A 55,960-nucleotide genomic window follows, 5' to 3' on the forward strand; every position below is an offset into this window, starting at 1 on the left:
CGCCGAATTGAGCGCGGCGAAGTAGTTGTCGCCGACCGGCACAACGCTGCCCAGATACTGCTTGACGATCTCCGGGTGTTCCTTGATCGCCTCGGACATCGAGCAGAAGATCACGCCTTTCTCGGCCAGTTCCTTGCGGAAGGTGGTGCCGACCGAGACCGAGTCGAACACCGCGTCCACCGCCACGCCGGCCAGCTTGGCGCGCTCGTGCAACGGCACGCCGAGCTTGTCGTAGGTGTCCAGCAGTTCCTTCGGCACGTCGTCCAGCGAGGCGTACTTGGGACCCTTCGGCGCGGAGTAGTAGCTCAGCGCCTGGAAATCGATCGGCGCGATGTTGAGCTTGGCCCAGTGCGGCATCGGCATCTTCAACCAGTGCCGGTAAGCGGCCAGGCGCCACTCGGTCATCCACTCCGGCTCGTCTTTCTTGACGGACAGGGCGCGCACGACGTCCTCGTTCAAGCCGGGCAGGAACGAATCGGATTCGATGTCGGTGATGAAGCCGGCGTCGTAGCGACGTCCCAGCCGTTCCAGGATTTCAGCGTTTTCGGTGGCCATGGGGGCTGCCTACAGGTCAGGTGGTCGCGAAACGCACGGCGATCGGGCGCCGTCTGGTTTCGCCGGAAGAGGGAAGCGGGTGCAGCATCTGCGCCAGGGTCACGCCGCGCAGCGCGTCGGCGACCACGTCGTTGATCAGCCGCCAGTTGGAGCGCACGCCGCATTTCTGGGCGATGCTGCACTGGCTTTCCTGGTGGCTGCATTCGGTGATCGCCAGCGGGCCTTCCATCGCCTCGACGATCTGGATCAGGGTGATGGCGTCGGCCGGCCGCGCCAGCCGATAGCCGCCGTGCACGCCGCGCAGGCCTTCGACCAGCCCGGCCTGGGCCAGCGGCTTGAGCAGCTTGCTGACGGTGGGCGGCTCCAGCCCGGACTGCTCGGCCAGCTCGGTCGCGCTCAGCACCTCGCCCGGACGCGCAGCAAGCACGGTCAGCACGACGGTGGCGTAATCGGTCAACTTGGTGACGCGGAGCATGCGGAAACAGCCGGATTTCAATGCGGACCGAAATTGTACTCTTTTGCGGCGGCGGCGTCCAAGCCGCTTGTTCATGATGCTTTCTATCGGCGCCATCGCCGGCGGCGATCGGCGGGGCTTGGGATCGCCGCCGATGTGCGCCAGAATCACCGCTTTCCCGTTCCGGACCGCCGCATGCCCCGCAAGATCGCCGCCCGCAAGTCCCGTATCCATGGCAATGGCGTGTTCGCCGTACTGCCGCTCAAGAAAGGCGAGCGGGTCATCGAGTACAAGGGCCGCCGCCGCACCCATGCCGAAGTGGACCGCGACGAGGCCGGCGATGTCGAGACCGGCCACACCTTCCTGTTCACGCTCAGCGACGACTACGTGATCGACGCCAACTACGAGGGCAACGACGCGCGCTGGATCAATCACAGCTGCGCGCCGAACTGCGAGGCGGTGATCATCGAGGCCGAAGGCGACGACCGCCGCCTGGACAAGGTGGTGATCGAGGCGCTGCGCGCGATCAAGCCGGGCGAGGAGCTGACCTACAACTACGGCATCACCCTGGGCGAGCGGCACACGCCGCGGCTGAAGAAGATCTGGGAATGCCGCTGCGGCTCGAAGAACTGCACCGGCACCATGCTGCAGCCCAAGCGCTGAGCGCGCCTGCACGTGGCCTAGACGCGCGGCTCACGACGCTGCAACCGCGGCGCTCCTAGGGTGACGCTCCCCCTGTAGAGGAGTTTCCCATGAGCACAGCATCTTCCCTGTCCGGCAAGCGCGTCGCGGTCCTGGCCACCGACGGCTTCGAGCAGTCCGAGTTGCAGGAGCCCAAGCGGTTGCTGGAGTCGTGGGGCGCGCAGGTCGATGTGATCGCGCCCGGTGATGCGTCCAGCATCCGCGGCTGGAACAAGAAGGACTGGGGCGACAGCGTGCCGGTCGACAAGCGCCTGGAGCAGGCCGATGCCGGCGGCTACGACGCGCTGGTGCTGCCCGGCGGCGTGATCAATCCGGACAACCTGCGCACCGAGGCGTCCGCGATCCGCTTCATCCAGGCGTTCGCCAGTGCCGGCAAGCCGGTCGCGGCGATCTGCCACGGCCCCTGGCTGCTGGCCGAAAGCGACCTGGTACGCGACAAGCAGGTGACCTCGTGGCCATCGGTGAAGACCGACCTGAGCAATGCCGGCGGACGCTGGCAGGACGCGGAAGTGGTGGTGGACGGCAATCTGATCACCAGCCGCAAACCCGACGACATTCCTGCATTCGCCGCGGCGGTGGCCAAGGCGCTGGGCTGAGGTCGGCACCCCTGGCGTGCGCAACGATAAACGGCGGCCTTCGGGCCGCCGCTTTTCTGTAGGAGGGGCTTCAGCCCCGACCGGCGAATGAAACAGCCGGAGCGATCGAGTCGAGAGAAGTGTCGCGGCTGAAGCCGCTCCTACAGGGAGTGCGGCCAGCTCACCGGGTGCACTGCAGGAGCGGCTTCAGCCGCGACAGCATCCGCAGCCCGAGGCTGTCCGCTACCGATTCGGTTCCGGCAGAACTCCCTGTCGATCGTTGCGGCCAAGACGCCTTGCGAGACTCGCAGCGAAACCAGTGCGCAGGTTTTCTTCGCGCTGATCCGGGGGGCGCCGCGTCATCGCATCACCTGCAGCAGCACAGCATCACTGCCCCGACAACGCCCCGGCCGGCACCAGCTTGCCGATGTCCTGGTTGAAGTGCACCACCAGCTTGCCGTTCTCCACCGCCGCCGATTCGATCTGCACGTTGCCCATCACCCCGGCCAGCGCCGGATCCAGCTTGTAGATCGGTTCCTTGCGCGCGTAGTCGTCCAGCCACACGTTGAGCAGTTCGCGGGTGTTGGCGTCGAGCTTGCCGCCGTTGGCGGCCGGCCGGAAGTCATCGATGGTCGGCGATTGCAGGTGGAAGCCCTGGGACTGCTGCTCGTAGCGCAGCGCGCTGGTCAACAGCACCGTGCCCAACGGGGTCGGCGCGCCGCCGCCGGTGGCCATGCTCAGGTCGAACTGCATCTTCAGCCGGTCGCCCGGCGGCAGCGACAGCTTGGGATCGCGGATGGTCATCTTGATCAGGCCGCCAAGCGCCTTGTGCGTCTGCGGGAAACTGCCGTCCAGGTACTGCTGCACATCGGCGGCGCCGACGCTGACCTGCTTGCCCTGGATCATGGGTTCGGCCTGCAGTTGCGCCGCGGCGGCGAGAGTCAGCAGCGCGACGGCGCGCAGGGTCGGCAGGCGAAGCTTCATGGTGGGGCGCCTTGGCAGAGTCAGAGGGTCAACATAACCGCAGCGGGTGAATGCGCGATTAGCGAAAGAGGGGCGATGGAGGCGGATCGTGCGTGCCGTGGCGCTGCATCGGCCCGCCACGCGCTGGGAATGCTAACGGAAGATCTCGGCGTTGCCTGCAGCTGTCCCGAGACGCGACAGGCGCAACGTACGGCAAGCGTCGAGCCGGGGCGTCCGCGCACTGCTGCCAGCCTGGCGAACCTGGTCAGGCAAGAGTTGGCACGCGCGGGCAGGGTCCGTCATGCGACGGTTGGCGCCAGCCGCGCCAGGATCGCGTCCAGCGACGGACGCAGCGGTGCCAGCAGCGCTTGGGCCTCGCTGTCGCTGCGCTCGCTCAGCCCGCGCAGCAGTTGCGTGCCGACGGTCAGCGCGGCGCGTTCGTCGCCGTGCAGCCCGGGATGGCGCTGCGCCGCCTCGAGCAGGCGCATCCAGTCCTGCCGGCAGCGGGCCTCGAATTCGATGGTGCAGCGGCCGTGGCATTGCAGCCCGTCGGCCTCGATCGGCGTGACGGTGATGCGGTAGCGTTGGGGGGCGGTCATGGGCGTGCGCAGGGGGCGGGTGGTGAACCCAAGATAGGCGCGGTCCGCCGTCGCCACGAGAGGGATGGCCGCGACGCTCTGTTCCAGCGGCTTGTTCCGTGACCGGTTCAGTGCGCTGCGCGCAGCAGCGGCAGTGGATCGTAGGCGCCGCCCTCGGCGTAGACGCCGTAGTGCAGGTGCGGCGGCGTGCCGCGTGCATTGCCGCTGTCGCCGACGCTGCCGAGCGGGTCGCCGGCCTCGACCAGGTCGCCGGCCTGCAGGCCGGGCGCCCAGTCCTGCAGGTGCGCGTAGTAATGGCGTTGCCGGGCCGGCCCCATCACCCAGACCTGGCGGCCGCCGAGGCCGCGGTCCATGACTGCGACCACGATGCCGCGGGTGGCGGACAGCACCGGCGTACCGCGCTTGGCGAAGATGTCCACGCCGGCGTGCTGGCGATCGCGGCCGCGCGGTGCGCCGAATGTGGCCGCGACGCGGCGCGGGTCCACGCCTTGCACCGGCATGTGCAGGGCGCTCGGTGGCGGCTGTCGCGCCAATTCCCAGCCGACCCGCGCGCGCAGCGCCCACGGCTGCCGCCAGGCCCAGGCCAGCGCGAGCGCGACGCAGGCCAGCATCGCGATGCGCAGCAACCAGCGGCGCAGCCGCCGCGCGGGCGAGGGCGCCGCCGTCATCGCTTACTGGTCGCCCTGGGCCGCGGCCTGTCGTTGCAGGTGCTGCTTCAGTCCGTCGTCGATGCCGAGCTGGCGTGCCAGTTCGTCCAGGTAGCTGCGCTCCATGAAGCTTTGTTCGTCGGCGGCGAGCAGGCTGGCCAGGTACATCTCCGAGGCGATTTCCGGCGTCGTCGCTGCCTGCGCCACCTCGGCCGGATCCAACGGCTTCTCCAGTTCCGCATGCAGCCAGCGCTGCACCTCCTCGTCGCCGTTGAGGCGGGTGAACTCGCCTTCGATCAATTCGCGCTCGCGCGTGTCGATATGGCCATCGGCTTTGGCCGCGGCGACCAGCGCGCGCAGGATGGCCTGGCTGTGCTGTTCCACTTCCAGCGGCGGCAGCCGGTCCAGCGTCTGCGGTTCTTCCGGCGCGACGGCGCCGAGCTGCTGGCGCTTGTAGTCGCCGTATGCGCGGTAGGCCATCACCCCGAGCGCGGCCAGGCCGCCGTAGGTGGCCAGCTTGCGCGTGGTGCGGTTCTTGCCCAGCAGCAGGCCGAGCGCGCCGCCGCTCAGGGCGCCCTTGCCGAAGTCGGCATTGAGCATGCCGCCGAGGCCGCCGCCCTTGCCGGGGGAGCCTGTGGCGGCGGACGCACCGGTCTTGGCCATGGCCTGGCCGGCGGCGCCCTGCGCCGATTGCAGCAGTTGGTCGAGAAAGCCCTGTAGCTTCATGCACGCATTTCCTGTCGATGGGAGGCGCAGGTATAGCGGGCGCCGCCTTAGCGGCCTGTCAATCCCGCCGCTGGTGGCGGCGAGCGCGCAAAAAAAACGAGACGGCGTGGGCCGTCTCGTCGGGTGTGCTTGCCTGGATCAGGCGTCGCTGCTCAGAGCGCGGCGTCCTTGAGCTTCTTCAGCGGGCGCACCTTCAGCTTGGTGGTGGCCGGCTTGGCGGCGAACCACTGCTCTTCCTTGGTGAACGGGTTGATGCCCTTGCGCTTCGGCTTGGCCGGCACGCTGACGGCGGTGATCTTGAGCAGGCCCGGCAGGGTGAACGAACCGGCGCCCTTCTTGCTGACCGAACCGGCCACAGCCTGCTCGAGCGAGGCCATCACCGCGCGCACGTCCTTGGCGACGACGCCGCTGGCTTCGACGATGTGGGCGACCAGGGCCGACTTGCTCAGGGCTTCCTTGATCGGCTTGGGAGCGGCCGGCTTGGCGGCGGTCTTGGTGGCTACTTTCTTCGCTGCCTTTTTCGGGGCAGCCTTTTTCGCGGTCTTTGCCATGATGTCCTGGTTCCGTAAACGATTGGTGGTTGGGTCGCGCCGACCCCGTCGGCATGGCGAAATGTAGGGCATGTGCTACGCCGCGCCAATAGGCAAACGGCAAAAAACACGGAAAAAAGCCACATGCCGGGTTTTTTTTGCCTCGCCGGGCGGCTTTCGCCCGGAAAAGCGGCGACGCACCGCCGCGAGGTCCTCCTCGATCCCCCCCGGTCGCGCCGCGATCAACGGGCTGCCGCAACGCTGCCGCAGACGCTTGGCGATGCCCGACCTCGGAGACGCGTGGCGTCCTTCCCGATGCTCGGCAAACCTTGTCGTTAGCTGTCCGGTGCGATGGCGCAATTGCGTGCGGATCGCGATCGTGGCGCCAGCGGCCGGCATCGTCGCGGAGCGCACGCGCCGCGAGCGGGAGGGGGGATAGGCGCGCAGCAGGTCGTGCGTGCTTCAGGACGCCGACGACCGCGGCGCCTGCGGAGCGGGTGCGGAGCATCGGTGGTGAGGATCGCGGATGCGGGCGGGTTGCCGCCGCGCTATCGGCTGTCGAACGGATGGCGGCAGCGCGCGTTCGCCATGCCGATCCACTGCCCGCTGGTGCGAACCGGCAGCGGAGCGGAGGGCATTTGTGCAGGAATTGCCCGATGCGTGCCCGGGGTTCGGCGCGCTGCGCCGCACAAGGCCGTAACGCGTTCTGCCTTATGGTGCCCGCCTCATCCACCGACAGGAGCACCGCATGGGCATTTCGCGTCACGCCACCGCGCATTGGGAAGGCGACCTCAAGTCCGGCAAGGGCCAGCTGAGCACGCCGCAGAGCGGGCTGCTGGAAAATACCCGTTATGCCTTCAGCAGCCGCTTCGGCGACGAGAAGGGCACCAACCCGGAAGAACTGATCGCCGCCGCGCATGCCGGCTGCTTCACCATGGCGCTGTCGGCCAAGCTGAGCGACGCCGGTTTCCCGCCGACCTCGCTGGACACGCGCGCGGAGGTCGACCTGTCGATGGACGGCGGCCCGCAGTTGTCGCAGATCCGGCTCAAGGTCAAGGCGGTAGTGCCGAACATCGAGGCGGCGCAGTTCCGCGCCATCGCCGACGACGCCAAGCAGAACTGCCCGGTGTCCAAGGCGCTGAGCGCCGTACCGATCAGCCTGGAAGCGGAACTGGGCTGAGCATTCCGGCCCGGCGCTCGCCGGGCGTTTTTCGAAGCGGCATCGCGCCGCGCCTGCGTTACCGCCAGGCGCGGCGGCGTTCCCGTCGCTGCCATGGGAACGGTTCCAGTCGCGACATGCGCAAGGGCATCGCATGTCGCGTGCCCGGCGTCAGCTGTCGCCGCGCTAAACAGTCGCCGTGCGCCGGTCCCAATTCAGTCGTGTTTCACCGGCGCGGACCGAGCATGCGGTTGCGCGATCCACGCGCCTGGAATCTTCGACATGAACAAGCTCTCGACCCGTCTTCTGACCGCCGCGCTCGCCGTGGGCGTGGTCGGCTCCGCCGCCGCGCAGGATTACGGCCGCTACGACGACTATCGCGACCGCGGCTATTCGAGCGGTGGCGGCTATTCGGGCAGCGGCACCTATGATTACGCTCGCGTGGTGCGCGCCGATCCGATCATCGTGCCGGTGCGTGGTCCGCGCGAGACCACCGAGCGCTGCTACGAGCGTCCGGCCTCCGGCAGCTATGTCGAGAACGGCTACCGCGGCGACGGCTATTACAACGATGGTTACGGCGGCGACGGTTACCGCGGCACCGATGGCGGACGCAGCGCGGCCACGGTGGTCGGCGGCATCGCCGGTGCGTTGCTGGGCAGCCGCGTCGGCGGCGGCAACGGCCGTTTCGTCGGGACCGCGGTCGGCACCATGGTCGGCGGCCTGGCCGGCCGTTCGATCTACGACAGCAACGCCCGCACCACCGTGCAGACCGGCTCGGTCAGCGTCTGCGAACCGGTCGCGTACCGCAGCGAAAACTACGACCGGGTGGACGGCTACGACGTGACCTACGAATACGGCGGCCGCTACTACCACACCCGCAGCACGCAGCGTCCGGGCGACCGCATCCGGGTCCGCGTCGACGTGTTGCCCGACTGATCGGCTAACGACGCCTCGCCGGAGGCGTCCCTCTCCAGTCTGCCGCGACCATCGCGAGGTCGCGGCCGACGCTCCAAAGGCCGCCATGCCTGCCGCTGCAAACTGGCGGCCTTTCCTATCGGCTCAGTGCCAGTCGATATGGCCGTCGATGACGGTCTGCACCTGGCCGCCCGACCAGACCTCGCCCGCGTCGTCCACGCGCAGCGTCAGCAAGGCGTCGTGGCCGACCTCGCGGCCCTGGCTGACCACGTAGCGGCCGCCGTGGCCGGGCAGCACGGCACGATGGTCCAGCCATGCCGCGAGCACCGCGTTCGCGGCGCCCGACGCGGCGTCCTCGAAGCGGCGGCCGTTGCCGACGAACGCGCGTACCGCCAGGTCGTAGGCGGGGCCGTCGGCCCGGGCGTAGGCGAACACGCCCATGCTGGCGGTGCTTTCGGCCAGCGCGGCGATCGCCTCCCAGTCCGGCGCCAGGCCGCGCATTGCGGTTTCGTCGGCGATCTCGACCAGCCACCAGCAGCGGCCGCCATCCATGCGCACCGGCGGTTGTGCGCCCAGCGTCCAGCCGGCCAGCGCGGCGGCCAGGCGCGGATCGGCGGCGGCGGCGATCTCCGCGACCTGTGCGCGCGGGGTGCGGATCGCGATGCTGCGCACGCCGTCGGCCACGTCCACGCGCAGCGGCAGCAGCCCGGCGATGCCTTCCTGCACCAGCAGGCCGTCGCGGGGCGCGGCGATGCCGGCCTCCAGCACCGCGTGCGCGGTGCCGACGCTGGGGTGGCCGGCGAACGGCACCTCCTTGTGCGGACTGAACATGCGGATGCCGTAGCTGGCGCCCGGCTGCGTGGCCGGGAACACGAAGGTGGTCTCCGGCAGCCGCGTCCAGCGCGCGATCGCCTGCATCGCGGCGTCGTCCAGGCCCTGCGCGTCCAGCACCACCGCCAGCGGGTTGCCGGCGCCGGGGCGCGGGGAGAACACATCCAGTTGCAGGAAACGGCGCGCGGTCATGGCGGGGGCTCGGGTGCGGGGGAGCGCAGCTTAGCAATCGGGCGCGCGCGCATGCCGGGCATCGGCGCGCAACGGGCGTTCCCGGCAGGCGCAGGAGGGTTGCGCATGACATAGAATCGCAGGTTCCGCCCGGCGTTCCGGGCCTCTTTCCCTCCACCAGACCCCACACACGAAATGTCATCTTCCCCCCACGTCGATCGTTGGATCGTCCTCAAGTTCGGCGGCACCTCGGTGTCGCGTCGTCATCGCTGGGACACGATCGGAACGCTGGCGAAAAAACGCGCCGACGAGACCGGCGCGCGGGTGCTAGTGGTGGTGTCGGCGCTGTCGGGGGTGACCAATGAGTTGACCGCGATCGCCGACGGCAGCACCGACGGCGCGCAGCGCGTGGCCGCGCTGGAGCAGCGCCACCGCGAGTTCCTGGGCGAACTGGAGCTGGATGCGGAAGCCGTGCTCGGCGAACGCCTGGCGGCGCTGCGCGGGTTGCTGGACGATCCGCGCGCGGCGGCCCGCACGCTGGACTGGCAGGCCGAGGTGCTGGGCCAGGGCGAGTTGCTGTCTTCGACGCTGGGCGCGGCCTACCTGCGCGCCAGCGGCCTGGATGTGGGCTGGATGGATGCGCGCCAGTGGCTGGACGCACTGCCGCCGCAGCCGAACCAGAGCGAGTGGTCCAAGCGCCTGTCGGTGTCCTGCCAGTGGCAATCCGACGCCGCCTGGCGCGAACGCTTCGTCGCCCAGCCGGCACGGATGCTGATCACCCAGGGTTTCATCTCCCGGCACCAGGACGGCGGCACCGCGATCCTCGGCCGTGGCGGCTCCGACACCTCGGCGGCCTACTTTGGCGCGCTGCTCGGCGCCAGCCGGGTGGAGATCTGGACCGACGTGCCGGGCATGTTCAGCGCCAACCCGCGCGAAGTGCCGGACGCGCGCCTGCTGACCCGGCTGGACTATTACGAGGCGCAGGAAATCGCCACCACCGGCGCCAAGGTGCTGCACCCGCGCTCGATCAAGCCGTGCCGCGACGGCGGCGTGCCGATGGCGATCCTGGACACCGAGCGCCCCGAGCTGCCCGGCACCAGCATCGACGGCAACGCGCGCACCGTGCCCGGGGTCAAGGCGATCAGCCGCCGCAACGGCATCGTGCTGGTGTCGATGGAAGGCATCGGCATGTGGCAGCAGGTCGGCTTCCTGGCCGACGTGTTCGCGCGCTTCGCCAAGCACGGCCTGTCGGTGGACCTGATCGGCTCGGCCGAGACCAACGTCACCGTGTCGCTGGACCCGAGCGAGAACCTGGTCAATACCGACGTGCTGGCGGCGCTGTCGGCCGACCTGGCGGAGATCTGCCGGGTCAAGATCATCGTGCCGTGCGCGGCGATCACCCTGGTCGGGCGCGGCATGCGTTCGCTGCTGCACAAGCTCTCGGACGTGTGGGCCACGTTCGGCAAGGAGCGCGTGCACATGATCTCGCAGTCGTCCAACGACCTGAACCTGACCTTCGTCATCGACGAGGCCGATGCCGATGGTCTGCTGCCGATCCTGCATGCCGAGCTGATCGACAGCGGTGCGATGCCGGTGGAGGAGACCGAGGTGTTCGGACCGCGCTGGCGCGAGATCACCGGCAGCGTGCGCGCGCGGCCCACGCCGTGGTGGCACGCCGAGCGCGCGCACCTGCTGCGCCTGGCGCAGGCCGGTACGCCGCGCTATGTCTACCATCTGCCGACCTTGCGCGAGCGTGCCCGCGCGCTCAAGGCGATCGCGCCGATCGACCAGCGCTACTACGCGATCAAGGCCAATTCGCATCCGGCGATCCTGGAGGCGCTGGTCGCCGAAGACTTCGGCCTGGAATGCGTGTCGCACGGCGAACTGCGCCGGGTGTTCGACACCTTGCCGGAGCTGTCGCCGCGGCGCGTGCTGTTCACGCCCAGCTTCGCGCCGAAGGCCGAATACGAAGCCGCGTTCGCGCTGGGCGTGACCGTCACCGTCGACAACGTCGAACTGCTGCAGCGCTGGCCGGAGCTGTTCCGCGGCCGCAGCCTGTGGCTGCGCATCGACCTGGGCCACGGCGATGGCCACCACGAAAAGGTCAACACCGGCGGCAAGGCGTCCAAGTTCGGGCTGTCGGCCACGCGGGTGGACGAATTCGTCGAGGTCGCGCGCACCCTGGACATCCGCATCGTCGGCGTGCACGCGCACCTGGGCAGCGGCGTGGAGACCGCGCAGCACTGGCGGCGCATGTGCGACGAGCTGGCCGGCTTCGCGCGTCGCATCGGCAGCGTGGAAGTCATCGACATCGGCGGCGGCCTGCCGATCGCGTACAGCGCCGACGACGAGCCGTTCGACCTGGACGCCTGGGCGCAGGGCCTGGCCGAGGTCAAGGCGGTGCATCCCGCGTTCCGCCTGGCGGTCGAGCCGGGCCGCTACCTGGTCGCCGAATGCGGCGTGCTGCTGACGCGCGCCACCCAGGTGATCGACAAGGACGGCATCCGCCGGGTCGGCCTGGACGCGGGCATGAACGCGCTGGTGCGCCCGGCGCTGTACGACGCCTGGCACGACGTCGCCAACCTCAGCCGCCTGGACCGCGACGCCGATGCGGTGTTCGACGTGGTCGGCCCGATCTGCGAATCCAGCGACGTGTTCGGCAGGCGCCGCCGGCTGCCGGCCGCCACCGCGGCGGACGACGTGATGCTGATCGCCGACGCCGGCGCCTACGGCTACGCGATGGCCAGCACCTACAACCAGCGCGAGCTGCCGCGGGAGGACGTGATCGATGCGCCTGCAGACTGAGTTCATCGCGCTCAGTGCCGTCGCCGGCGGCGCGGCGATGATGTTGGCCACCGCGGCCGATCAGGCGGGCACGAGCCTGCCGTTGCAGTGGGCCGACAGCCTCAAATGGCTGCTGCCTGCGCTGATCGCAGCAGGGGCGGGCGCATGGTTGGCGTGGCGCTGGCAAGGCCGGTGGCCTGCCGGCCGTGCGGGCGCGATGGCATTGCGCACGGTGCTGCTGGGTGCATGCAGTTATGTGCCGGCGCTGACGTTATATCTCGTGGTGGTGTTCGCGGCGTCCGCCGATGCCACGCACGGGAGTTCGAACTGGGAGCTGTTTCCGCTGGCGCTCCTGTTCGGCTGCCTGCCATGGCTATGGGCGGCGTTGCCGTTTTCCATGATCGAATTTTTCCTGTGCCGACGCTACTTGCGTCGCACGCGCGTTCTTGCAGGTAGTCCATGACCGCTTTCGACAAACAGCAGATCACCACCTTCCGCTTCGTGCGCTGCGCGTTCGACGCCGACAGCGGCGTCGCGCATCTGGTCTATGCCTTCGACCAGGGCCCGGAGCTGGTGGAGACGATCACCGTGCCCGGCGCGCCGTTCGTATTGGATGCTCAGCGCGCGCAGACGGTGCAGCGCGCGCTGCGCCTGCTGCACCTGATCGCCGGGGTCAGCTACTACAAGGCCGCGGTACCGCCGCGCATCGTCATCGACGACTACGCGATCGATGCCGAGACCGCCGCGCTGCTGGACAGCGTGTACCTGCACGGGCTGGGCGAGTTCGCCTACCGCAACGGGCTGGACCTGCGCGAGCGGATCCGTTTTCCGGCGAACGCGGGCAACGAGCAGGACGCTGCGGCGCTCGGCCTGCGCGCGCATGCCTTGGTCGCGATCGGCGGCGGCAAGGATTCGCTGGTCAGCATCGAGGCGCTGCGCGCGGCCGGCGTGGAGCAGACCGTGGCCTGGATCGGCGGCTCGCAGCTGATCCGCGCCTGCGCCGAGCGCACCGCGCTGCCGACTCTGAACATCGGCCGCGCGCTGGCGCCGGAACTGTTCGAACTGAACCGGCAGGGCGCGTGGAATGGGCATATCCCGGTGACCGCGGTGAACTCGGCGATCCTGGTGTTCGCCGCGCTGCTGCACGACGCCGGCCAGGTGGTGTTCTCCAACGAGCATTCGGCCAGCTACGGTAGCCAGATCGCCGGAACCGGCGAGGTCAACCACCAATGGTCCAAGGGCTGGGCATTCGAGCAGGCGTTCGGCGCCCACGTGCAGCGTTACGTGGCCGCGGACCTGCGCTACTACTCGTTGCTGCGCCCGCTGTCGGAACTGGCGGTGGCGCGGCAGTTCGCCAAGAACGACCACTACGACGCGCATTTCTCCAGCTGCAACCGCAATTTCCACATCCTCGGCGAACGCCCGGCGCACCGCTGGTGCGGAGTCTGCCCGAAGTGCCATTTCGTGTTCCTGGCGCTGGCGCCGTTCATGCCGAAGACGCGGCTGGTGCGGATCTTCGGCCGCAACCTGCTCGACGATGCGGCGCAGGCGCCGGGCTTCGATGCGTTGCTGGAGTTCCAGGACCACAAGCCGTTCGAATGCGTCGGCGAGGGCCGCGAATCGCGCGCGGCGATGGCCACGCTGGCCGCGCGCGCCGAATGGAAGGAAGATGCGCTGGTGGCGCGCTTCATCCGCGAGATCCAGCCGCAGCTGGACGCCGGCGACCTGCGCGTGGAGCCGTTGCTGACGCTGGACACGCAGCACCGCGTCCCGGCCGAACTGTGGGAACGCGTGCGTGCGAATTTCGCAGCTTGAGGGCCTGCGGGTCGCGCTGTGGGGCTGGGGGCGCGAGGGGCGGGCGGCGTATCGCGCGTTGCGCGCGCGGGACTCGGGACTCGGGACCCGGGACTCGATAGCAGCGCTGCCGCTAACGGTGTTCTGCTCGGCTGACGAAGCCGCCGAGGTCGCGGCGTTGCACGATTCCGAGTTGCAGGTGGAAACCGAAGCCAGCGCCGAGCGCCTGGCGGCGTTCGACGTGGTGATCAAGTCGCCGGGGATCAGTCCGTATCGGCCTGAGGCGCAGGCCGCCGCGGCGCGCGGCACGCGTTTCCTCGGCGGCACGTCGCTGTGGTTCGCCGAGCACGCGGATGCTGACGGCGTGGTGCCGGGCAGCGTCTGCATCACCGGCACCAAGGGCAAGAGCACCAGTACCGCGCTGCTGGCGCACCTGCTGCGCGCCGGCGGCCACCGCACCGGCCTGGTCGGCAACATCGGCCTGCCGCTGCTGGAAGTGCTGGCGCCGCCGCAGCCGCCGCAGTACTGGGCGATCGAACTGTCCAGCTACCAGACCGGCGACGTCGCGCACAGCGGCGCGCGGCCGCAGCTGGCGCTGGTGCTGAACCTGTTCCCGGAACATCTGGACTGGCATGGCAGCCAGGCGCGCTACATCGAAGACAAGCTGGCGCTGGTGACCCAGGCGCGGCCGCGCATCGCGCTGCTCAATGCCGCCGATCCGCAGCTGGCGGCGCTGGCGCTGCCTGACAGCGAGGTGCGCTGGTTCAATCGCGAAGACGGCTGGCACATGCGCGGCGATGTCGTGCACCGCGGCGACGTGGCGGTGTTCGACAGCGCGCGGGTGCCGCTGCCGGGCCGGCACAACCGTGGCAACCTGTGCGCGGTGCTGGCGGCGATCGAGGCGCTGGGCCTGGACGCGGCGGCGCTGGCGCCGGCCGCTGCGGATTTCCGGCCGTTGCCGAACCGGCTGCAGACCCTTGGCGAGCGCGACGGCATCGCCTACGTCAACGATTCGATCAGCACCACCCCGCACGCCACGCTGGCGGCGCTGGACTGCTTCCGCGGACGCCGCATCGCGCTGCTGGTCGGCGGTCACGACCGCGGCCTGGACTGGCAGGACTTCGCCGCGGCGATGCGCCACGGCGCGCCGCTGGAGATCGTCACCATGGGCGCCAACGGCCCGCGCATCCACGCGCTGCTGGCGCCGCTGGCCGCGGCCGGCGGCTTCGGCCTGCATGCCGCGGCGGATCTGCCGGCGGCCGTGGCGTTGGCGCGCGCCGCGCTGGGCGAGGGCGGCGGGGTGGTGCTGCTGTCGCCGGGTGCGCCGAGCTTCGGCGCCTACCGCGACTACGTGGCGCGCGGCCGCCATTTCGCCGAACTGGCCGGATTCGACCCGGAGGCGATCAGCGCGATCCCGGGGCTGGGGATCGCCTGAGCTGGTTGCGCTTGCGTTGGGTGGCATGCGCCCGCTGGCTGCTACCGCGCTTGGAGAGTGGATTGATGAGTGCCATTGAGGCCTTGCTAGGCTTGGACCATTGGGTGCGGGGCTTTGTCGCCAATGCCCGTCGCGACTGATGGCCCGAGGCCACTCGGAGCCACTCCTACAGGTGCAATAGGGTCGACAGAAACGATCTAGACTGCCGACTGGTTCCTAGAGGAGAGACGCGATGCGCACTCGTTCGATGCGGTGGATCGGCCTGCTGGGCCTGGCCTTGGCGCTGCCGTTGCCGGCGCTGGCCGCGATGCAGGCCAAACCGGTGGAATGGAAGGTTGGCAAGGACAGCTTCAGTGGCGTGCTGGTCTACGACGATGCCGACAGCGACAAGCGCCCCGGCCTGGTGATGGTGCCGAACTGGCGCGGGGTCAACGCGTCGGCGATCGACAAGGCCAAACAGCTGGCCGGCGACGACTACGTGGTGCTGCTGGCCGACGTCTACGGCAAGGGCAAGCGCCCGGCCAACGACACCGAGGCCGGGCAGTTCGCCGGTGCGCTGAAGAAGGATCCGGCGACGCTGCGCGCACGCGCCTTGAAGGCGGTCGACGTGCTGAAGGCGCAGGCCGGCAAGGCGCCGCTGGATGCATCGCGGATCGGCGCGGTCGGCTTCTGCTTCGGCGGCACCACGGTGCTGGAACTGGTCCGCGCCGGCGCGCCGCTGGCCGGCGTGGTCAGCCTGCACGGTGGCCTGTCCACGCCGTCGCCGGCGGCCGCGGGCAGCGCGAAGGCGCCGCTGCTGGTGCTCAACGGCGCCGACGACAAGAGCGTGAGTCGCGACGACATCGCCGTCTTCGAGCAGGAAATGAACGGTGCCGGTGCCGACTGGCAGTTCGTCAACTTCAGCGGCGCCGTGCATTGCTTTGCCGAGGCCGACGCGAACAGCCCGCCAGGCTGCCAGTACAACCCGCGCGCGGCCAAGCGTGCCTATCGCATGCTGCACGACTTCTTTGATGAGCGATGGGATTAGGGATTCGGGATTAGGGATTCGCAAAAGCGGCAGGTCTGCGCTTTACGAATCCCAACCCTGTCAGGGCACACGCGCGCGTCGGATCAGCGCTTAAGTTCGACTGCGGAGCACGCGTTTCGGAACCATGGGGATTTGCAGAAGCCGCATCGCCGCTTCTGCGAATCCCCAATCCCCAATCCCGTCCGGCGCGCACAGCGCGCCGGATCAGTGCCTGCGTTCGATCGCGTAGCGGGCCAGTCCGCGCAGCGCGGCCAGGGCTTCGCTTTCCGGCAGGCCGTCCAGCGCACGTTCGGCGGAGGCGGCGTATTCGGCGGCGCGGCGCCGGCTGTAGTCGAGCCCGCCGCTGGCCTGGATCGCCGCCAGCACTTCCGGCATCGCCTCCGCATCGCCCTGTTCGACGATGTGGCGCAGGCGTTGGCGGGTGGCAGCGTCGGCATGCGCCATCGCGTGGATCAGCGGCAGGGTGGCCTTGCCTTCGGCCAGGTCGTCGCCCAGGTTCTTGCCCAAGTCGGCGGCATCGGCGGTGTAGTCGAGCACGTCGTCGGCGATCTGGAACGCGTAGCCCAGGTGCATGCCGTAGTCGTACAGGCGCTGCTGCACCTCTTCCGAGGCGCCCGAGGCCAACGCCCCGAGCCGGGTGCCGGCGGCGAACAGCACCGCGGTCTTGCGCTCGATCACCCGCAGGTACGCGGCCTCGTCGGTATCCGGGTTGTGCACGTGCAGCAACTGCAGCACTTCGCCCTCGGCGATGCGGTTGGTGGTGTCGGCGAGCAACCGCATCACCGCCATGCTGTCCAGCTCGACCATCAGCTGGAAGCTGCGCGAGTACAGGAAATCGCCGACCAGCACGCTGGGCGCGTTGCCCCACAGCGCGTTGGCGGTGCTGCGGCCGCGGCGCAGGTCCGACTCGTCGACCACGTCGTCGTGCAGCAGGGTCGAGGTATGGATGAACTCGACGATCACCGCCAACTGGTGGTGCACCGGCCCGCCGCCGGCGCAGGCGCGCCCGGCCAGCATCACCAGCATCGGCCGCAGGCGCTTGCCGCCGGCGGAGACGATGTGCTCGGCGATCTGGTTGATCAGCACCACGTCCGAGGCCAGACGGCGGCGGATCAGGGCATCGGCGGCGCTCATGTCGGGCGCGGCCAGCGCCTGGATCTGAGGCAGCCCCAGGGCGGGGCGGAGGTCTTCGGCGAGGCTCATGCGGTCGGACTAGGGGGAGTGCAGGGATTATAGGCCACCCCGGTGAGGGCTCGCCTGACGCCTGAACCAGGAGAAGGCTGATATCCGTCGCCAGCCCGGTATAATTCACTGTCTGTGCCCGTTTCCGAGCGGGCGACCCTATCCGACATGCCCGCGCCCGAGCGGGTTCACCACCCCGAACGGAAGAATTCCATGGCCCGCGGCATCAACAAAGTCATCCTCGTCGGCAACCTCGGCAACGATCCCGACACCAAATACACCCAGGCCGGCATGGCGATCACCCGCATCAGCCTGGCCACCACCAGCGTGCGCAAGGACAAGGACGGCAACCAGCAGGAGCGCACCGAATGGCACCGCGTGGTGTTCTTCGGCAAGCTCGGCGAAATCGCCGGCGAGTACCTGCGCAAGGGCAGCTCGGTCTACGTCGAAGGCTCGATCCGCTACGACAAGTACACCGGCCAGGACGGCGTGGAGAAGTACTCCACCGACATCGTCGCCGACGAGATGCAGATGCTCGGCGGCCGCGGCGAAGGCGGCGGTGGTGCCGGTGCCGGTGCTGGCATGGGCGGCGATCGCCCGCAGCGCTCGGCGCCGCCGCGCCAGGACCGCCCCAACCAGGGCGGCGGCGGTCAGGACTACGCCCCGCGCCGCCAGCAGCCGGCGCCGCAGCAGTCCGCGCCGATGGACGATTTCGCGGACGACGACATCCCGTTCTGAGCAACACCTGCCACAAGTGTCGATAGAGATCTGAAGAGCCCCGTTTTTACGGGGCTTTTCTTTATCTCAATGATTTCCGTGGAAAAAGCGCATCAAGGCGCCATCGCCTTGGTAGACGCGCAGGCTGCCATCGTGCGTGTCAAAGGCGCTTTCATGCAGCACGCAGCCGCAATCCAGGTGCCCGTATGGCGTGTCGGGCAAGTTCTTCTCGGAGTAGTGCCCACTCCATCGGCCAGCTCGAACGCGGCGTGGAGCCACGGTTTCTCATGCTTCGCCTGCATGGCAGGCCATGGTTCATGGCTTCCAGTCGCCTTTCGCTGCACATCTAGTAGTTCACCTCCGTACGCCACCCGAAATCCCCTACCGTCATGCGGCGATGGCGCGCAAGGCGTTGTGCTTTGCAGCATGGCTTTTCGTGCACTGCGTCTTGCAAAAAAACGATCGCCTCCTTTATGGTGCAATCGATTGCATTGCGGCGAATCCTCAGTGTTTGAACCGGTTGGGAGGCCGGGAAGCGGATGTCTATCCATTCGATCGGACCGGCGCCGGCCCGGGGGTTCACGAGGCGAGATGCGCTGCGCGTTGCCGTCGCCGGGAGCCTTGGCCTGGGCGCTGCGGGCACGCTGCCCGCGTTTGCCGCTACCGCGCCGCTCAAGGGCAAGCTGAAGCATTCCGTCTGCCGCTGGACGTTTCCGCAGCAGTCGATCGCCCAGCTTTGCCAGACGGTGAAGGGCATCGGTTTCGCCGCCATCGATCTGGTTGGCCCGGCGGATTGGCCCACGCTGAAGGCCAATGGCGTGCACAGTTCGATGTGCAATGGTGCGGAGATGGGCCTGGACAAGGGCTTTGCCGGCCGCCAGTTCCACGACCAACTGGTCGAGCGCTACACGCGGCACATCGACCTGGTGGCCGACGCCGGCTATCGCAACCTCATCTGTTTTTCCGGCAATCGCAACGGCATGGACCCCCAGGAAGGCATGGCCCACGCCGAAGCGGGACTCAAGCGCATCCTCGGGCATGCCGAGAAGCGCGGCGTGGTGCTGGTGATGGAGCTGCTGAACTCCAGGGTCGATCATCCCGACTACCTGTGCGACCACTCCGCATGGGGCGTGGAGCTGTGCCGGCGCATCGGCTCGGATCATTTCGGCCTGCTGTACGACATCTACCACATGCAGATCATGGAGGGCGACATCATCGCCACCATCGGCAAGCATCACGCGTTCTTCAAGCATTACCACACTGCGGGCGTGCCTGGCCGGCACGAGATCGGAGACGATCAGGAACTCCACTATCCCGCCATCTGTCGCGCGATCCGCGATACCGGTTTCGATGGCTATCTGGCGCAGGAATTCATTCCTACGGCGCCGGATCCCGTCGGCTCGCTGCGCGAGGCGATCCGCCTCTGCGACGTCTGAAACGATATCCACCCAGGTGAAGTAGAACCCATGGCAGACAATCACTACGACGCCATCGTCGTCGGCTCGGGAATCAGTGGCGGTTGGGCGGCGAAGGAGCTGGCCGAGAAAGGTCTCAAGGTCCTGATGCTGGAACGCGGACGCAACATCGAACACGTCAAGGACTACGTCAACGCGATGAAGGAGGCGTGGGATTTCCCGCACCGCAACCGGCCGACCCAGGCGATGAAGGCCGACTATCCGGTGCTGATGCGCGACTACGGCCTGGTCGAGAACCTGCAGGGCATGTGGGCCAACGAAAAGGAATCGCCCTACACCGAGACCAAGCGATTCGACTGGTACCGCGGCTATCACGTGGGCGGTCGCTCGCTGATGTGGGGACGGCAGAGCTATCGCCTGTCGGACCTGGATTTCCAGGCGAACCTCAAGGACGGCATCGCCACCGATTGGCCGATCCGTTACGCCGACATCGCGCCCTGGTACGACTATGTGGAGAAGTTCGCCGGCATCGCCGGCACGCGCGAGGGCCTGGAGGTGTTGCCCGACGGCGAATTCCTGCCGCCGATCCCGTTGAACATCGTCGAGAAGGACGTGGCTGCGCGGATCAAGAAGGCCTTCGGCGGGACCAGGCACCTGATCCACTCGCGCACCGCGAACATCACCCAGCCCAAGGTCGAGCAGGGCCGCGTCAACTGCCAGTATCGCAACAAGTGCATCCTGGGCTGTCCGTACGGCGCCTACTTCTCGACCCAGTCAGCGACGCTCCCGGCGGCCATGAAGACCGGCAACCTGACCTTGCGGCCCTTCTCGATCGTCAAGGAAGTGCTCTATGACAAGGACCGCAAGCGCGCGCGGGGCGTGGAGATCATCGATGCCGAGAGCGGGCAGACCTATCAGTACACGGCCAACGTGATCTTCCTCAACGCGTCCTCCTTCAACTCGACCTGGCTGCTGATGAACTCGGCCACCGATGTCTGGGAAGGCGGGCTGGGCTCTTCGTCCGGCGAGCTTGGGCACAACGTGATGGACCATCATTTCGGCGCCGGCGCCGCCGGCCGGGTCGAAGGCTACGACGACAAGTACTACTTCGGCCGGCGTCCCTGCGGCTTCTACATTCCCCGTTTCCGCAACGTTGCCGCGGACAAGCGCGGCTATCTGCGCGGGTTCGGCTACCAGGGCGGCGCCAGCCGCACCGGGTGGTCGCGCGAGATCGCCGAGCTGAACATCGGCGCCGACCTGAAGGATGCGCTGACCCTGCCGGGCGACTGGCGCATCGGCATGACCGGATTCGGCGAAATGCTGCCTCACCACGACAATACGATTCGCCTGGACCCGCAGCGCAAGGACAAATGGGGGCTGCCGGTGCTGGCGATGGACGTATCCTTGCGCGCGAACGAAAAGGCCATGCGCAAGGACATGGCCGCCGATGCCGCCGAGATGCTGGAGGCCGCCGGGGTCAAGGACGTGCAGATGCACGATGACGACTACGCCCCGGGCAAGGGCATCCACGAGATGGGCACCGCGCGCATGGGCCGTGACCGCAGCAACTCCGTGCTGAACCAGCACAACCAGGTCTGGGACGCGCCGAACGTCTACGTCACCGACGGCGCCTGCATGACCTCCAGCGCCTGCGTGAATCCTTCGCTGACCTACATGGCGCTGACCGCACGGGCAGCGGACCATGCGGTGCGCGAGCTGAAAGCGGGGAACCTGTGATGGAACGCCGCGAACTGCTGAAGATGATCCTCGCCGCCACGGGCGCGGCCATGATCGGCCTGCCCGCGCTGTCCCATGGAAAGGCGCCGGCCGAGGGGGCGAAGCACGCGTTCTCCGCCGCCGATGTCGGCACGCTGGACGAGATCGCCGAGACCATCCTGCCGCGGACCAAAACGCCGGGGGCGAAGGACGCCGGCGTAGGCGTGTTCATGGCGCAATTCGTCACCGATTGCTACACCGCCAAGCAGCAGGCGGCATTCCGCGCCGGCCTGGTCGAGATCGACAAACGCGCCGGCGGCCGCTTCGTGTCGCTCACGCCGCAGGCGCGCACCGAGCTGCTGCGCACCCTGGATGCAGAAGCCAGGAAACATGTCGTCGAAGTGGCCGACACCGGCACCGCCAAAGTGGCGGGCGCGATGCCGCATTACTTCACGATGATCAAGCAGCTGACCATCTTCAGTTTCTTCACTTCGAAGATTGCCGCGACCGAAGTACTGCAGTACGTCGCTGTGCCTGGTCGCTACGACGGCGACCTGGCCTATGCCCCCGGTACGCCCGCTTGGGCGACCAGCTGATGGACCGCAACGCTTCGCCCATGCACCACTTCCCCGGGAACACCATGACCAGATCCCTCCTGATGGCGGCCTGCCTGCTGGCCGCGGCGCCCGCGTTCGCGCAGGCCGGCGGCGACCCTTCGCGCGATCCGACGAAGACCGAGGCGTGGAAGCCCGTGCCCGCGATCGTGGCCACGCCCGCGGGCCGCGCGCCCTCCGACGCGATCGTGCTGTTCGGTGGCAAGGATCTCTCGGCCTGGGAGTCGGAGCAGGGCGGACGCGTGCCCTGGAGCGTCGCCGGCGGCGCGCTGACCGTGGTGCCGGGGAGCAAGGGCATCCGCACCAAGCAGCGCTTCTGCGACATCCAGCTGCATATCGAGTGGCGCACGCCCACCGCGACCCGGGGCTTCGAAGGCCAGCAGCGGGGCAACAGCGGCATCTTCCTGCAGGACCTGTATGAGCTGCAGGTGCTCGACAGTTACAACAACACGACCTATGCCAACGGCCAGGCCGGCTCGATCTACAAGCAGGCCATTCCGCTGGTGAACGCCTCGCGTGCGCCGGGCGAGTGGCAGGCCTACGACATCATCTGGAAGGCGCCGCGCTTCTCGCAGGGGGGCGGGCTCACGTCGCCCGCCCGCATCACCGTCCTGCATAACGGCGTGCTGGTGCAGGACGACACCGTGCTGGCGGGCAAGACCGAATACATCGGCGCGCCGTCGTACTCGCCGCATGCGTGCGCGCCGATCTCCCTGCAGGAGCACGATTCCAAGGTCAGCTACCGCAACATCTGGGTGCGCGAGCTGTAGCGCCGGCGCGTAGCTGGCGCCGGCGTCCTATTGCGCCAGGAAGCTGGCGATGTCGTCGACGTCCTGTTGCGACAGCTGGGGAAAGGGCGGCATCAAGCCGCCGCCCTTGCTGATCTTCTCCTTGATTTGCGCCGATTCCAGCCGCTTGCCCACGTCGGTGAGCGCGGGGAATGCGCCCGGGACGCCCGCGCGATCGGCGCCGTGGCAGGCCGTGCAGTTCGTTGCGTAGAGCTGCGCGCCGGCCGCAGGGTCGTCCTTGGACCACGCCGTCGTCGCAAGCGTCGTCCCCAGTAGAACCGCGGCGGCTGTCAGGATCGTTCTCAAGCGTGACTCCTTCGCGTGCTAGCGATGTGCGCTGGCGGGCAGGCTGGCGGGCAGGTGTTCGCGCAGGTACTCGGCACCGGTCTGGACGACCGCGGCCGGATCGCGCGGACGGTCGTGCTCGATGATGTACCAGCGCACGCCGGCACCTGCCGCGGCAGGCAGGATCGCGTTCCAGTCCAGCACGCCCCGGCCCACGGCGGCGAAGCCACCCTCGTCCTCGGCCTGGCCTTTCGGTGCATTGTCCTTGGCGTGTACCGCGAACATGCGGCCCTTGAACTTGGCCAGCATCGCCGCCGGGTCGTAGCCCGCGCGCGCGACCCAGGCCAGGTCCAGCTCGGTCTGCAGGTCGGGGCCGGCCGCTGCGAACAGCAGTTCCAGGCCGGTCTTGCCATTGAAGTCGACCAGCTCGAAGTCGTGGTTGTGGTAGGCCAGATGCATGCCCTTGGCCCGCACCCGCGTCGAGAGTTGGCCCAGTTCCTTGCCCAATGCGGTCCAGCCCGCGGCATCGGTCGGCCGGTCCTTCTGGTCCAGGTAGGGCACCACCAGCGTCGTGTTGCCGATCGACCGGTTGAAGGCCACCACGCTATCCAGGTCCTTGCGCAGCTCGGCCAGTTGCACGTGCGACGAGATCGCCTTGATCGCATACCTGTCCAGCAGCCGCTTGAGTTCCGCCGCGCTGACGTTCTGCGTGCCGACCGTTTCCACCGCGCCCACGCCCGCGTCGTGGACGATCTTCAACTGTTGGTCGAGCGAGCCGGCGTCGCGCAGCGTGTACATCTGTACCGCGATGGGTTTCTGCGGGCCAGCGGCGTCGCGTGCGAAGGCGGGCAGGGCGACGAGGAGCAGCAGTGCGAGAGTGGCGGTTCTGCGTGTAGGGGTGTTCATCAAGAAGTTCTCCCGGGATTCAACCGATGGATGTCCAGGCGCGCGTCCTGGCCGATGCGATGACGCGATCGACGATCAGCGCCGAGCGCACGCCGTCCTCGAAGGTGGGCAGGCCTTCCGGCCGCTCGCCTTCGATGGCGCGATAGGTGTCGGCGACAAACGCCTCGAAGCAATCGCCGTAGCCCTGCGCGTGCCCGGCCGGCAGCACCGCCAGCCGGCGTTGTTCGGCACTGCCGGCGCCCGGCCCGCGCACGAAGATTTCCTCGCGCTGGTCGGGCCGGCCGATCCACAGCCGCTCGGCGTCCTCCTGGTCGAACGCCACGCTGGCGTTGGCGCCATCGATCTCGAACCACAAGCGATTGCGGCGTCCCGCCGAGACCTGGCTGACCGTCAACGAGGCCAGCGTACCGGCGCCGGTTTTGAACATCGCCGCGGCCACATCCTCGCTCGCTACGGCCTGCATTGCGCCGCCCGCCGCCGGCGTGGTGAAGCTCTGCCCGGTGATGGCGCCGCGCTCGGCGATCACGGTGGCGAACGCCGCGCTGACCTCGACGAACCGCTCGCCGCCGACCCATTCCACCAGGTCGCACCAGTGCGAGCCGATGTCGGCGAACACGCGCGACGCGCCACCCAGTGCCGGGTCCACGCGCCAGTTGTTGCTGGCGGGGTCCAGCAGCCAGTCCTGCAGGTAGCTGCCGTGGATCAGGCGCAGCGGCCCCAGTTCGCCCTGCGTGATGCGTGCGCGCGCCTCGCGGACCACCGGGTGGTAGCGGTAGACGAAGGGCACCGTGGCGACCAGCCCGGTCGAGGCGGCCAATGCCGCCAAGGCCTGGGCGTCCTGCAACGTGGTAGCCAGCGGCTTCTCGCAGATCACGTGCTTGCCGGCTTGCAGCGCCGCCTGCGCCATGGCGCGGTGCAGATGGTTGGGCGTGCAGACGTGCACGACCTGCACCTGCGGATCGGCGACCACCTCCTCGATGTCGCGATAGGCGCGCGGGACGTCCCACGACTGCGCCACGTCGCGTGCGCGTTGCGGGGAAGAGGCGGCGACGCCGCGGACCTGGGCACCGGCCAGCAGCGCTGCGCGCCGGTGCACGGCGCCGATCATGCCGGTGCCGACGATGGCGATTCCAAGCTTGCGCATCGGGTGGGGTCCTCAGGGTGCGGAGGGCGCGGCCGCGACGACTGGCCGGTCGCGGAACAGCAACAGGAAGGCGATCAGCACGACCAGCGCCACGCCTGCCGGGAACAGCCAGATCTGCTGCCAGTCCGGGCCGGCCGCCGTGGTGTAGTGCTCCACCACCGCGCCGGACAGGAACGTGCCGATCAACATGCCCACGCCGTACGTGGCCAGGGTGATGAACCCCTGCGCGCTGCTGCGCGCGGCGGGGCCGGCATGCGCATCGGTGTAGATCTGGCCGGTGACGAAGAAGAAGTCGTAGCAGATGCCGTGCAGCACGATGCCGATCACCAGCAGGGAGAACCCGCCGCCCGCATCGCCAAAGGCGAACATGGCGTAGCGCACCACCCACGCGGCCATGCCCACCGCCAGCATGGTCTTGACCCCCAGCCGCACGAACAGGAACGGCATGGCCAGCATCAGCAGGACTTCGGAGACCTGGCCCAGCGATTGCAGGCCGGCCGCGCCGCGCACGCCCAGATCGTTGAGATACGGGTTGGTGAAGTTGTAGTAGAACGCCAGCGGGATGCAGATGGCGATGGACGCCAGGAAGAACACCAGATAGGAGCGCGACTTCAGCAGCCGCAGCGAGTCCAGCCCCAGCATCTGCCCCAGCCCGGCGTCGCGCTGTTGCGCCAGCGGCGGTGTATGCGGCAGGGTGAAGGCATACAGGCCCAGGGCCAGCGATGCCAGCGCCGCCATCCGGAAGGTCAGCTCGAGCCGGTGCGCCTGTTCCCAGCCCAGCCAGCCGATCAGCACGCCCGCCACGATCCAGCCGACGCTGCCGGCCACCCGCACCAGCGGGAATTGTTTCTCAGGCGATTGCATGTGCCGCATCGCCACGCTGTTGGCCAGTGCCAGCGTCGGCATGAACAGCAGCATGTAGCCCATGACGCAGGCGGAGAACATGCCGAAGCTGGTCGCCGTGGACGCCAGCCACATGAGCACCGCACCGGCGAGGTGCAGCACCGCGAGGATGCGCTGCGCCGCGAAGTAGCGATCGGCGATCAGGCCGACCAGGAACGGCGCCACGATGGCGCCGATGGACTGGCTGAGGAAGGCCGTCGCCACCTGGCTCGCGCTGGCCTGCAGGGGGCCCTGCACCAGGTACGTGCCCAGGGTCACGAACCATGCCCCCCAGATGAAGAATTGCAGAAACATCATCGCGCCCAAGCGCGACATGGTGTGCGTCATGGCTTCCCCTCCCAGGGCGGTATTGGCTCAGGTCCCCAGCATGCGGCGCAGCGATTCCGGATCGGCGCCGCTGTCGGCAAAGTCGTCGAAGGCGCGTTCGGTCACGCGGATGATGTGGTCGCGGATGAACGCGGCGCCCTCGCGTGCGCCGTCTTCCGGATGCTTCAGGCAGCACTCCCACTCCAGCACCGCCCAGCCCGGGAAATCGTATTGCGCGAACTTCGAGAAGATCGCCTTGAAGTCGATCTGGCCATCGCCGAGCGAGCGGAACCGCCCCGGACGATCGATCCAGTCCTGGTAACCGCCATAGACGCCGCTGCGCGCACTGGCGCGATACTCCGCGTCCTTGACGTGGAAGATGCCGATGCGCGCGTGGTACCGGTCGATGAAGCCCAGGTAGTCCATCTGCTGCAGCAGCAGGTGGCTGGGGTCGTACAGGATCTTGGCGCGCGGGTGATGGTCGACCACCTCGAGGAAGCGCTCGAAGGTCGCGCCGTCGTGCAGGTCCTCGCCCGGGTGGATCTCGAAGCACAGGTCCACGCCGCAGGCGTCGAACGCATCCAGGATGGGGCGCCAGCGGCGGCCGAGTTCGGCGAAGGCTTCGTCCACCAGGCCCGGCGGGCGCTGCGGCCAGGGATAGAAGTAGGGCCAGGCCAACGCACCGGAGAACGTGGCATGCGCCGTCAGCCCCAGTCGCTGGCTGGCCTTGGCGGCCAACAGCAGTTGCTCCACCGCCCAGGCCTGGCGGGCGGCGGGATCGCCGCGCTTGTCCGGCGGTGCGAAGCCGTCGAACAGGGTGTCGTAGGCGGGGTGGACGGCGACCAGCTGCCCCTGCAGGTGGGTGGACAGCTCGGTGATCTGCAGGCCGTGCCCGGCCAGCATGCCGGCGACGTCGTCGCAATACGCCTGGCTCTGCGCAGCCTGGGCCAGATCGAACAGGTGGGGCGCGCTGGTCGGCACTTGTACGCCAGAATAGCCCAGGCCCGCAGCCCACCCGGCCAGCGTGTCCAAGCGATCGAAGGGAGGGTTGTCGCCGATGAACTGCGCCAGGAACAGCGCTGGACCCTTGAGCGTTTTCAACGTGATTCGCCTCGATGCAATCGATTGCATTTATCCTAGCATGGGCCTTCCGCAACAGCCGTTGTGCACTGCACAGCAGAAAGAAGAACGAACGTCATGGCAACCATTTACGACATCGCAAAGCACGTCGGCGTCTCCGCCGGCACGGTGTCGCGCGCGCTGTCCCGGCCGGAAAAAGTCCTGCCGGCCACGCGCACGCGCATCGAGCAGGCCGCCGCCGCGCTGGGCTATGTCCCCAACACGGTCGCCAGGACGCTCAAGACCCAGCGCAGCGGCAAGATCCTGGTCACCGTCCCGGACATCGCCAATCCATTCTTCGCGCAGATCCTGCAGGGCGCGGAGGAAGCGGCGCAGGCCGTCGGTTACGCCGTCCTGCTGGGCGATACCCAGCACCAGCCCGACCGCGAGGAGCGCTACGCGCAGATGCTCCGGCGCAACGAGGCGGACGGCCTGATCGTGCTGGGGCACCGCCTGCCGCCGACGGCGCGCGAGATCGTCAAGCAGCTGGGCGCCGCCGCGCCGGTGGTCAACGGCTGCGAGTTCGACCCGGCGCTGGGCATCCCCAGCGTCCACATCGACAACGCGGCCGCCGCGCGCGCCGTGATGGAACATCTGTATGGGCTGGGGCACGAGCGGGTTGCCGTGGTGGGCGGTCCGCCCGACAATCCCCTGCACCAGCAACGACTGGAAGGGGTCCGGGCCGCCGGCAAGGCGCGCGGCCGCCTGCGCAACCTGAGCGTCGTGCCGGGCGATTTCTCCGTGGAATCCGGTCATGCGGCCGCGATGGCGCTACTGGCCCGCGCGCCCGTGCCGACCGCGATGTTCTGCTTCAGCGACCAGATGGCGCTGGGCGCCCTCGCGGCCTGCCGGGATCTGGGCATTCGCGTGCCGGACGACCTGTCCATCGTCGGCTTCGACGACCTGGCGTCGTCCAGTTACCTCACGCCCCCATTGACCACCATCAGGCAACCCATGCGGGAGATCGGCGTCCGCGCGGTCAACCTGCTGCTCGCCATCATCGAGAACGTGGACGTGCCGCTTCAGCAGACGCTGGATTTCAGCTTGATGTTGCGCGGGTCGACGGGTGCGCCGAGGGATAGGTGACGTCGCCGCGCTGCGACGTCGCCGGCCGTGATGCGAATCCTCCGCTGCGGGCAGCTCGGGCTTGCGCTCAGGCGCGCGCACGTTTGCGCGCCGCAGGCTTGCCGGCCGTGGTCGAAGTGACGCTGGCCGCCTGCCGCGGTGCGGCGCCGAACAGGAACATCTCGACCGCGCGCTCCACCATCTTGCGCACGGTCGAGGGCGGCAGCGGCGGGGGATCGCGCTGGTAGATGCGCACGTCCACTTCCGCGGTGAGCAAGGCCAGGAAATGCAGGGCGGCGATGGTCGGGTCGCTCTGGTGCAGTTCGCCGCGCGCCATCGCCGCTTCCAGCACCGTGGCGACCGCGACCACCGATTCGCTTGGGCCGGCCTGGTAGAACAGCTGCCCGACGTCGGAGCGGCCCGCCTCGGCCACCACCATGCGGTAGACCGCGATGGCGATGGCATCGTTGCTCACCACCCGCAGCATGCACTCGCCGAAGTGCAGCAGCATCGAGCGCAGATCGCTCTGGCCGGCGCGGGGCGACTGCAAGCGCTGGATCGCGTCGGACAGATGCGCGGTCGCGGCGGCGCGGACCACAGCGCTGAACAACTCCTCCTTGGACGCGAAATAGCCGTACAGGGTGGCCTTGGAGCCGCCCAACCGTTTCGCCAGCTCGTTCATCGAGGCGCGCTCGTAGCCCAGTTCCTGGAACAGGTGCCTCGCCGCCTCGACGATGGCCTCGCGTCGTGCCTCGGTTCGAACTTTCATTGCGCCTCCTATAAGTGAACCCAACTGTACATTTTCCTTGACAGTGGGGGAAATCGCTTCTAATAATAAACCGTACGGTATGGTTTATTTTAAGTGGCGGCGACGCGCGTCGTCTCGACGCCCGCCGCTACGTCCGTGCACCACTACTCGGTGCGGCTTTCCCGAATCCACGAAAGGGCTCTCCCATGAAACATTCCGTTTGGCTGTCCGCATTGGCGCTGGCGATCAGCCTGGGCGCGGCCGGTTGCGCCAGTACGCGCCCGGTCGCCTACGCCGGGCTGGCCTCGTCACAGCAGTTGCGGCCCACCCTCGGCGACCGCTCCGGCCGGGTTCCCTACGACTATTCGGCCGGAGCCGACTGGCGCGACTACGACAGCGCGGTGGTCGCGCCGGTGACGATCTATCGCGGGCCGGACAACCAGTTCGACCAGAAGGTTTCAGAGCAGGACAAGGCGGAGCTGGCGGACTTCATGCGCGCCGCCTTCGGCGACGCGCTGCAGGCGCGCTTTCCGCTGCTGGACCGGCCGCGGCCGGGTTCGCTGCGCGTGGCGGTGACCCTGACCGGCGCGAAGAAGACGCCGCAGGTGGCAGGAACGGTGACCAAGTTCGACCTGGCCGGTGGCCCGTACAACGTGGTGCAGTCGATCCGCGGCAAGGAAGGCGCCTTGTCCGGTTCGGTCAGCTATGCGGTGGAGATCTACGACGCCACCAACAACCGCCTGCTCAGCGCCTACGTGTCCAAGCAGTATCCGAACGCGTTGAACGTCAAGGCCAGCATCGGCGGCCTGGGTGCGGCGAAGGCAGGGATCCGCAAGGGCGCCCAGGAACTGGTCGCACGCCTGGACTAGTGCCATTGCGGTGCGCGACGGGTTACGCCGCTACGCGGGAAATGCCATCGCGGGCATTTCATCGCGAGCTGATTCCGGTTGCTGCGTCCACCACGTCGCTGCTTTTTTTTGCCGGCTCATGCAGGTCGGTTTCCGTGCACTTTCCACGATCAGGACACTCCCATGCGCCCGCGTCGACCCGCTCCGCCACGCCTTCCGCACAGCCTGCGTCCTGGATTGCAGGCGCTGTACGATCTTCCCGACCTGCCGCCGCGTCGGCGCACGCCGCCGGCGGCGCTGTTCTGGCGCGGCGTGGTCGCGGCGATCGTGCTGGTCGCGCTGCTGGTGCTGCCGATTCGCGCGGCATGGGCCGCCGCGGGCGACGACAGCAGTGGGCCGGCGCGTGGCTCGCGCTGGGGCCTGGGCATGGCGGCGCTGACGATGCACAAGCCGTATCGCGGCGTCGAGCCGGAGGTCGTCGCGCTGCCGCTGCTGGTCTACGAGAGCAAGTGGTGGAGCGTGTACGGCCCGTCGCTCAGCCTGAACCTGCCGTCGCTGGGAGCGGTGGCGTTCTCGCTGACCACGCGGTTGTCCCACGACGGCTACGACGCAGCGGACTCGCCGTCGCTGGACGGCATGCGGCAGCGCAAGGATCGCCTGTGGCTGGGCGGCTCGGGCACGTGGCGCACCGGCATCGCCGACACCACGCTGGAGTGGATGCATGACGTGTCCGGCTACAGCCGCGGGCGGCGCGTCGCCGTTTCGATCGAACATGTCTTCGATCTCGGCCTGTTCGAATTGACTCCGCGGCTGGGCGCGGCGTGGCTGGATCGCCGCTACGTGGACTATTACTACGGCGTGCGGCCACAGGAGGCGCGCGCGCAGCGCCTGCCGTATCGCCCCGGCGCCAGCGTCGATGTGGAAGCCGGGTTGCGCGCGGCCTACCGCGTCGCGCATCGCGATTCGCTGTTCCTCGATGTGGGCGTGGATCGCCTCGGTGCGCAGATCCGCGACAGTCCGCTGGTCGGCAGCGCGCTGCAATCGCGCATCGTATTGGGGTATGTGCATGTGTTCTGAGCGCGCGCCCCGCCGCCGCGCGCCGGTGCGCCCCGCGCCGCAGCGCCCGCCGGACCCGACGCGGCCTGTCGAGGAATGGGTGAGGCCCCATGGCGCTTCCGCCAGCGACGACGCGCTTGCATCGATCGGCTAACAACGCGACCGCTACGGCGGGCCAGCGCCGTATTACACTCTGCTTGCAAGCCAAACCAACATGGATACAGGGGATCAGGATGAGCGGGAGACTGGGGGCAGTCGCGTTGTGCTGTGTGCTGGGAATGGGAATCGGAATGGGGAGCGCGCAGGCGCAGGTGGACCTTGAACCGTTCCTCAGGAAGGACGACGTCACCGACCTGAAGCTGTCGCCGACCGGCGAGTTCCTGGCGGCGACGGTGCCGATGGAGGACAAGACCGCGCTGACGGTGATACGTCGTTCCGACAACAAGACCGTAGGCAGTTTCGCGTTGGGCAAGAATTCCCACGTCTCGGATTTCACCTGGATCGGCGACGGGCGTCTGCTGATCGCGTTGGCCGAAAAGTTCGGTGCGTTGGACAAACCGGTTCCCACGGGCGAACTGTTCGCCATGAATGCCGACGGCACCGCCGCCGAACTGCTGGTCGGATTTCGCGTCGCCAGCAAGGGGCCGGGGACGCGGATCCAGCCGAAGAAGGTGGAGTCGGTCGCCGCTTTTCTGGCCGGCACCTTGCCCGACGACGAGCGCAATGTCGTCGTCACGATATGGCCCTTCAACAGCGACGATCCTTACACCCGCGCCGAACTGCTGGACGTCTACAGCGGCCGCCGGCGCCCGCTGGCCAGCACGCCCGTGCGCCGCGCGAGCTTTCATACCGATCCGCAAGGCATGGTGCGGTTTGCGCTGGGCGCCGATACCGACAACGCCAGCAAACTCTATTACCGCGACGCCAAGGGCGGGGACTGGCGGCTGATCAACGACGAGAACCTCAGTCACCATGTCGAACAGCCGCTGGGTTTCTCCGCGGATGGACGCGTTGCCTATCTCCGTGTCGAAAAGCCGAGCGGCAGCGACGCGGTCGAATCGTGGAATGCGGAAAGCGGCGAGCGCAAGCTGGTCGCCCGCGATGCGGCGACCGACCCTTACCGGATCATCTATCGCAACGATACGAACATTCCGGTGGGCATCTTCGTCGTCGGCGACAAGCCCAAGACCTTGTTCTTCGACGAGGCGTCGCCGGAAGCCAGGATGTATCGCAGCCTGCAGGCCGTGTTTCCTGGGCAGGCGGTCTTCGTCACCTCCAGCACGCGCGATGGCCGGCTGGCCCTGGTGGAAACCTATTCGGACCGCAATCCCGGCGATTTCTACCTGTTCGATGCCGCGGCCAAGAAGGCCGACCGCATCTTCAGCCGGCGCGCCTGGTTCGATCCGGAGAAGTCGGCCTCGGCGCAACCCATCGCCGTGACGGCGCGCGACGGACAGGTCTTGCACGGTTTCCTGACCCTGCCGCCTGGCGGCGACAGGAAAAAGCTCGCCACCGTGGTGATGCCGCACGGAGGGCCGTTTGGAGAGTTCGACAAATGGACCTTCGACGACGACGCACAACTGCTGGCCCAGGCCGGTTACGCGGTGCTGCAGATCAACTACCGCGGTTCGGGCAACTACGGGCGCGCCTTCCAACAGGCCGGCGCGCGGCAGTGGGGCGGCACGATGCAGGACGACGTGACCGATGCCACGCGCTGGGCGATCCAGCAGGGCATCGCCGATGCGGGACGCATCTGTCTGTACGGCGCCAGTTACGGCGCCTACGCGTCATTGATGGGCGTGGCCAAGGAGCCGTCGCTGTACCGCTGCGCGGCCGGCTATGTCGGCGTCTATGACCTGCCGATGATGTACGTCAAGGGCGACATCCAGACCCGTGCGTCCGGCGAGGCCTACCTGCACGAATGGCTGGGGCCACGCGATGCGCTCGCCGCGGTGTCGCCGGTGAACCTGGCCGGCCGGATCAAGGTGCCGGTGTTCCTGGCCGCCGGCGGCGAGGACGAGCGCGCGCCGATCGCGCATTCCAAGAAGATGGAAGCGGCGCTGAAGAGCGCCGGTGTACCGGTGGAGACGCTGTACGTGCCGACCGAGGGCCACGGCTTCTACACCGAGGCGCACCAGCGCGAGTACTACACCAGGCTGCTGGCGTTCCTGAGCCGTTCGCTCGGCGGCGCAGTGGCCAAGCCTGCGGCGGCACGCTAGCGGGCGTCGGATGCGCCACGCCGCCCGATGGTGCGGCGTGGCCCGTTCGCAGGCAGGGTCGGGCACAACTGCCGCGGCGCGGCATCACCGCTTGCCGCCGTTGCCGCCGTCGCCCAGCTCAGCGCGTTTTGCGTAGCGGGTCTGGCATATGTTGTCAGGTCGTTCGCGTGCGCGTAGATAACCGCAACGCCGGCGCTTGGGCATTTCCATGTGCCCGCGCGCAGGATGCGCCTTGCCGGCAACGTATGCGTACGCCGTTTGCCGCCGGCACTCGCTTTGCGCAGCGCTGCTGCGTTCGCGCCGTATTACACTCCGCCGGCAAGCCAACCGACATGGACAGGGGGAAGAGATGAGCGGAAGACTGGGGGCAGTCGTATTGTGTTGTTTGCTGGGAATGGGGATGGGGAGCGCGCAAGCGCAGGTGGATCTGGATCCGTTCCTGAAGAGGGGGGCGATCGCCGAACTGAAACTGTCGCCGACCGGCGAGTTTCTGGCGGCGACGGTGCCGATGCAGGACCGGACCGCGCTGGCGATCATGCGCCGTTCCGACAGCAAGATCGTTGGCACTTTTTCGATGGAAAAGAACAGCCACGTCTCCGCCTTCGAGTGGGTCAATGACACGCGCGTGCTGTTCAGCATGGCCGAGAAGATCGGCGCGATGGACCTGCCGCGGGGTACTGGCGAGCTGTTCGCGATCAATGCCGACGGCGGCGCGGCCGACCTGTTGGTGGGCCAGCGCGTCACCGGCGACAGCCCGGGCTCGCTGATCCAGACCAAGAAGGTCGAGGACGTCATCGCGGACATGATCGGGCCACTGCCCGGGGACGATCACAATGTGGCCATCCAGGTGCGTCCCTTCAGCGTCAGCAAGGACCCGTACAGCCGCGCCGAGATCCTGGACGTGTACACGGGCCGTCGGCGTCCGCTGATCGGCTCGCCGAAGGTCCGCCGCGCCGACTTCTTCAGCGATGCGCAGGGCAAGGTCCGTTTCGCTGTCGGCGCCGATGAGGACAATGTCAGCAAGCTGTTCTATCGCGACGCGCAGGGCGGCGACTGGCGCCTGCTCAACGACGAGAACGTCAGCCATCACGTCGAACACCCGATCGGCTTTTCCGAAGACGGACGTACCGCTTATCTGCAGGTCGAGCGGGCCAGCGGCAGCGATGCGATCGAGGCCTGGAACGCGGACAGCGGCGAGCGCAAGGTGGTCGCGCGCGATGGGCTGGCCGACCCGCACCGGATCATCTATCGCTATGGCACCCGTATTCCGGTGGGTGTCGAGTTCCTGGCGGACAAGCCGCGCAGCCTGTTCTTCGATGCGGCCTCGCCCGAGGCGAAGACCCAACGGGCGCTGGAAGCCGCGTTCCCCGGGCAGTCGGTCTACGTCACCTCAAGCACCCGCGACGGCCGGCTGAACCTGGTGGAGGTCCAGTCCGGACGCAATCCCGGCCAGTTCTACCTGTTCGACAACGTGGCGAAGAAGGCCGACTTCGTGTTCGCGCGCCGCGCCACGCTGCCGCAGGCGGCGCTGGCGGACGTGCGGCCGATCGCACTGCAGGCGCGCGACGGCATGCAATTGCACGGCTTCGTGACCTTGCCGGCGACGGCTGCGGCCGGCAAGGTGCCGATGGTGGTGATGCCGCACGGCGGTCCGTTCGGTGTCTTCGACGAGGGCCTGTTCGATCAGGATGCGCAGATGCTGGCCCAGGCCGGCTATGCGGTGCTGCAGGTCAACTACCGCGGTTCGGGCAACTACGGGCGCGCTTTCCACCAGGCCGGTGCGCAGCAGTGGGGCGGCGCGATGCAGGACGACGTGACCGACGCCACGCGCTGGGCGATCGCCCAGGGCATCGCCGATCCCGAGCGCATCTGCATGTACGGCGCCAGCTACGGCGCCTATGCGTCGCTGATGGGCGTGGCCAAGGAACCGGCGCTGTACCGCTGCGCCGCCGGCTACATCGGCGTCTACGATTTGCCGATGATGTATGCCAAGGGCGACATGCAGCAGCGCGATTCGAGCGAGACCTTCCTGCGCGAATGGATGGGGCCGAGCAGCGCATTGGCCGCGGTGTCGCCGGTGAACCTGGCCGACCGGATCAAGGTGCCGGTGTTCCTGGCTGCCGGCGGCGAGGACGAGCGCGCGCCGATCGCGCATTCCAAGAAGATGGAGGCGGCGCTGAAGAAGGCCGGCGTACCGGTGGAAACGCTGTACGTGCCGACCGAAGGCCACGGTTTCTACACCGAGGAGCATCGTCGCGAGTACTACACCAAACTGCTGGCGTTCCTGAATCGCTCGCTTGGCGGCGCAGTGGCCAAGCCTGCCGCGGCACGCTAGCCACCGTCCGCGTCCGCGTCCGCGCCGCAGCGGCGCGGATGCGGGCAGCCGGCGAGTCGGGGCTCGGCCGGTGCATTGTCGAGTCGTCGTGTGGCGGAGCGGCCGCACGTGTCTCTTCGCAGCAGACCTTGCGAGATGATCCGTGCGCCGAGCGTGGTGCCGGACGCGCGCATGCCATGGATGCGCTGTCTTTGACTCGCGCGCTGCCGTGTCGTGAAACACGTGCGCATCTGCGCCCTGCACGGACAGGCCCCGCCGCCGTGCGAACGCCTCGGCTCAGCGCACTCCATGCATCATCCGCCGCAGCAGCGGCGCGGCCAGGAAGGCCAGCACCGCGCAGCCCACGCCGATCCACAGCATCAGCCAGAACAGGTGCGCGTACTTGGCGGCGGCGTCGGCAATGTTCAGCGCTTCGCCTTCCGGCACCTCGATCGCGGCGAGCTTGCCGAACAGCGCGGCCAGCGCTTCGGAGAAGGCGGTGGCCAGGAACCAGGTGCCCATCATCAGGCTGACCACGCGCGGCACCGCGAGCTGGGTGACCGCCGACAGGCCGACCGGCGACAGGCACATCTCGCCGGCTTCCAGCACCAGGTAGGCCAGTACCAGCCACCACACGCTGGCCATCTGTCCGCTGGCGCCGACCTGCTGCGCGGCCAGCGCCAACGGCACGAACGACAGGCCGGCCAGCAGCAGGCCCAGCGCCGACTTGGCCGGCTTGGATGGCTCCAGGTCGCGCCGCTGCAGCCAGGCCCATAGCGCGGCGAACAGCGGCGCCAGCAGCACCAGGAACAGCGCGCCCAGATAGGTCAGCGAGCCGGCGGTCTGCGGCAGTACCAGGCAGTCGCGGACCAGGAACAGCAGCATCAGCGCGCTCACCGTCACGAACAGCACGCGCGGCGCCGCCGAGTCCGGACGCCGGTCGGACAGCGTGGCCGCCACCACGAAGCCCAGCGGCGCCAGCAGCAGCGAGGCGATCGACCACGGCAGCGGGGTGCCGCCGCGGATCACCAGCGCCGGCACGATGTCCTTGGTCATCAGCCGGTCGGTGAAGGTGACCCAGGAACCGTAGGTCTGCTCGTACAGGGTGAAATACACCAGCGCCATCGCGATCAGCACCATCAGCGCGATCATCTGCTGGCGCTGCACCGGCGTGCACTGGGTGCCGGTGAACCAGGCGAACCACAGCAGCACGGCGCCGAGCACCACCAGCATCAGCATCAAGGCCAGCGAGATCTCTCCGCCCAGGCTGAAGGCGCCGTTGGCCGCGGCCCACATCAGCCCGGCCACCGGCACCACGCCCAGCACCGCCGCCAGATAGATCGCCCATTCGCGCGGCAGCCCGGCCACGCGCTGGCGCAGCAGCGCCGGTTGCGCCGGCTCGGCGTGGCCGTGCAGGTATTTCTGCCCCCACAGGAACATGCCCAGGCCCAGCAGCATGCCGATCCCGGCGGCGCCGAAACCGTAGCGCCAGCCGTAGGCCTCGCCGAGGAAGCCGCACACCAGCGAGGCGAACAGCGCGCCGAGGTTGATGCCGGCGTAGAACAGCGAGAAGCCGGAGTCGCGGCGCGGATCGTCGGGCGCGTACAGCTTGCCGACGATGGTGGAGATGTTCGGCTTGAGGAAGCCCACCCCCATGATGATCAGCGCCAGCGACAGATAGGTCACGCCCAGCGACGCGGTGTCGCGGATCACCTCACCGTCGACGCGCGTGGCGGCGTGGCCTTCGAAGGCCATGCCGACGTGGCCGAGCACCAGCAGGATGCCGCCGAACACCACCGCCTTGCGCATGCCCAGCCAGCGGTCGGCGAGCAGGCCGCCGATCACCGGCACGCAGTACACCAGGCCGCCGTAGGCGCCGAGCAGGTCGAGCCCGGCCTTGTCGCCGAACAGGTGGTACTTGGTCAGGTACAGCAGCAACAGCGCCTTCATGCCGTAGAAGGAGAAGCGCTCCCACATCTCGGTGAAGAAACAGACGTAGACGCCCTTGGGGTGGCCGAGGAAATCGTCGCGCGCGTCGCGCAGCGGCAGGAGGGAAGCGGACACGACGGGCCTTGGCGGAGTAGCGCAGCGGCGGAGTATAGGCGCGCTGGTGGCGGTCGGTGAGCTGTGGCCGAGCGCGTCGGGTTGTGTGGCGGCCGGTGCAATGTGTACCGCTAATTTGTATCGACAGCGCCTGCTCCTTCACCTTTTGGACCATGGCCTCTTTTCGGAGACGGTGCCCCGCAGCGGCGGAGGAGGGCGCGGGCTGCCGGTGCAACGCTTGCGAGCGCTGCGCGGCCGTACCCTCACCCCGACCCCTCTCCCGGTGGGAGAGGGGCTAGCCGCTTTTCCTTCTCCCCTCGGGAGAAGGTGCCCCGCAGGGGCGGATGAGGGTCCGGGCGAAGCCTCATGGCGTCGAAACAGCGCGAGGCTTCGTCCCGTACCTTCACCCCAACCCCTCTCCCGATGGAGAGGGGCAGGCAATCGGCCGCCGGGGCATCGCTGTGCCTCTGCAAATCCCCAATCCCCAATCTCCGCCTCCCAGACATGTGCCACAAGCTGGGCGCTGCAGCGCTGGACTTGCCTGGCCCCAGACGCTAGCGTGGAAAACGTTTTTGTCGTTTCAGGGGTAACCATGAACAACGCTGCTGCACCGCGTCAGCTCACTTTCCGCGCGGTCGTGCTGGCGATCGTGCTGGCCGTCGTGCTGTCGGCGGCCAATGCCTACCTGGGGCTGTTCGCCGGCCTGACCATCGCCACCGCGATCCCGGCAGCGGTCGTGTCGATGGGCGTGCTGCGCCTGCTCGGCGGCGGCACCATCCTGGAGAACAACATCGTGCAGACCGGCGCCTCGGCCGGTTCGTCGATCGCGGCGGGGGTGATCTTCACCATCCCGGCGTTGGTGATCATGGGCTACTGGCCGGACTTCAAGTACTGGTGGGTGCTCGGCATCGCCGGCATGGGCGGCCTGCTCGGTGTGCTGTTCTCGGTGCCGCTGCGGCGCTCGATGATCGTCGAGGATCCGCTGCCGTTCCCCGAGGGCAAGGCCGCGGCCGAAGTGCTCAAGGCCGGCGAGAACCCGGGGCCGGGGCTGAAGATCCTGGCGCTGTCGGCGCTGATCGGCGGCGTGGTCAAGCTGGGCGCGGCCAGCGGCCTGAAGGTGATTCCCGATACCTGGGCGCAGGCCACCTACCTGGGCAGCAGCAAGCTGGTCGGCTACGTCGGCACCAACCTGTCGCCGGCGCTGCTCGGGGTCGGCTACATCGTCGGGCTCAACGTCGGCATCGTGGTGCTGTCCGGCTCGATCCTGTCCTGGCACATCGCCATCCCGCTGTACCAGCAGTTCTTCATGGGCTCCGATCCGGCGCTGGCGCAGAGCCTGGCCACCGCGCCGGCGGCGGACGCGGCGTTCGGCATCTGGGCGGCCAAGGTGCGCTACCTGGGCGTGGGCGCGATGCTGATCGGCGGCGTGTGGACGCTGTTCTCGCTGCGCAAGTCGCTGCTGTCCGGGGTCAAGAGCGGCTTCGCCGCCGCGCGCAAGAGCACCGCCGGCACGGTCGTCGCCGAGACCGACCGCGACCTGCCGATGAAGTGGATGCTGGTGGCGCTGCTGCTGTGCACGCTGCCGCTGCTGGGCCTGTACCAGGCGATCGTGGGCCAGTGGCACGTCAGCATCCCGATGACCATCATCATGATCGTCGCCGGCTTCCTGTTCGTGTCGGTGTCCGGCTACCTGGCCGGCCTGATCGGCTCGTCGAACAACCCGGTGTCGGGCATCACCATCTCCACCATCCTGTTCGCCTCGGCGGTGCTGGTGCTGCTGCTCGGGCGCGACTCGCCGATCGGCGCGGTCGCCGCGATCATGATCGGCGCAGTGGTGTGCTGCGCTGCAGCGGTGGGCGGCGATAACCTGCAGGACCTGAAGGCCGGTTACCTGGTCGGCGCCACGCCGTGGAAGCAGCAGCTGATGCTGGCCATCGGTGCGTTCTCCTGCGCGCTGATCATGGCGCCGGTGCTGAACCTGCTGGCCCAGGCCTACGGCATCGGCGCGGCGACGCCGGAACATCCGAACTCGTTGGCGGCGCCGCAGGCGACGCTGATGGCCTCGGTGGCCAAGGGCCTGTTCGGCGGCGAGCTGCCGTGGACGATGATCGCCATCGGCGCCGGCGTCGGCGCGGCGATCATCGCCCTGGACGAGTGGCTCAAGCGCACCGGCAAGCGCTTCCGCGTGCCGGTGCTGGCCGCGGCGATCGGCATCTACCTGCCGCTGGAGCTGATGGTGCCGATCTTCCTCGGCGGCCTGATCAGCCATCTCGTCGAGCGCTTCCACAAGATCCGCGCCGACGACGAGGAAGGCCGCGACCGCGTGCATCGTCCGGGCACGCTGTTCGCCGCGGGCCTGATTACCGGCGAGGCGCTGATGGGCATCGCCATCGCCGTGCCGATCGTGGTCTCCGGCCGCGCCGACGTGCTGGCGCTGCCTGCGGCGTTCCATCTGAACCAGTGGTACGGCCTGCTGCTGCTCGCCTTCGTCGGCTGGCTGCTGTACCGCACCGGCAAGAAGGGCGAACCCACCGCGCCGCTGCCGCCGTCGGCGTAAGCGCGGGCGCCAGCCAAGCAACGCACGAAGCCCGGCCCCGCGCCGGGCTTCGTGTTTTCGAGGGCGGCAACGCGTAGTGGCGATGCGCCCGGCGGATGCTTCGCAAAACATCCGGCCCAAGTACTGATCGAAGTCGCGCGCGGCGCCGTAGCGCTGCAGGCAACACGTAACGCCCGTAGTCGACCTCCAGTGTCGCCGCAGCCTTGCGACGAAACAGGCGAGCGCACACGCTCTCGCGAGTCCCGAGTCCCGAGTCCCGAGTCCCGAGTCCCGATCCAGCCCTTCCCATGACTTCATGCCTTTGCACCACGCCCACCCGCGCGCCTACCATCGACGTTTTGCCGTGTTCCGGAGACGCCCGATGACCTTGCGCTACGCCTTGCTGCCCCTGTGTCTGCTGACCGCGCTGCCCGCGCTGGCGGCGACCCGCGGTTTCGATGTCCGCGACATGGTGGCGCTGGACCGGGTGTCCTCGCCGCTGCTGACGCCCGACGGCGGCACCGTGATCTTCGCCAAGCGGCAAATGGACAAGGCCACCGACAAGGCCAGCTCGGGACTGTGGCTGCGCAACCTGCGCACCCGCGATGCGGCGCCGCCGAAGCGGCTGACCCCGGACGGCTGGAACGTCAATTCGCCGGAGCTGTCGGCCGACGGCAAGACCGTGTACTTCCTCAGCGCCAAGTCCGGCCGCCAGCAGTTGTATGCGATGCCGCTGGCCGGCGGCGCGCCGCGCCAGCTCACCGATCTGGCGCTGGACGTGGACAGTTACCACGTCGCGCCGCAGGGCGACCGCGTCGCCTTCAGCGCCGGCGTGTTCCAGGACTGCGGCTCGGACCTGGCCTGCACGCAGAAGCGCCTGGACGCGACCAAGAACGCCAAGGCCAGCGGCGTGGTGTTCGACCAACTGTTTGTGCGCCATTGGGACACCTGGAACGACGGCCGCCGCAACAGCCTGTTCGTCGCGCCGTTGCCCACCGGCGCCAAGGCCAAGCCGGTGGTCGGCGCCTCGGCGATCAGCGTGGCCCTGGCCGGCGACATCCCGTCCAAGCCGTTCGGCGGCGGCGAAGACTACACATGGGCGCCGGACGGGCAGTCGCTGGTCGCCAGCGTGCGCCTGGCCGGACGCGAGGAGCCGTGGTCGACCAACTTCGACCTGTACCGGCTGGATGCGGCGGGCAAGACCGCGCCGGTCAACCTGACCGCGGCCAACCCGGCCTGGGATGCAGGCCCGGTGTTTTCCGCCGACGGCAAGACCCTGTTCTACCGCGCGATGCAGCGCCCCGGTTTCGAGGCCGACCGCTTCGGGCTGATGGCGATGGACCTGGCCAGTGGCAAGACCCGCGAGATCGCGCCGAAGTGGGACCGCTCGGCCGACGGCATCCAGGTGTCGGCCGACGGCAAGACCCTGTACGTGCCGGCGCAGGAGATGGGCCAGCATCCGCTGTTCGAGATCGATGTCGCCGATGGCGGTGTGTCGCAGATGGTCGGCGGCAACAGCGTGGCGGAGTTCGACATCAAGGGCGGCACCCTGGCGGTGATGACCAATTCGCTGCAGACAGGCAACCAGCTGTTCACCGCGCCGATCATGCAGGAAGCCGGCGCTACCGAGATGCGCGCGATCACCCCCAGCGCCGGTGAGATGCTGCCCGACGTGAAGTTCGGCGAGGCCGAGCAGTTCACCTTCAAGGGCTGGAACAACGACACCGTGCACGGCTACGTGGTCAAGCCGTGGAACTACCAGGAAGGCAAGACCTATCCGGTCGCGTTCCTGATCCACGGCGGCCCGCAGGGTAGCTTCGGCAACGGCTGGAGCAACCGCTGGAACCCGCAGACCTATGCCGGGCAGGGCTACGCGGTGGTGATGATCGATTTCCACGGCTCCACCGGCTACGGCCAGGCGTTCACCGATGCGATCAGCCAGCACTGGGGCGACCGCCCGCTGGAAGACCTGCAGAAGGGCTGGGCCGCCGCGCAGAAGCAGTTCAAGTTCCTCAATGGCGACAAGGCCTGCGCGCTCGGCGCCAGCTACGGCGGCTTCATGGTCAACTGGATCGCGGGCAACTGGAATTCCCCGTTCAAGTGCCTGGTCAACCACGACGGTGTGTTCGACCAGCGCATGATGGGCTACGCCACCGAAGAGCTGTGGTTCACCGAGTGGGAGCAGGGCGGCACGCCGTACCAGAAGGGGTCGAACTACGAGAAGTTCAACCCGGTCAACCACGTCGCCGACTGGAAGAAGCCGATGCTGATCATCCATGGCCAGCTCGACTTCCGCATCCCGGTGGAGCAGGGCCTGGCCGCGTTCAGCGCCGCGCAGCGCCAGGGCATCGAATCCAAGTTCCTGTACTTCCCCGACGAAAACCACTGGGTGCTCAAGCCGCAGAACAGCATCCTGTGGCACGACACGGTGAATGGGTGGTTGAAGCAGCATATCGGGCAATGAGGACGGGACCAGGGACCGGGGACCGGGAACCCGGAACAGCGAAAGCGGGCGCGGATTGCGTCTTGCCAGAGCGCGAACCAAGGCAATGTCCGCTGGGGTGCGCGCTGCCCGGTTTCCGGTCGCGCCGCCGCGCTTTTCCGGGTCCCCGGTCCCCGGTCCCCGGTCCCGATTCCCCATGATCCACAACGACATCGTCATCTTCGGCCTGATCGCCGCCACGCTCGGGGCGGTGTTCTGGACCGCCGCGCGGCCGAGCGGGTTCTGGAAGCGCTTCTACGGCGTGGTGCCGGCGCTGCTGCTGTGCTACCTGATTCCTGGCGTCTACAACACCGTCGGCCTGATCGACGGGCAGCACAATCGCCTGTACGACCCGGTCGCGCGCGACGTGCTGCTGCCGGCGGCGCTGGTGCTGCTCACGCTCACCGTCGACCTCAAGGGCATCCTGCGCCTGGGGCCGAAGCTGGTGGCGATGTACCTGGGCGCGTCCTTCAGCATCATGCTCGGCGCGGTGGTCGCGTTCCAGTTGATGAAATGGCTGCATCCGGCCACGGTGGCCGGCGATACCTGGGCCGGCATGGCCGCGCTCGCCGGCAGCTGGATCGGCGGCGGCGCCAACATGCTGGCGATGCGCGAGGTGTTCCAGGTCGACGCCACCACCTTCGGCCAGTTCGCGGTGGTCGATGTCGGCGTCGGCTATGTGTGGATGGCGCTGCTGATCTTCCTCGCCCCGCGCGCGGCGGCGATCGATGCGCGCAGCGGCGCCGACACCAGCGGCATCGACGATCTCAAACAGCGCATCGCGCAGTTCCAGGCGCAGCACGAGCGCGTGGCCAGCCTGACCGACCTGATGCTGATCGTCGGCATCGCCTTCGGTGCGGTCGGCCTGGCGCATGCGATCGCGGCGCCGACCGCGGCGTGGTTCGCGGCCAACGTCAGTTGGGCCAAGCAGTTCAGCCTCGGCTCGCCGTTCGTGTGGGTGGTGGTGCTGTCGACCACCATCGGCCTGCTGCTGAGCTTCACCCGCGCCCGCACCTTGGAAGGCGCCGGCGCCTCGCGCATCGGCTCGCTGCTGCTGTATTTCCTGATCGCCTGCATCGGCATGCAGATGGATCTGCTGGCGCTGTTCGACCGCCCGTGGATCTTCCTGCTCGGCCTGATCTGGCTGTGCGTGCACATTCTGCTGTTGCTGGCGCTGGGCAAGCTGCTACGGGTGCCGTTCTTCTATTTCGCGATCGGCTCGCAGAGCAACGTCGGCGGCCCGGCTTCGGCACCGGTGGTGGCGGCCGCGTTCCATCCGGCGCTGCTGCTCTTCCTGCTGCGGCACGTGCGCCTGCAGGTTCTGCTGCTGCAACTGGCCGACGTTGGCCTGCGCCGGTTCGCTGGCCGCCGCCGCGGTCTGCACCTGGCTGCGCAGGTGCGCCGGGTCGTCGATGCGGCCCTGCACCGCGAACAGGCGATCGCCGTCGCGGCTGGGCATCAACGTGTCGATGCGCTCCAGGCCATCGTTGCCCGCGCGCGCGGCGACGCTGGCGGCGGTGTTGAGGAACGCGCGGTCGTCGTGCAGGTCGAGCCGCTCGCGCTGCGCGTCCAGTTGCACCACCGCGTCGTTGAACAGGCGGCTGCCGGTCGGCATCGCGCGGTCCTGGGTCTGCGCGTGGCTCTGCGACTCGAGTTCCTGCGCCTTGATCACCGAATCGATGCCGTGCAGGTCCAGGCGATGCTTGAGCATCATGCCGGGTATCAGGCGCTGGCCGAACGACAGCGGATCCGGATCCGGCAGCTGGATCTGGTGGCCGGCGGCGTCGGGCATCGCCCAACTCAACGGGATGCTGTCTTCCTGCAGGTGGGTCAGCAGTTCGTTCTTGACGTGGTAGCCGCGGATCAGCCCTTCGGCGGCATAGTCCTTGGCGGCGGAGGCATCCAGGCCTTCGCGCTCCAGGGTGCGGTCGTTGACCCCGGCCGCGTTGTAGGTGACCGCCGGCACGTCGTTGACCATCGCCGAGGCCGCGGCCAGGCCGCCGCCGAGCGAATGCCCGGAGATCATCAGGTCCTGGCCGAACGCCTGCCGGGCCTGGCTGCCGAGCTGGATCGCCGAGGCGTACTGCGCGTCGGCAAAGCCCAGGCCCTGGCCGAGGTTGTGCTTCCAGTCCTTGCCTTCGTCGGTGCCGCAGAAGGCCAGTACCACGTTGCCCTGGTCGTTGCGGTAGAACGCGGCGTCGAAGCCGCTCTTGGCGTCGTGCAGCATGCTCGGGTCGATGCCGGCGCGCTGTACCGCGGCATCGTCCATGCGGGTCCAGCCGTCAGGCAGCGGGGCGAACGTTTCCGCGCCGCCGGCGCGGCGCTGGCCGGCGGTGATGTAGAGGTCCTGCAGCAGGCTGGGGAGTTGCCGGTCCACCGCCTGCGGCTGCTGGCCGCGGACGGCCTCGCCGAAGGGGGCGGATGCGGCGGTGTCGGAGAGATCGTTCTGGCTCATGCGCGGCTCCTTGCGTGTCGTGCGACAGCCCGCCTCAGCGGGTCGCTTCCAGTGGGATGTCGTGGGCGCTCAACCACTCGCGCACGGCGGCGCGGGTCTGCTGCGCGGCGCTGTTGAGCAGGCGCTCGGGCGTGGTGAAGAAATACGCCTGGAAGGTCTTCTGCTGCGCGTTGCGCAGGCCCGGATCGACCCCGGCCTGCAGCAGCTTCAGCACCCACGGATTGCCGGCGCTGCTCTGCGCGGCCAGGTGCAGCAGCGAGTTGCCGCTGGCATCGACCCGGCGCGGATCGGCGCCGGCCTGCAGCAGCAACTGGATCTGTTCGTCGCGCTTGCTCTGCACGGCACGGAACAGCGGCGTCCAGTTGCCGCGCGCGCTGACCGGATCCACCGGCGCGCCGTGCTGCAGCAGGATCTTCAGGTACTGCGGGTCCTTGGCCATCGCCGCCATGTGCACGACGGTTTCCTGGTCCATGCCCGGCTCGGACGGGTCGGCGCCGGCGTCCAGCAGCGCGCCGAGCGCGAGCGGCTGTTCGTTCCAGATCGCCCATTCGAGCAGGGTGACGTTCTGGTCGCCATGCGCGGACAGATCCACGCCGGGCGCCAGCGTGGCGATACGTGCGGCATCGCCGCGCGCGACGGCGGCGGCGATGTCGGCGAGACGGGGATCGCGGAAGGCGACCGAGTGATCCTGCAACGTGGCTGACATGGCAGATTGCTCCTTGGCGCCGGGCGTGGCGGCGCATGAGACCGAGAAGAACATCGAGGTCGCAAGAGCGATCAGGGCGGGGAACTGCTTGCGCATGGAATGCTCCTTTCCTGTTCGCGGTCCTGTTCCGGTGGGACGCAATCCTCGCGTCCCGGTCCGATGCTAGCAGCTGCCTTGCGCCGATTCGGTAAGGTTTTGTTACAGCGGCGGCGTGGCGGAAATCGCGGCTGTATGCGGTGAAGCGCCGATTGATCTGGAAATGCGGTCGGCGCGCGCACGCCGGTCGCGGGGCCCCAGATCGGTCCCACGACCCGGTGCGCATGCCTGTGCGGCGCGCGCCGTACGCTGCAGACACGCGTTGGCGGCGCCGCGAGCACGGTGGCGTACATGCGCAGGCCGGCATAATGCGGGTTTGCAAGAGGAGCCTGGCGATGACCGCGACCCCCTTCGACCTGCTGATCAGCGACTGCGACGGCGTGCTCGTCGACAGCGAGGTGCTGGCCGACCGGGTCATGCTTGAGGCCCTGGGCGCTTATGTGCCGCGGGCGGAGCTGGAGCGCTTCCTGGCCGGCAGCTTCGGCCAGACCGCCGACGAGATCGTCGAGCGCGTGCAGCGGCATTTCGCGGTGGCGCTGCCGCCGGGATTGTTCGACGACATCCGCCAGCGCTCCGAGGCGCTGATCGCCGCCGAGGTGCAGCCGATCGCGGACGTGCGCGAGGCCCTGCTCGCGATCGCGCTGCCGCTGGCGGTCGCCTCCAACAGCCAGCGCCACAGCGTGGTCGCCTCGGTGGCGCGCGCCGGGCTCACCGAGCGCGTCGGCGGCAACGTCTTCAGCGCCGACATGGTGGCGCGGCCGAAGCCGGCGCCGGACGTGTATCTGTTGGCCGCCCATACCCTGGGCGTGGCGCCGCAACGCTGCCTGGTGATCGAGGACAGTGCCACCGGCGCCAGCGCCGCGCTGGCCGCGGGCATGACCGTGATCGGCTTCACCGGCGCTGCGCACATCCCGCCGGGCCATGCCGAAACCCTGCGTCAGCTTGGCGTGGCCGCGGTGATGGAGCGGATGCGGCAGTTGCCGGAAATCTACGCCGAATTGGTACGTGCTGCGGCGGCGTAGCTTCGATCGGGAGGTCGCGCTGTCGGGTGGCGCGACATACAAACGCACCGCCGGGTCTGCCCGCTCGCTGGAGCCTTGCCGCGGACCGTGGTGGACCGTGGCGGACGGCAAGAGCGGCTCCGGACAGCATTGCGCCATCAGTGGCGCGCGTCTTCTCTGTGCTGCCTGTCGCGACTGAAGTCGCTCCTACACGGGTCAGCACGTGTTCGAAGCATGTCGGAGCGCGCGCTCACGCACCGAAGCGACATGACGTGCCTTCCTCGGCCGCGATGCCCTCAGGCACCGCGCTCCCGCCGTTGCCAATCCCAAATCCCAAATCCCGAATCCCGAATCCCGGCCGTTCAACAACAGCGAAACCCGCTCTTGCCGCCATAGCGCGCTTCCTGGCGCTCGCGGAAGAAGGTCTTGTAGTCCATCGGTTGCCGGTCTGGATGTTTCTCCAGCACGTGGCGCACGTAGTTGTCGTAGTCGGGAATGCCGCAGCACAGCCGCGCGGTCTGCACCAGGCGCCGCCACAGCCGGCGGTGTGCCTGGTACTGGCCGACCGGGACCAGGTCGTTGCTCATCACAGGTCCGCCATCTGGTGCGGCTGCAGCGCCACATAAGGCGTTTCCTTGTCGCTGCGCTGCGGGTTGCGGCGCGCGGCGAGGATGGTCTTGACCGCATAGATCAGGACCGAGAACACCACGAACAGGAACAGCGCGGTCAGCCCGGTGTTGACGTAGGCGTTGGTGACGATCTGCTGCATCTGCGCCACCGTCTTGGCCGGCGCGGTGATGGTGCCGCTGGCGATCGCGTCCTGGAACTTGTGCGCCTGCGCCAGGAAGCCCTGCGCCGGGTTGGGGTCGAAGATCTTGATCAGCCCGGCGTAGGTGGTGCAGATCAGCAGCCACGCCGCCGGCACGATGGTGACCCAGGCGTAGCGGTCGCGCTTGAGCTTGAACAGCACCACCGTGCCGAGCATCAGCGCGATGCCGGCAAGCATCTGGTTGGAGATGCCGAACAGCGGCCACAGCGTGCGGATGCCGCCGTACGGGTCCTTGACTCCGGTGTACAGCAGGTAGCCCCACAGCGCCACGCAGCCGGCGGTGGCGATGATGTTGGCGCCCCACGACTCGGTCCTCTTCAGCGCCGGGACGAAGTTGCCGAGCAGGTCCTGCAGCATGAAGCGCCCGGCGCGGGTGCCGGCGTCGACCGCGGTAAGGATGAACAGCGCTTCGAACAGGATCGCGAAGTGGTACCAGAACGCCATCATGTCCTCGCCCGGCAGCAACTGGTGCAGGATCTGCGCGATGCCCACCGCCAGGGTCGGGGCGCCGCCGGCGCGGGCCAGGATGGTGGTCTCGCCGATGTCGCGGGCGGTGGCCTCGAGCACTTCGGGAGTGATCGCGAAGCCCCATTCGCTGACTTTCGCCGCGACTGCGACGACGTCGCTGCCGACCATCGAGGCCGGCGCGTTCATCGCGAAGTACACGCCCGGTTCGATGATCGAGGCGGCGACCAGCGCCATCACCGCGACGAACGATTCCATCAGCATGCCGCCGTAGCCGATGTAGCGCATGTGGCCTTCGTTGGCGAGCAGCTTGGGCGTGGTGCCGGAAGAGATCAGCGCATGGAAGCCGGACACCGCGCCGCAGGCGATGGTGATGAACAGGAACGGGAAGATGCCGCCGGTCCACACCGGGCCCATGCCGTTGTGCGCGTACTGGGTCAGCGCCGGCATCTTCAGGTCCGGCATGACCACCAGGATGCCGATGGCCAGGGCGATGATGGTGCCGATCTTGAGGAAGGTGGACAGGTAGTCGCGCGGCGCCAGCAGCAGCCACACCGGCAGCACCGAGGCGACGAAGCCGTAGCCGATCAGCATCCAGGTGATCTGCACGTCGGTGAAGGTGAAGGCCGGCCCCCACGTCGGGTCGGCGGCGACCTTGCCGCCGAACCAGATCGCGGCCAGCAGCAGGATCAGCCCGACGATCGAGATCTCGCCGATCTTGCCGGGACGGATGTAGCGCATGTACACGCCCATCAGGATCGCGATCGGCATCGTCGCGATCACCGTGAACATGCCCCACGGGCTTTCCGCCAGCGCCTTGACCACCACCATCGCCAGCACCGCCAGGATGATGATCATGATCAGGAACGCGCCGAACAGGGCGATGGTGCCGGGCACCTGGCCCATCTCCTCGCGCACCAGGTCGCCGAGCGAGCGGCCGTTGCGGCGGCTGGACAGGAACAGCACCACGAAGTCCTGCACCGCGCCGGCGAACACCACGCCGACCACCAGCCACAGCAGCCCGGGTAGGTAGCCCATCTGCGCGGCCAGCACCGGCCCGACCAGTGGTCCGGCGCCGGCGATGGCGGCGAAGTGGTGGCCGAACAGCACGTGCTTGTTGGTCGGCACGTAGTCCAGGCCGTCGTTGTTGAGCACCGCCGGGGTGGCGCGGGTGGGGTCGAGCTGCATCACCTTGGTGGCGATGAACAGGCTGTAGAAGCGATAGGCGATCAGGTAGATCGAGACCGCGGCGACCACGATCCACAGCGCGTTGATGTGTTCGCCGCGGCGCAGGGCGATGGTGCCCAGGCAGAACGCCGCCAGCACCGCGAGCGCGGCCCAGGCCAGTTTGGAAAACCCTTTCATGCAGATCGCTCCCCGACGAGATTCCGGCAAGGGTCGCCCCGATGGCCTGGGGGGTCAATCCCGGGACACGTCGTGGCCCTAGTACTTTGGTCGTAGGCCGCGGTCGTGGGCGATGGCTCTGGACCGGCGTGTGCCGCATCGGCGCAGGTCTTGGCGATGACCAGGTGCAGGCTGTGTCGCGTCGTGGTGGCCCGTGATCGGCATCGGGCGCGAGGTGGCGGGTGGAAGAGCAGGGCGTGGAATCGCCGGCCTGGCTGCAGTCGGGACTGAAGTCCCTCCCACAACGGCTTGTAGGGTCGGCGCCAGGGCAGCAGTGCTGGACCGGCGTGCGCTGCCATCGGCGCGGGTCCTGGCGATGGCGATGATGCAGGCTGCGCGCGTCGAGGTGGCCCGTGACCGGCATCAGGCGCGAGGCATCGGGTGGAAGAGCCGGGCGTGGAATCGTCGGGCCTGGCTGCAGTCGGGACTGAGGTCCCTCCCACAGCAGCTTGTAGGGCCGGCGGCAGGGCAGCAGTGCTGGACCGGCGTGCGCTGCCATCGGCGCGGGTCCTGGCGATGGCGATGATGCAGGCTGCGCGCGTCGAGGTGGCCCGTGATTGGCATCAGGCGCGAGGCATCGGGTGGAAGAGCAGGGCATGGAACCGCCGGGCTGGCTGCAGTCGGGACTGAAGTCCCTCCCACAGGAGCTTGTGGGGCCGGCACCAGCATGGCGCCGGCACGCCAGGCTGGCCGAAGGGGCCTGGCGTAAGTCCGCGATGGAACGATGGGTTGCGCCGGTCGCGATTGGCCGTCGCCGTGTGCACGCCCATATCGGGTGCTTCATCAGGAGATTGCCGCCATGACCGACACCACCACCGCCGCGCCCGTGCGCATCGTGCGCACGATCCGTGGCCGCGCCACCGCCGACGGCGACGGGGTCAAGCTGACCCGGGTCATCGGCGGCGCCGAACTGCCCGAGCTGGATCCGTTCCTGCTGCTGGACGAATTCGGCACCGACCGCGCCGAGGACTACATCGGCGGCTTCCCCAGCCATCCGCACCGCGGTTTCGAGACCGTCACCTACATGCTCGACGGGCGCATGCGGCACAAGGACAACCACGGCAACGAGGGCCTGCTGACCCCGGGCAGCGTGCAGTGGATGACCGCCGGCCGCGGCCTGGTGCATTCGGAGATGCCGGAACAGGAGTCCGGGCGCATGCGCGGCTTCCAGCTGTGGGTGAACCTGCCGGCGCGCGACAAGATGACCGCGCCGCGCTACCAGGAGTTCGCGCCCGAGCGCATTCCGCTGGCGCAGCCGGCGTCGGGGGTGACGGTCAAGGTGATCGCCGGCCAGGTCGGCGACGTGCACGGGCCGATCGCGCAGCCGGCCACCGATCCGCTGTATCTGGACATCGCGCTCGACGCCGACGCGCGCTGGGACTTCCTGCTGCCGGACGGGCACAACGCGTTCGCCTATGCCTACGAGGGCGCGGCGGCGGTGGGCGAGGGTGAGGCCATGCGCGCACTGCCGGCGCAGACCCTGGCCGTGCTCGGCGGCGGCGACCTGCTGCAGCTGCAGGCGGGCAACGCCGGCGCGCGGCTGATCCTGGTGGCCGGGCGGCCGCTGCGCGAGCCGGTGGCGCGGCACGGGCCGTTCGTGATGAACACGCGCGAAGAGCTGATGCAGGCGTTCGTGGATTTCCAGGAAGGGCGGTTCTAGCGGCCGGGCTGTCGATCAACGCGCCATGAAACCCTGTACCTGTAGGAGCGGCTTCAGCCGCGACCGGGCTTTACCGGTAATGCCCGGTCGCGGCTGAAGCCGCTCCTACAAAGGGGCTGCACCGATAATCAGCGATCCAGCGCCAGCCGGGTCGGACTCATGTCCAGGCCCTGCACCAGCGACTGCAGCGATTGCAGCTCCTGCACGTCGCCGGCGTCGATCCAAACCTGCGCGTAGTGGTCCTTGCCCAGCTCGACCACGGTGACGCGACGCGAGGCCAGGCCGGGGGCGTCGACGCCGCCCAGGTCGGGCCGGTACCAGTGCATGCTCTCGCCGGCGATGCTGCCTTTCTCTTCGCGCAGGTTGCGCGCCAGCGGGATGTTCGGGTCGCGCGCGGTCAGCATCATGCCCAGCACCTGGCGGCCGTCGGCGGCCACCGCCCGGCACACGATGAAGCCCTTGTCGCTGCGCTCGTTCCACTGCAGCTTCGCCTGCGGCGGCAGTTGCGGGCAGTTCTGCGCCTGCTGCGCCATGGCGGCGGCCGCAGGCAGCACGGCGGCCAGAACCAAAGGGCCGGTAAGCCAGTTTGCAAGCCTCATTCGCGATGTCCCCATGCGCCGCCGCAGTGCGACGGTCTCGATCTTTTCAGCGCACGCCCACGCAGGCCGGCACGCCACGTCACCCTCGTTGCATTGCGGGATCGGTGCAGTGCATACCCCTACGCAGTGCGTGTCCCGGTGTGTGCGGCTGCAATTGCCCCGGCCGCTGTCCGAACCATAGCCCAGCTGGCGGCACTTGACAATTGGCGTGCCGATCCGGCTGCCGCGATCCGCAAGCCTCGCTACGAGCCGCGAACGCCGCGATCGCGCCGCGGACGCGATTGCCCGGGTCGGTCGGCAGCGGGCAGCGTGCCGGGCTGATGTCCGGCCGCGTCCACGCCGGCATTGCGGCGTGGACGCGGTGCGCTGTTCAGCGCCTGCCAAGCACGCGGTAGAGCGCGCCACCGATCACGCCGCCGAGCAGCGGGGCGACCCAGAACAGCCAGAGCTGGCCGATCGCGCCGCTGCCGGCGAATAGCGCCACGCCGGTCGAACGGGCCGGATTGACCGACGTGTTGGTCACCGGGATGCTGATCAGGTGGATCAGGGTCAGCGCCAGGCCGATCGCGATCGGGGCGAATCCGGCCGGTGCGTTCTGGTGGGTCGCGCCCATGATGACCAGCAGGAACACTGCGGTGAGCACCACTTCGCACAGCAGGGCGGCAACCAGCGAATAGCCCCCGGGCGACAACGCGCCGTATCCATTGCTGGCGAATGCGCCGGCCTGGCCCGGATCGATCGCGAAGCCGGGCGCGCCCTGGGCGATCTGCAGCAAGACGAATCCGGCCACGATCGCGCCGGCCACCTGCGCCACCACGTAGGGCAGCACGTCGGCCATGGGGAAGCGTCCACCGGCGCACAGGCCGAGGCTGACCGCCGGGTTGAAATGGCCGCCGGAAATATGGCCGAACGCGTACGCTCCGGTCAGCACGGTCAGGCCGAACGCCAGCGCGACCCCGAGCAGGCCGATACCCAGGGGGTTGCCGTCGCCGCCGAACTTGGCGGCGAGCACCGCGCTGCCGCAGCCGCCGAGTACCAGCCAGAACGTACCGAGAAATTCCGCCGTCAGGCGTTTGGTCATTGACATAACAAGCTCCGTGTCATGAAAGGCGCCGCCCGGTGTGGGCGGTTCCGCCATTGAATAGTGCGGACGGTCTCAGTTCAACGTTTGTGCCGCAATCATGCACGGCCACGGTCGCCGCTGCGGACGCGGCGGCGGCCGGGCGTGCCGGCAGCCCTTACTTGCCAGGCTCGGGCAGCGGAATGAATTCCTGGTCGTCGCCGGGGATCAGGCCGAAGCGGCCTTCTTGCCAGTCGCGCTTGGCCTGCTCGATGCGCTCGGTGGAGCTGGAGACGAAGTTCCACCACAGGTGGCGGGGCCCGTCCAGCGGTTCGCCGCCCATCAGCATCGCCTTCAGCGGCGTCTTGGCGCGCAGCCGGCCGCGCGCGCCGGGTTCGGGCAACACCAGGTAGCGCGCGGGAATGTCCACGCAGTCCAGTTGCGCCTCGCCCTCCAGCACATACAGCGAGCGCTGCACGTGGCCGGTGTCCAGGTCGATCTCCGCGTCCGCATCCAGGTCCAACGCCACGTTCAGCGTGTCGGCGAACACCTTGACCGGCGATTCCTCGCCGTAGGCGCGGCCGGCGATCACCCGCAGCCACACCCCGTCGCGGCGCTGCTGCGGCAGGCTGGCGGCGGCGTGGTGGTAGAACGCCGGCGCGGTTTCCTCGGCCGACTTCGGCAGCGCCACCCAGGTCTGCATGCCGTGCAGCGGGTGCGGCTGCGCGCGCAGCGGCGACGGCGTGCGTTCGGAATGGGCGATGCCGCGCCCGGCGGTCATCCAGTTGACGTCGCCGGCGCGGATCACCTGGTCCGAGCCGAGCGTGTCGCGGTGGCCGATCTCGCCGGACCACAGGAAGGTCACCGTGGCCAGGCCGATATGCGGATGCGGGCGCACGTCGACGCCGTGGCCGGGTTCGAAGATCGCCGGGCCCATGTGGTCGATGAACACGAACGGGCCGACGCTGCGCGCCTGCAGGCTGGGCACCGCGCGGCGCACTTGGAAACCGCCGATGTCGTGGACGCGGGGGGCGATCAGGGTGGGCATGGCGGGCACTCGCGGCGAACGGGGATGCAAGCTTCGCACGCCGCCGCGGCAGGGCGCCCGGGTGCTGGCAAAACGCAACGTTCCGCCGTGCGCCGGGGCGCCGCGGCCTGCGCACGTCGCGCCGGGGCTACAGCAGCCCGGGCTGCGTCGGGATCGCGACCTCGCCGCGGCGCGAGGCCAGGCGGTCGGCCAGGCGGGTCGGCTCCGGCAGGCGGTAGCCGCGCAGGTAGCGCTGGGTCCAGTCCAGCGCGCTGTCCACCGCCACGCGGTGGCCGGGCGAGACGATCAACGGATTGCAGCGCGGCTTGCTACGCAGCGCCCAGCCGACGGTGTCGCCGCGATGCACGATCGGGCTGTGGTCGCCGGCCTGCGGCCCGGGTTCGTCGTAGCGCCCGGCCAGCAGCTTCTTCGCCACGCCGATGCTGGGCAGGCCGGTGACCACGCCGAAGTGCGCGGCGATGCCGAGCCGGCGCGGATGAGCGATGCCCTGGCCGTCGACGAACACCAGGTCCGGGCGCTGCCGCAGCAGCGCCAGCGCCGCTAGCAGCGCCGGCAGTTCGCGGAAGCTCAGCAGGCCCGGCACGTAGGGCATCGAAGTCGGCACGCGGGCGATCTCGGCTTGCTGCGGCTGCAGAGTGTCGGCGTCGATCAGCACCGCGGCGGCGCGGGTGATGCGGCCTTCGTCCTCGAAGCCGACGTCGAACCCGGCCAGCCAGCGCGGCGGGTCCGGCACCTCGTCGTGCAAGCGCACCTGTTTGGCCAGCGTGGCCTGCAGTGCGCGCGCCTGCACGACGCTGCCGTCCCAGTCGCCGAAGACCGTGTGCGAAGAAGTGTCCATGTGGCGATGATCGCGCGGTGATCGTGGCTGTGGCGTGCAGGTCTGCGCCGTCGCTCGGGTATGGCTCGGGTATTTGCAGATGGCGAAGCGTTGTGGGAGCGACTTCAGTCGCGACGGGCATTCCCGGTAACGCCTGTCGCAACTGAAGTCGCTCCCACAAGTGACATCGATCCGGATCGAAACGCTTTGGTGGATCCGCGCTGCGGCCGCCACGGCACCGCTTACGGCGATCCCGCTACAATCCAGGGCCGCACGACCCTTGCATCCCCCCAACGGAGACCGTCGCAGTGACCCGCAAACTCGTACTGTTGCGCCATGGCCAGAGCCAGTGGAACCTGGATAACCGCTTCACCGGCTGGGTGGACGTGGAGCTCACCGAACAAGGCCGCCAGGAAGCCGTGGCCGCCGGCCGCCTGATGCGCGAGGAGGGGCTGCAGTTCGACGTGGCGCACACCTCGGTGCTCAAGCGCGCCATCCACACCCTGCAGGGCGCGCTGAAGGAACTGGACCAGGACTGGCTGCCGGTGCACAAGAGCTGGCGCCTCAACGAGCGCCACTACGGCGGCCTGCAGGGCCTGGACAAGGCCGAGACCGCGGCCAAGCACGGCGAGGAGCAGGTCAAGATCTGGCGCCGTTCCTACGACATCCCGCCGCCGCCGATGGACGCCGAGGACCCGGGCCACCCGCTGCACGACCGCCGCTACGCCACGCTCGACCGCAACGCGCTGCCGGCCACCGAGTCGCTGGCGACCACGCTTGAGCGCGTGCTGCCGTACTGGCACGACGCGATCGCGCCGCAGCTGAAGGCCGGGCAGACCGTGCTGGTCACCGCGCACGGCAACTCGCTGCGCGCGCTGTACAAGTACTTGAACGGCGTGTCGCGCGAAGAAATCCTGGAGCTCAACATCCCCACCGGCATCCCGCTGCTGTTCGAACTGGACGATGCGTTGCTGGTGCAGTCCTACCGCTATCTCGGCGATCCGGAAGCGGCGAAGAAGGCGGCCGAGGCCGTGGCCAACCAGGGCAAGGCCAAGTAACGCGCGCACGGTGCGCGCCGCATCAAGGAGGATGGGATGTTCGCGTTCAGTGTCTGGCACTTGGTGATTCTGTTGGTGGTGCTGGCGCTGCCGGTGCTGGTCTTAGTGGCGGTGTGGTTGGCCATGCGCGCGGACCGGCGTGCACGAATGTCCCAGCGCGCCGCTGCGCCGCCGCCGCTGCCGCCCGCGGCATCGGTGGAAGCGCGGCTGCGCGCGCTCGAGGCATTGCGTACGCAGGGCCTGATCGATCAGGCGGAATACGCACACCGGCGCGAGCAGATCCTCGCGGATCTGTGAGCGCGTCGCGCGCTGGCGAGCGGCCTCAGCCGTCGCCGCGTTCGTCCACCCACACCCGCATCTCGCCTTCGCCGCGGTTGGCCCAGGCGAAATAGGGCACGAAGGTCAGGGTCTGCGCCTGCCGCGATGCCGGCGGCGCGTCGTAGCGGTACAGCGGCAAGGCGTCGGCCTGGGCATCGTCGTAGCCGTGCA

The 55,960-nt window shown here is 68.6% G+C and carries 49 protein-coding genes and 2 pseudogenes (2 of these 51 cut by a window edge); 26 read left to right on the forward strand and 25 right to left on the reverse strand.

The annotated features are described in order from the left end of the window. Positions 1-555, reverse strand: the start of a protein-coding gene (gene sufB / locus J2Y70_RS13125) for a Fe-S cluster assembly protein SufB (protein ID WP_309918187.1). The gene continues 888 nt to the left of window position 1, outside the view; only the first 555 of its 1,443 coding nucleotides appear in the window; it begins with the start codon at positions 553-555; its stop codon lies off the left edge, out of view. Positions 556-571: 16 nt separating this feature from the next. Next, entirely contained in the window at positions 572-1,030 is a 459-nt protein-coding gene (locus J2Y70_RS13130) for an SUF system Fe-S cluster assembly regulator (RefSeq protein ID WP_179566171.1), read from the reverse strand. Between the two features lie 174 nt (positions 1,031-1,204). On the opposite strand from J2Y70_RS13130, the gene J2Y70_RS13135 reads away from it, so the two are divergent. Both J2Y70_RS13135 and J2Y70_RS13140 read left to right on the forward strand, forming a co-directional pair. Beyond that, a complete protein-coding gene (locus tag J2Y70_RS13135; protein WP_309918191.1) occupies positions 1,205-1,672 on the forward strand; it encodes an SET domain-containing protein-lysine N-methyltransferase in 468 nt (155 codons plus the stop codon). Positions 1,673-1,761: 89 nt separating this feature from the next. After that, entirely contained in the window at positions 1,762-2,307 is a 546-nt protein-coding gene (locus tag J2Y70_RS13140; RefSeq protein WP_309918194.1) for a type 1 glutamine amidotransferase domain-containing protein, read from the forward strand. Positions 2,308-2,673: 366 nt separating this feature from the next. Here the strand turns inward: J2Y70_RS13140 and J2Y70_RS13145 are convergent, their stop codons facing one another. From J2Y70_RS13145 to J2Y70_RS13165, 5 genes are all read right to left on the reverse strand, one after another. Further along, positions 2,674-3,192, reverse strand: coding sequence for a DUF1439 domain-containing protein (locus J2Y70_RS13145; protein ID WP_309918332.1), 519 nt, complete (start codon positions 3,190-3,192; stop codon positions 2,674-2,676). Between the two features lie 356 nt (positions 3,193-3,548). Continuing rightward, positions 3,549-3,848 carry a DUF3861 domain-containing protein gene (locus J2Y70_RS13150; protein WP_263395206.1) on the reverse strand — a complete coding sequence of 100 codons (300 nt, stop codon included), beginning with the start codon at positions 3,846-3,848 and terminating at the stop codon, positions 3,549-3,551. 107 nt (positions 3,849-3,955) lie between these two features. Then, positions 3,956-4,516, reverse strand: coding sequence for a M23 family metallopeptidase (locus J2Y70_RS13155; protein WP_309918197.1), 561 nt, complete (start codon positions 4,514-4,516; stop codon positions 3,956-3,958). A gap of 3 nt (positions 4,517-4,519) precedes the next feature. Beyond that, complete coding sequence (locus J2Y70_RS13160) at positions 4,520-5,221, reverse strand: tellurite resistance TerB family protein (protein WP_309918200.1); 702 nt, start codon at positions 5,219-5,221, stop codon at positions 4,520-4,522. A 152-nt stretch (positions 5,222-5,373) separates the two neighbouring features. After that, positions 5,374-5,772: an HU family DNA-binding protein gene (locus J2Y70_RS13165; protein WP_263395203.1), complete on the reverse strand. Its 399-nt coding sequence runs from the start codon at positions 5,770-5,772 to the stop codon at positions 5,374-5,376. Positions 5,773-6,499: 727 nt separating this feature from the next. Here J2Y70_RS13165 and J2Y70_RS13170 point away from each other — a divergent pair. Beyond that, positions 6,500-6,931 carry an OsmC family protein gene (locus tag J2Y70_RS13170; protein ID WP_309918203.1) on the forward strand — a complete coding sequence of 144 codons (432 nt, stop codon included), beginning with the start codon at positions 6,500-6,502 and terminating at the stop codon, positions 6,929-6,931. Between the two features lie 261 nt (positions 6,932-7,192). Continuing rightward, a complete protein-coding gene (locus J2Y70_RS13175) occupies positions 7,193-7,846 on the forward strand; it encodes a glycine zipper 2TM domain-containing protein (protein ID WP_309918206.1) in 654 nt (217 codons plus the stop codon). Positions 7,847-7,969: 123 nt separating this feature from the next. Here J2Y70_RS13175 and J2Y70_RS13180 read toward each other — a convergent pair whose 3' ends face one another. Beyond that, on the reverse strand, positions 7,970-8,848 hold the full coding sequence (locus J2Y70_RS13180; protein ID WP_309918209.1) for a PhzF family phenazine biosynthesis protein: 879 nt from the start codon (positions 8,846-8,848) through the stop codon (positions 7,970-7,972). A gap of 174 nt (positions 8,849-9,022) precedes the next feature. Here J2Y70_RS13180 and J2Y70_RS13185 point away from each other — a divergent pair, with 174 nt between their 5' ends. The 5 genes from J2Y70_RS13185 to J2Y70_RS13205 all read left to right on the forward strand — a co-directional run bounded on the left by J2Y70_RS13185 (position 9,023) and on the right by J2Y70_RS13205 (position 15,867). Then, the gene (locus tag J2Y70_RS13185) at positions 9,023-11,632 is read left to right on the forward strand and encodes a bifunctional aspartate kinase/diaminopimelate decarboxylase (RefSeq protein ID WP_309918212.1); all 2,610 of its coding nucleotides are present in this window, start codon (positions 9,023-9,025) and stop codon (positions 11,630-11,632) included. After that, positions 11,616-12,074: a hypothetical protein gene (locus tag J2Y70_RS13190; RefSeq protein WP_263395198.1), complete on the forward strand. Its 459-nt coding sequence runs from the start codon at positions 11,616-11,618 to the stop codon at positions 12,072-12,074. The genes J2Y70_RS13185 and J2Y70_RS13190 overlap by 17 nt, the downstream gene beginning before the upstream one ends. Continuing rightward, a complete protein-coding gene (gene murL, locus J2Y70_RS13195) occupies positions 12,071-13,426 on the forward strand; it encodes a UDP-N-acetyl-alpha-D-muramoyl-L-alanyl-L-glutamate epimerase (protein WP_309918215.1) in 1,356 nt (451 codons plus the stop codon). Before J2Y70_RS13190 ends, murL begins: the two co-directional genes overlap by 4 nt. Next, entirely contained in the window at positions 13,407-14,840 is a 1,434-nt protein-coding gene (gene murD, locus J2Y70_RS13200; protein ID WP_309918218.1) for a UDP-N-acetylmuramoyl-L-alanine--D-glutamate ligase, read from the forward strand. Before murL ends, murD begins: the two co-directional genes overlap by 20 nt. A 232-nt stretch (positions 14,841-15,072) precedes the next feature. Further along, a complete protein-coding gene (locus J2Y70_RS13205; protein WP_309918221.1) occupies positions 15,073-15,867 on the forward strand; it encodes a dienelactone hydrolase family protein in 795 nt (264 codons plus the stop codon). Positions 15,868-16,071: 204 nt separating this feature from the next. Here J2Y70_RS13205 and J2Y70_RS13210 read toward each other — a convergent pair whose 3' ends face one another. After that, on the reverse strand, positions 16,072-17,070 hold the full coding sequence (locus tag J2Y70_RS13210; RefSeq protein WP_309918224.1) for a polyprenyl synthetase family protein: 999 nt from the start codon (positions 17,068-17,070) through the stop codon (positions 16,072-16,074). A 192-nt stretch (positions 17,071-17,262) separates the two neighbouring features. Between J2Y70_RS13210 and J2Y70_RS13215 the strand changes: the two genes are divergently transcribed. The 5 genes from J2Y70_RS13215 (at position 17,263) to J2Y70_RS13235 (ending at position 22,281) form a co-directional block, all read left to right on the forward strand. After that, a complete protein-coding gene (locus tag J2Y70_RS13215) occupies positions 17,263-17,787 on the forward strand; it encodes a single-stranded DNA-binding protein (protein WP_309918227.1) in 525 nt (174 codons plus the stop codon). Positions 17,788-18,305: 518 nt separating this feature from the next. Continuing rightward, positions 18,306-19,202 (forward strand): TIM barrel protein, encoded by an 897-nt coding sequence (locus J2Y70_RS13220; protein ID WP_309918230.1) that lies wholly within the window; start codon positions 18,306-18,308, stop codon positions 19,200-19,202. 30 nt (positions 19,203-19,232) lie between these two features. Beyond that, positions 19,233-20,918, forward strand: coding sequence for a GMC family oxidoreductase (locus J2Y70_RS13225; RefSeq protein WP_309918232.1), 1,686 nt, complete (start codon positions 19,233-19,235; stop codon positions 20,916-20,918). Further along, positions 20,918-21,493, forward strand: a complete 576-nt coding sequence (locus J2Y70_RS13230) for a gluconate 2-dehydrogenase subunit 3 family protein (protein WP_309918235.1) — start codon at positions 20,918-20,920, stop codon at positions 21,491-21,493. Before J2Y70_RS13225 ends, J2Y70_RS13230 begins: the two co-directional genes overlap by 1 nt. Positions 21,494-21,537: 44 nt before the next feature. Next, on the forward strand, positions 21,538-22,281 hold the full coding sequence (locus J2Y70_RS13235) for a DUF1080 domain-containing protein (RefSeq protein ID WP_309918335.1): 744 nt from the start codon (positions 21,538-21,540) through the stop codon (positions 22,279-22,281). 27 nt (positions 22,282-22,308) lie between these two features. Here J2Y70_RS13235 and J2Y70_RS13240 read toward each other — a convergent pair whose 3' ends face one another. From J2Y70_RS13240 to J2Y70_RS13260, 5 genes are read right to left on the reverse strand one after another with little or no spacing between them, the layout of a single operon-like run. Continuing rightward, entirely contained in the window at positions 22,309-22,605 is a 297-nt protein-coding gene (locus J2Y70_RS13240) for a cytochrome c (RefSeq protein ID WP_309918237.1), read from the reverse strand. Between the two features lie 18 nt (positions 22,606-22,623). Continuing rightward, on the reverse strand, positions 22,624-23,490 hold the full coding sequence (locus J2Y70_RS13245; protein WP_309918240.1) for a sugar phosphate isomerase/epimerase: 867 nt from the start codon (positions 23,488-23,490) through the stop codon (positions 22,624-22,626). A 19-nt stretch (positions 23,491-23,509) separates the two neighbouring features. After that, positions 23,510-24,634 (reverse strand): Gfo/Idh/MocA family oxidoreductase, encoded by a 1,125-nt coding sequence (locus J2Y70_RS13250; protein WP_309918246.1) that lies wholly within the window; start codon positions 24,632-24,634, stop codon positions 23,510-23,512. Positions 24,635-24,646: 12 nt separating this feature from the next. After that, positions 24,647-25,864, reverse strand: a complete 1,218-nt coding sequence (locus J2Y70_RS13255; protein WP_309918249.1) for a nucleoside permease — start codon at positions 25,862-25,864, stop codon at positions 24,647-24,649. 27 nt (positions 25,865-25,891) lie between these two features. Further along, entirely contained in the window at positions 25,892-26,944 is a 1,053-nt protein-coding gene (locus J2Y70_RS13260; RefSeq protein ID WP_263395185.1) for a sugar phosphate isomerase/epimerase, read from the reverse strand. Between the two features lie 96 nt (positions 26,945-27,040). On the opposite strand from J2Y70_RS13260, the gene J2Y70_RS13265 reads away from it, so the two are divergent. Further along, complete coding sequence (locus J2Y70_RS13265) at positions 27,041-28,048, forward strand: LacI family DNA-binding transcriptional regulator (RefSeq protein ID WP_309918253.1); 1,008 nt, start codon at positions 27,041-27,043, stop codon at positions 28,046-28,048. A 67-nt stretch (positions 28,049-28,115) separates the two neighbouring features. Here the strand turns inward: J2Y70_RS13265 and J2Y70_RS13270 are convergent, their stop codons facing one another. Continuing rightward, positions 28,116-28,796 (reverse strand): TetR/AcrR family transcriptional regulator, encoded by a 681-nt coding sequence (locus J2Y70_RS13270; protein WP_309918255.1) that lies wholly within the window; start codon positions 28,794-28,796, stop codon positions 28,116-28,118. A gap of 185 nt (positions 28,797-28,981) precedes the next feature. Between J2Y70_RS13270 and J2Y70_RS13275 the strand changes: the two genes are divergently transcribed. From J2Y70_RS13275 to J2Y70_RS13290, 4 genes are all read left to right on the forward strand, one after another. Beyond that, the gene (locus J2Y70_RS13275) at positions 28,982-29,644 is read left to right on the forward strand and encodes a DUF3313 domain-containing protein (RefSeq protein WP_263395182.1); all 663 of its coding nucleotides are present in this window, start codon (positions 28,982-28,984) and stop codon (positions 29,642-29,644) included. A 162-nt stretch (positions 29,645-29,806) separates the two neighbouring features. Further along, the gene (locus J2Y70_RS13280; protein ID WP_309918262.1) at positions 29,807-30,700 is read left to right on the forward strand and encodes a MipA/OmpV family protein; all 894 of its coding nucleotides are present in this window, start codon (positions 29,807-29,809) and stop codon (positions 30,698-30,700) included. A gap of 269 nt (positions 30,701-30,969) precedes the next feature. After that, positions 30,970-32,898, forward strand: a complete 1,929-nt coding sequence (locus J2Y70_RS13285) for a S9 family peptidase (protein WP_309918264.1) — start codon at positions 30,970-30,972, stop codon at positions 32,896-32,898. Positions 32,899-33,298: 400 nt separating this feature from the next. Next, complete coding sequence (locus tag J2Y70_RS13290; protein WP_309918267.1) at positions 33,299-35,233, forward strand: S9 family peptidase; 1,935 nt, start codon at positions 33,299-33,301, stop codon at positions 35,231-35,233. A gap of 276 nt (positions 35,234-35,509) precedes the next feature. On the opposite strand, the gene J2Y70_RS13295 is transcribed toward J2Y70_RS13290, so the two are convergent. Next, entirely contained in the window at positions 35,510-37,276 is a 1,767-nt protein-coding gene (locus tag J2Y70_RS13295) for an oligopeptide:H+ symporter (RefSeq protein ID WP_309918269.1), read from the reverse strand. Positions 37,277-37,847: 571 nt separating this feature from the next. On the opposite strand from J2Y70_RS13295, the gene J2Y70_RS13300 reads away from it, so the two are divergent. The 3 genes and pseudogenes from J2Y70_RS13300 to J2Y70_RS13310 form a co-directional block, all read left to right on the forward strand. Beyond that, positions 37,848-39,812 (forward strand): OPT family oligopeptide transporter, encoded by a 1,965-nt coding sequence (locus tag J2Y70_RS13300; RefSeq protein WP_309918272.1) that lies wholly within the window; start codon positions 37,848-37,850, stop codon positions 39,810-39,812. 361 nt (positions 39,813-40,173) lie between these two features. Further along, a complete protein-coding gene (locus J2Y70_RS13305) occupies positions 40,174-42,255 on the forward strand; it encodes a S9 family peptidase (protein ID WP_309918275.1) in 2,082 nt (693 codons plus the stop codon). 175 nt (positions 42,256-42,430) lie between these two features. Then, positions 42,431-43,558: pseudogene (locus J2Y70_RS13310) on the forward strand (DUF819 domain-containing protein); the annotation flags it as partial. Here the strand turns inward: J2Y70_RS13310 and J2Y70_RS13315 are convergent. Together J2Y70_RS13315 and J2Y70_RS13320 are read right to left on the reverse strand one after the other, a co-directional pair. Beyond that, positions 43,547-44,728, reverse strand: a pseudogene (locus J2Y70_RS13315) (XVIPCD domain-containing protein); the annotation flags it as partial. The pseudogenes J2Y70_RS13310 and J2Y70_RS13315 overlap by 12 nt on opposite strands. A 34-nt stretch (positions 44,729-44,762) precedes the next feature. Next, positions 44,763-45,530 carry an ankyrin repeat domain-containing protein gene (locus J2Y70_RS13320; protein WP_263395172.1) on the reverse strand — a complete coding sequence of 256 codons (768 nt, stop codon included), beginning with the start codon at positions 45,528-45,530 and terminating at the stop codon, positions 44,763-44,765. Positions 45,531-45,865: 335 nt separating this feature from the next. Here J2Y70_RS13320 and J2Y70_RS13325 point away from each other — a divergent pair, with 335 nt between their 5' ends. Then, positions 45,866-46,552 carry an HAD-IA family hydrolase gene (locus J2Y70_RS13325; RefSeq protein ID WP_309918279.1) on the forward strand — a complete coding sequence of 229 codons (687 nt, stop codon included), beginning with the start codon at positions 45,866-45,868 and terminating at the stop codon, positions 46,550-46,552. Between the two features lie 341 nt (positions 46,553-46,893). Here the strand turns inward: J2Y70_RS13325 and J2Y70_RS13330 are convergent, their stop codons facing one another. Both J2Y70_RS13330 and J2Y70_RS13335 read right to left on the reverse strand, forming a co-directional pair. Further along, on the reverse strand, positions 46,894-47,118 hold the full coding sequence (locus tag J2Y70_RS13330; protein WP_064539465.1) for a YbdD/YjiX family protein: 225 nt from the start codon (positions 47,116-47,118) through the stop codon (positions 46,894-46,896). Further along, positions 47,118-49,190, reverse strand: coding sequence for a carbon starvation CstA family protein (locus J2Y70_RS13335; protein WP_309918282.1), 2,073 nt, complete (start codon positions 49,188-49,190; stop codon positions 47,118-47,120). The genes J2Y70_RS13330 and J2Y70_RS13335 overlap by 1 nt, the downstream gene beginning before the upstream one ends. A gap of 838 nt (positions 49,191-50,028) precedes the next feature. Between J2Y70_RS13335 and J2Y70_RS13340 the strand changes: the two genes are divergently transcribed. After that, positions 50,029-50,889, forward strand: coding sequence for a pirin family protein (locus tag J2Y70_RS13340; protein ID WP_309918286.1), 861 nt, complete (start codon positions 50,029-50,031; stop codon positions 50,887-50,889). A gap of 128 nt (positions 50,890-51,017) precedes the next feature. Here the strand turns inward: J2Y70_RS13340 and J2Y70_RS13345 are convergent, their stop codons facing one another. From J2Y70_RS13345 to nfi, 4 genes are all read right to left on the reverse strand, one after another. Beyond that, positions 51,018-51,488, reverse strand: a complete 471-nt coding sequence (locus J2Y70_RS13345) for a hypothetical protein (RefSeq protein WP_309918289.1) — start codon at positions 51,486-51,488, stop codon at positions 51,018-51,020. A gap of 370 nt (positions 51,489-51,858) precedes the next feature. Further along, a complete protein-coding gene (gene aqpZ / locus J2Y70_RS13350) occupies positions 51,859-52,575 on the reverse strand; it encodes an aquaporin Z (protein ID WP_206234888.1) in 717 nt (238 codons plus the stop codon). 151 nt (positions 52,576-52,726) lie between these two features. After that, complete coding sequence (locus J2Y70_RS13355; protein WP_309918293.1) at positions 52,727-53,596, reverse strand: pirin family protein; 870 nt, start codon at positions 53,594-53,596, stop codon at positions 52,727-52,729. A gap of 127 nt (positions 53,597-53,723) precedes the next feature. Next, positions 53,724-54,434, reverse strand: coding sequence for a deoxyribonuclease V (gene nfi, locus J2Y70_RS13360; protein ID WP_309918296.1), 711 nt, complete (start codon positions 54,432-54,434; stop codon positions 53,724-53,726). Positions 54,435-54,721: 287 nt separating this feature from the next. Here nfi and gpmA point away from each other — a divergent pair, with 287 nt between their 5' ends. Beyond that, a complete protein-coding gene (gene gpmA, locus J2Y70_RS13365; protein WP_263395165.1) occupies positions 54,722-55,471 on the forward strand; it encodes a 2,3-diphosphoglycerate-dependent phosphoglycerate mutase in 750 nt (249 codons plus the stop codon). A gap of 36 nt (positions 55,472-55,507) precedes the next feature. Further along, positions 55,508-55,768: a hypothetical protein gene (locus tag J2Y70_RS13370; protein ID WP_309918300.1), complete on the forward strand. Its 261-nt coding sequence runs from the start codon at positions 55,508-55,510 to the stop codon at positions 55,766-55,768. A 25-nt stretch (positions 55,769-55,793) separates the two neighbouring features. Here J2Y70_RS13370 and J2Y70_RS13375 read toward each other — a convergent pair whose 3' ends face one another. Continuing rightward, on the reverse strand, positions 55,794-55,960 hold the final stretch of the coding sequence (locus J2Y70_RS13375) for a beta-L-arabinofuranosidase domain-containing protein (protein ID WP_309918304.1). The gene runs 1,828 nt beyond the window's last position; the window shows 167 of its 1,995 coding nt (coding positions 1,829-1,995); its start codon lies beyond the right edge, outside the window; the stop codon is at positions 55,794-55,796.

Origin of the sequence: Xanthomonas sp. 1678, from assembly GCF_031455575.1 — a bacterium.
In the GTDB taxonomy this organism is placed as follows: domain Bacteria; phylum Pseudomonadota; class Gammaproteobacteria; order Xanthomonadales; family Xanthomonadaceae; genus Xanthomonas_A.

Bases quoted from the DNA above. Each gene is read 5' to 3' on its own strand.
- J2Y70_RS13130 (WP_179566171.1), bottom strand. From the start codon at position 1,030: ATGCTCCGCGTCACCAAGTTGACCGATTACGCCACCGTCGTGCTGACC.
- J2Y70_RS13135 (WP_309918191.1), top strand. From the start codon at position 1,205: ATGCCCCGCAAGATCGCCGCCCGCAAGTCCCGTATCCATGGCAATGGC.
- J2Y70_RS13140 (WP_309918194.1), top strand. From the start codon at position 1,762: ATGAGCACAGCATCTTCCCTGTCCGGCAAGCGCGTCGCGGTCCTGGCC.
- J2Y70_RS13145 (WP_309918332.1), bottom strand. From the start codon at position 3,192: ATGATCCAGGGCAAGCAGGTCAGCGTCGGCGCCGCCGATGTGCAGCAG.
- J2Y70_RS13150 (WP_263395206.1), bottom strand. From the start codon at position 3,848: ATGACCGCCCCCCAACGCTACCGCATCACCGTCACGCCGATCGAGGCC.
- J2Y70_RS13155 (WP_309918197.1), bottom strand. From the start codon at position 4,516: ATGACGGCGGCGCCCTCGCCCGCGCGGCGGCTGCGCCGCTGGTTGCTG.
- J2Y70_RS13160 (WP_309918200.1), bottom strand. From the start codon at position 5,221: ATGAAGCTACAGGGCTTTCTCGACCAACTGCTGCAATCGGCGCAGGGC.
- J2Y70_RS13165 (WP_263395203.1), bottom strand. From the start codon at position 5,772: ATGGCAAAGACCGCGAAAAAGGCTGCCCCGAAAAAGGCAGCGAAGAAA.
- J2Y70_RS13170 (WP_309918203.1), top strand. From the start codon at position 6,500: ATGGGCATTTCGCGTCACGCCACCGCGCATTGGGAAGGCGACCTCAAG.
- J2Y70_RS13175 (WP_309918206.1), top strand. From the start codon at position 7,193: ATGAACAAGCTCTCGACCCGTCTTCTGACCGCCGCGCTCGCCGTGGGC.
- J2Y70_RS13180 (WP_309918209.1), bottom strand. From the start codon at position 8,848: ATGACCGCGCGCCGTTTCCTGCAACTGGATGTGTTCTCCCCGCGCCCC.
- J2Y70_RS13185 (WP_309918212.1), top strand. From the start codon at position 9,023: ATGTCATCTTCCCCCCACGTCGATCGTTGGATCGTCCTCAAGTTCGGC.
- J2Y70_RS13190 (WP_263395198.1), top strand. From the start codon at position 11,616: ATGCGCCTGCAGACTGAGTTCATCGCGCTCAGTGCCGTCGCCGGCGGC.
- murL (WP_309918215.1), top strand. From the start codon at position 12,071: ATGACCGCTTTCGACAAACAGCAGATCACCACCTTCCGCTTCGTGCGC.
- J2Y70_RS13205 (WP_309918221.1), top strand. From the start codon at position 15,073: ATGCGCACTCGTTCGATGCGGTGGATCGGCCTGCTGGGCCTGGCCTTG.
- J2Y70_RS13210 (WP_309918224.1), bottom strand. From the start codon at position 17,070: ATGAGCCTCGCCGAAGACCTCCGCCCCGCCCTGGGGCTGCCTCAGATC.
- J2Y70_RS13215 (WP_309918227.1), top strand. From the start codon at position 17,263: ATGGCCCGCGGCATCAACAAAGTCATCCTCGTCGGCAACCTCGGCAAC.
- J2Y70_RS13220 (WP_309918230.1), top strand. From the start codon at position 18,306: ATGTCTATCCATTCGATCGGACCGGCGCCGGCCCGGGGGTTCACGAGG.
- J2Y70_RS13225 (WP_309918232.1), top strand. From the start codon at position 19,233: ATGGCAGACAATCACTACGACGCCATCGTCGTCGGCTCGGGAATCAGT.
- J2Y70_RS13230 (WP_309918235.1), top strand. From the start codon at position 20,918: ATGGAACGCCGCGAACTGCTGAAGATGATCCTCGCCGCCACGGGCGCG.
- J2Y70_RS13235 (WP_309918335.1), top strand. From the start codon at position 21,538: ATGACCAGATCCCTCCTGATGGCGGCCTGCCTGCTGGCCGCGGCGCCC.
- J2Y70_RS13245 (WP_309918240.1), bottom strand. From the start codon at position 23,490: ATGAACACCCCTACACGCAGAACCGCCACTCTCGCACTGCTGCTCCTC.
- J2Y70_RS13250 (WP_309918246.1), bottom strand. From the start codon at position 24,634: ATGCGCAAGCTTGGAATCGCCATCGTCGGCACCGGCATGATCGGCGCC.
- J2Y70_RS13255 (WP_309918249.1), bottom strand. From the start codon at position 25,864: ATGACGCACACCATGTCGCGCTTGGGCGCGATGATGTTTCTGCAATTC.
- J2Y70_RS13265 (WP_309918253.1), top strand. From the start codon at position 27,041: ATGGCAACCATTTACGACATCGCAAAGCACGTCGGCGTCTCCGCCGGC.
- J2Y70_RS13270 (WP_309918255.1), bottom strand. From the start codon at position 28,796: ATGAAAGTTCGAACCGAGGCACGACGCGAGGCCATCGTCGAGGCGGCG.
- J2Y70_RS13275 (WP_263395182.1), top strand. From the start codon at position 28,982: ATGAAACATTCCGTTTGGCTGTCCGCATTGGCGCTGGCGATCAGCCTG.
- J2Y70_RS13280 (WP_309918262.1), top strand. From the start codon at position 29,807: ATGCGCCCGCGTCGACCCGCTCCGCCACGCCTTCCGCACAGCCTGCGT.
- J2Y70_RS13285 (WP_309918264.1), top strand. From the start codon at position 30,970: ATGGGGAGCGCGCAGGCGCAGGTGGACCTTGAACCGTTCCTCAGGAAG.
- J2Y70_RS13290 (WP_309918267.1), top strand. From the start codon at position 33,299: ATGGGGAGCGCGCAAGCGCAGGTGGATCTGGATCCGTTCCTGAAGAGG.
- J2Y70_RS13300 (WP_309918272.1), top strand. From the start codon at position 37,848: ATGAACAACGCTGCTGCACCGCGTCAGCTCACTTTCCGCGCGGTCGTG.
- J2Y70_RS13305 (WP_309918275.1), top strand. From the start codon at position 40,174: ATGACCTTGCGCTACGCCTTGCTGCCCCTGTGTCTGCTGACCGCGCTG.
- J2Y70_RS13320 (WP_263395172.1), bottom strand. From the start codon at position 45,530: ATGCGCAAGCAGTTCCCCGCCCTGATCGCTCTTGCGACCTCGATGTTC.
- J2Y70_RS13325 (WP_309918279.1), top strand. From the start codon at position 45,866: ATGACCGCGACCCCCTTCGACCTGCTGATCAGCGACTGCGACGGCGTG.
- J2Y70_RS13330 (WP_064539465.1), bottom strand. From the start codon at position 47,118: ATGAGCAACGACCTGGTCCCGGTCGGCCAGTACCAGGCACACCGCCGG.
- J2Y70_RS13335 (WP_309918282.1), bottom strand. From the start codon at position 49,190: ATGAAAGGGTTTTCCAAACTGGCCTGGGCCGCGCTCGCGGTGCTGGCG.
- J2Y70_RS13340 (WP_309918286.1), top strand. From the start codon at position 50,029: ATGACCGACACCACCACCGCCGCGCCCGTGCGCATCGTGCGCACGATC.
- J2Y70_RS13345 (WP_309918289.1), bottom strand. From the start codon at position 51,488: ATGAGGCTTGCAAACTGGCTTACCGGCCCTTTGGTTCTGGCCGCCGTG.
- aqpZ (WP_206234888.1), bottom strand. From the start codon at position 52,575: ATGTCAATGACCAAACGCCTGACGGCGGAATTTCTCGGTACGTTCTGG.
- J2Y70_RS13355 (WP_309918293.1), bottom strand. From the start codon at position 53,596: ATGCCCACCCTGATCGCCCCCCGCGTCCACGACATCGGCGGTTTCCAA.
- nfi (WP_309918296.1), bottom strand. From the start codon at position 54,434: ATGGACACTTCTTCGCACACGGTCTTCGGCGACTGGGACGGCAGCGTC.
- J2Y70_RS13370 (WP_309918300.1), top strand. From the start codon at position 55,508: ATGTTCGCGTTCAGTGTCTGGCACTTGGTGATTCTGTTGGTGGTGCTG.